Genomic DNA, 57,116 nt, shown 5'->3' with positions numbered 1-57,116 from the left:
GCCAAGGTGCTGGACGCGGTGGCCGTACGCCGGCTGCTCCGCGGCGCGGACGCGGTGCTGTACCTGACCCCGCACGAGCGGGAGGGGCTGGACGCGGTGGTCGGCGCGCCGTTGGCGCACGCGGTCCGCCTGGTCAACGGGACGCCGGCGCAGGACGAGCGGCCGCCGCTGAGCGGCCCGCCGCGCGTCCTGTACTCGGCGCGCCTGCAGGCCCGCAAGCGGCCGGTGGACTTCGTGGACGCGGCCCCGGCGGTCCTCGCGGCGCACCCGGACGCGCACTTCGTGGTCGCGGGCCCGGACGAGGGCGAGCTGGCCGCCGTACGCGCGCGGATCGGCGCGCTGGGCCTGACGGACCGCTTCACCGTTCCCGGAGCACTGTCCGGCGCGGAGGTCCTCGCGGAGCTGCGCCGGGCCCACGTCTACGTCCTGCCCTCGGTGGACGAGCCGTTCCCCATGTCGGTGCTGGAGGCGCTCGCGGTGGGCGTCCCCCCGGTGGTGACCCACTCCAACGGCCTGGCCCGGGACATCGCGCGGGCCGGTGCGGGCCGCGCGGTCGATCCGGGACCTGCGGGCGTGTCCGCGGCGGTCCTGGAGCTGCTGGACCGGCCGGCCGGCCGCGAGGCCTCGCTGTCCGCACGCAAGCTGGCCGCGGAGTCCTTCTCCATGGACGCCGTGCTGGACACCCTGCTGCCGGTGTACGAGGGCGCGCTGGGCGGTCACGGTCCGGGCTCCGCCGTCAGATGACGTCCCGGCGCTCCTCCACCACCGGTATCGCGCCCGCGGCCCGGCGCCGCTTGTAGACGCTGGTGTACACGGCGAGGCCGATCGCACCGACCGCCATCATGATCAGACCGACCGCGTCGAGGTCGACGCTCTCCATCTCCCAGTCGCTGGCGAAGGTGAGGATGGCACCCACCACGATCAGGACGATGCATCCGCCGATGCCCATGGATCCGCCTTCCGCTGTCGGGACTGTGACCGCGCGGGTACCCGGGTTCCGGGCACGAAAACGCCCCCGGGGGCCGGGAGTCCGGTCCTCGGGGGCGTTGTCGGTCGGCTATGCGGGAATCCAGGCGTAGCAGCCCGACGAGTTGAACTCCGCCGTGCCCGCCGGGATCGCCGCCGTGATCCTGTCGCCCGCCTTGGGCGGGGTCTCCGGGCCCGAGGCGAGGACGGAACCGTCCTTGCCCTTGGCCTCCCAGGTGCAGTTGGTGGCCTGGGTCAGCGCCCGGTAGCTGCCCGCGGCGGGCGAGGGGCGGGGGCCCTCGGGGAAGCCCTTCTCCGCCGCGGCGAGGATCGGCTTCTGGTCCGGGCACAGGAGGTTGATCGCGTCCTTGGCGCCCGCGATCTCACCGGTGATGACGGCGCCGGTCGCCGCGTCCTTGTCGCGCTTCGCGGTCCGCGTCACCCGCTGGCAGGCGTCCTGGCCGGTCTGCAGAACGGCCGCCGGGTCCATCTTCTCGGGGACCCGCCCGCTCAGGTACTTCTTCTCCTGCGCCGTGAAGCTGCCCGTCTTCGGGGTGAGCTTCGCGTCGGGCAGGACGGGACCCGTCGGCTTCGCGTCGGCCGCGGAGCCCGACGGCTGCGGGGTGTCCGCAGGGTCGGGGGCCGCCGACGAGGCCGGGGGCTTCGGCGCGGCGCCGGAGTCGGCCTTGTCCCCGCCCGAACTGCAGGCGGTGAGCGTCAGGGCGGCGGTCAGCAGGACAGCAGCCGCTGCGGAGCGTCGGTACATCGGATGGCTCCCGTACTCAAGGGGGTGTGCAGCGGGGCCCGGCCACGTAGAGCCGGGCCCCGCACGCCGTAAGGCGGTTGTTCGGGTTGTCGTCGCTTACTTCGCGCCGAAGGTGAGGACCAGCTGCGGAGTACCCTCCGACGCCGTGGCCTCGGAGGACCAGATCCACAGCGGGTCGGTGCCCGTGCTCGTCAGGCCCAGGCCGTAACTGGTGCCCAGCGCCGCGGAGACCGTGGCGGTGTCCAGCTCCACGTTGTGGACCGCGGAGCCCTCCGGCACGCCCGCGATGCTGCCGAGCGGGGTGGTGCCGAGGGTGGGCTTGGTGTTGAAGGTCGTGCCCGCGCCGGTCCAGTTGCCGGTGATCGGGACCACCTTCACGGTGTCGGCGGTGCCGGAGTTCGCCTGCGTGCTGGTCTTGATCTGCAGCGAGGCGGACTTCAGGACCTGGCCGGCCGGGGCGGCCGGCAGGTTGAAGCGCATGTACGTCTCGTACAGCGAGCCGCTGCCGCGCACCGCGAGCGAGGTGGACGTGCCGTAGGCGGTGCTCGGGGCGCCCTGGTTGATGTAGGTGTCCTCGGTCGTCTTGACCGCGGAGACCGTGTCGGTGGGGGCCTTGGCCAGGTCGAAGTGGCTCTTGACCTGGGCCTGGGTGAGCGTCGACGGGTAGACGGCCGTCTCGTCGAGCTGGCCGGCGAAGAAGTTGCTCGTCGGGCGGGTCGGCCAACCGGAGAGGTTGTCACCGCCGACGTGCCAGTAGCCCGCGTAGGTGCCGTTGCTCGTGGCGTTCAGGGAGCCCTTGTTCTGGCCGTCGACGTACAGCGTGATGCCGCCGGGGCCCTGGGTGCCGACCACGTGGTGCCACTGGTTGTCGTTGTAGGTCTCGAACAGGCCCGTGGAGACGGTCCGGGTCGAGCCGTTGTGGACGCCGAAGACCAGGCGACCGGTGTTGGTCATGTAGAGCTGGCGGTCGTACGAACCACTGTTGCGCGTGGTGTTGTTGCCGAAGCCGATCAGCTTGCCGCCGCGCGTGGTGTTCGTCTTGAACCAGGTCTCGATGGTGAACGTGTTGCCGACCGTCTGACGGCGGTCGCTGTGCACCTGCTGGCTGGTCCCGTTGAAGCCCATCGCCGTGCTGCCGGAGACGGCGCCGGGCGACTGCTTCAGGGCGGGGGCGTTGACCTGGATGCCGCTGCGGTTGCCGGACACCGAGGAGTCGGCGACGTACGGGCTGACCGCGTCGTCGTAGCGCCAGTAGAGGTCGGCGCCGTCCGTACGGACCTGGTTCGGGTAGGACTGGACCGAGGTCGGGACGGTCACCGAGGCGACGGCCGACAGGGCGCTGGTGTTGCCGGCGGCGTCGGTCGCGGTCACCCGGTAGGTGTAGCTCTGGCCGGCCTTGACCGTGGTGTCGTTCCAGGATGCCTGGGGGCGCTCCCACTCCAGCGAGCTGGCGGTGACCGTGGCGGCCGGGGTGGCCGAGCCGTTGCGGTAGATGCGGTACGTCAGCTTGCTGTCGTCCGCGTCGTAGCTGGTGCGCCAGCGGACCTGGGCCTCGCCGGGCTTGACGCTGGAGGCGCTGGCCACCGGGGTGGTCGGGGCGCCGACGTCGCCGGTGGAGGCGAAGCGGGTCAGACCCTGCTGGGCCTTGCCGTTGATGAGGGTGAACTCACCGCCGACCCACATGTACTTGACGTTGTTCTTCTCGGCCACGGACATGACGCGCGGGCCGATGCCCTCGCCGAGTCCGTCGTTGGCCGTGGGGTGCCAGCCGAGCTTGCCGGGGCCGCGCACGAAACCGTCCACGGGCGCGGGGGCGGCGCCTTCGTGGTTGGTCGGCTGGGCCAGCAGGAAGTTCCGCTTGCCGTCGGGGAACTCGAGCTCGGTGGAGCAGTCGTGCGCGTGCGAGGAGCTGTAGAGCACGCCCTCGTACGGCAGGACGAACTGGGTGGCGCCGAGGCAGCGGTCGCGCCACTTCTCGGTGAAGTCGCTCAGGCGCAGGCCGATGCGGCCGTCGAAGACGCCGCCGCCGGAGCCCTCGTGGCCCGTGTAGAAGCCCGTGTCGTCGGTGGAGATGTCCTTGACGACCGAGTTCGAGGGGATGTTGCTGTACGTCTTGGTGACCGCACCCGTCGTGGCGTTGACGACGGCCAGGGCGTGGCTGTTGCTGCCGTTGACGGAGAAGAAGTCGCCGCCGAGGAGCACGTTCTTGCCGTCGGGGGTGACCTCGACCGCGCGGCCCGGCTCGTCGACGTTGGCGACGAAGGGCTTGAGTGCGCCGGAGGTGGCGTCCACGGCGGCGAACCGCTCGCGGGTCTGGCCCTCGACGGTGTTGAAGTCGCCGCCCGCGTACAGGGTGTCGTCGGTGACGGCGAGCGCGCGCACGGTGGCGGGGAAGCTCGGGTGGAACGATGCCTTGGGGGTGCAGCTCGCGATGTCGATCGCCGCGAGGCTGGAGACCGGGGTGCCGTTGACGGCACCGAAGGAGCCGCCCGCGTAGAGGGTCTTCTTGTCCTTCGAGACGACCAGCGTGCGCACCGTCGCGGTGCCGTCGCCGATGGTGAAGGCCAGCTTGCAGGAGGTCGGGTTGCCGGTCGCGGCGTCGAGCGCGACGAAGTTCACGGCGTCCTGCTCGGCTCCGGCCGCGCCCTCGGGCGGGCGGACGGCCGAGAAGGTACCGCCGGCGAAGACGGTTCCGTTGGCCTGGGCCATCGCCCAGACGATGCCGTTCGGCTGCCAGGTCGGCAGCTCGTCGGCGGTGAATGCCACCGGCGGCGTGATGGCGGACGCCTGAGGCATCAACACCAGGCCTATACCGGTACCGGCACCGGCCAGTGACAGGACGAGGGCAGCAGTCAGCCCTCTGGATCTACGCATGAGCCCCCCAGGGCAATCGCCCGGTTTGATGGCTGGAACTATCCGAACAGCCATATGTACTGGCGCAGACTAGGGCTCACGTGAAGGCCCGGTCACCTCTCTTGACCCATTGCATACCAACTTGGAATCAACAGGGTCAGCATGGAGGGTGCACAAGGGACATACGGCAGGTTTACCCCGGCCACACCTACGCAGAGCTGCGGAGTATGGCCGGAACACGGCAAACCGTAGGGGAAATATAAGGCCTCAGCGATCGATCCGGACCGTCACGCCCGCCAGTTGATCCTCGACCTGGCGGATGTCGGCGTCGACCATGATCTGCGCGAGTTCCGCGACCAGGACCGTCGGCTTCCAGCCAAGGAGGTCATGGGCCTTGGAGGCGTCACCGATGAGGGCGTCGACCTCGCTCGGGCGCTCGTACTTGGCGTCGTACCGAACGTGGTCGTTCCAGTCGAGACCCGCGTGCGAGAAGGAGGACTCGACGAACTCGCGGACGGTCGCGGCCACGCCGGTGGCGACGACGTAGTCGGTGGGCTCGTCCTGCTGGAGCATCCGCCACATGGCGTCCACGTACTCGGGGGCGTAGCCCCAGTCGCGCACCGCGTCGAGGTTGCCGAGGTAGAGGTGGTCCTGGAGACCGGCCTTGATGCGGGCCACGGCGCGGGTGATCTTGCGGGTCACGAAGGTCTCGCCGCGGCGCGGGGACTCGTGGTTGAAGAGGATGCCGTTGACCGCGAACATGTCGTACGCCTCGCGGTAGTTCACCGTGGTCCAGTACGCGAAGACCTTCGCGGCGCCGTACGGGCTGCGCGGGTGGAACGGGGTGCCCTCGTTCTGCGGGGGCGGGGTGGCGCCGAACATCTCGGAGGACGAGGCCTGGTAGATGCGGGTGTCGACACCGCTGGCCCGGATGGCCTCCAGCAGGCGCAGCGCGCCGAGGCCGGTCACGTCCCCCGTGTAGAGCGGGGCGTCGAAGGAGACGCGGACGTGGGACTGCGCGCCGAGGTTGTAGACCTCGTCGGGACGTATGTCGCGGAGCAGGTTCACGAGCGCGACGCCGTCGGAGAGGTCGGCGTGGTGCAGGACGAAGGACCGGTTGGCCGTCTGCGGGTCCTGGTAGATGTGGTCGACCCGCTCCGTGTTGAAGCTGGAGGACCGCCGCACGAGCCCGTGCACTGTGTAGCCCTTGGAGAGCAGGAGCTCGGCGAGGTAGGAGCCGTCCTGTCCCGTGACTCCGGTGATCAGTGCGGTCTTGCCCATGTCGGGTCCCCCTGGGGTTCGTTGCTGTTCTTTGTGCTGTGCTGAATGTGTCCGGCCGGCAGGACCGGGCCCGGCGGCCCGGTGGCGCCCCGGCGTACGCGGGTCGTGCGCCCCCGCGGCGCCCTGCCCGCCCGTACGCGGTTCCCGGGACTGGATGGGTACCGTACACGCCGGGTCTGCGGCTTGCGCCGGGCGCCCGCCCTGCGGCCGGGGGCGGACCACTGCGAGTCCTGCGGGTGCGGGCTGGCATCATCGGCGGTATGACAAGTTCGCTGCCGCTCCTGCCCCCGAACGCCCGCGTCTTCGTCGCGGGCCACCGCGGCCTCGTGGGCTCCGCGGTCGCCCGGCGGCTCACCGCCGACGGCCATGAGGTGCTCACCCGGGGCCGCGCCGACCTCGACCTGCGTGACGCCGCCGCGACCGGGGCGTACCTGAAGGACGTCCGCCCGGACGCCGTGGTGCTGGCCGCCGCCAAGGTCGGCGGGATCATGGCCAACAGCACGTACCCGGTGCAGTTCCTGGAGGAGAACCTGCAGATCCAGCTCAGCGTGATCGGCGGCGCGCACGCCGCCGGTGTGGGCCGGCTGCTGTTCCTCGGATCGTCCTGCATCTACCCGAAGCTGGCCCCGCAGCCCATCCGCGAGGACGCCCTGCTGACCGGCCCGCTGGAGCCGACCAACGAGGCCTACGCCCTCGCGAAGATCGCCGGCATCGTCCAGGTCCAGTCGTACCGCAAGCAGTACGGGGCCTCGTACATCTCGGCCATGCCGACGAACCTCTACGGCCCGGGCGACAACTTCGACCTGGAGACCTCGCACGTCCTGCCCGCCCTCGTCCGGCGCTTCCACGAAGCCGCCGCCGAGGGCCGGGACGAGGTCACGCTGTGGGGCTCGGGCACCCCGCGCCGGGAGTTCCTGCACGTGGACGACCTGGCCGCGGCCTGCGCCGTGCTGTTGAACACCTACGACGGCGACGAGCCCGTCAACATCGGCTGCGGCGAGGACCTGACCATCAGGGAGCTGGCCGAGACGGTCGCCGAGGTGACCGGCTTCCGCGGCCGGCTCGCCTGGGACACCTCCAAGCCGGACGGGACCCCGCGCAAGCTGCTGGACGTGAGCCGCCTGACCTCGCTCGGCTGGAAGCCCGGCGTCCCGCTGCGGGACGGCATCGCCGCCACGTACCGGTGGTGGCGCGAGCAGAGCTGATCGCACAGGCGGCCCGGGTCCCTCAGTACGCTCCGCGACCGTCGACGACGGCGCGGAGCGTACGGCCCATGACGTCGACATCGCTGGTGAAGGACCAGTTGTCGACGTACTGCAGGTCGAGCTGGATCGTCTCGTCCCAGGACAGGTCGGACCTTCCGCTGATCTGCCACAGTCCCGTCATCCCGGGCCGCACGGTGAGCCGGCGCAGCTCGACCTCGTCGTACTCCGCCACCTCCTCCGGCAGCGGCGGGCGCGGGCCGACCAGCGACATGTGGCCGGTGAGTACGTTGATGAGCTGCGGGAGTTCGTCCAGCGAGGTGCGGCGCAGCAGCCGGCCGACCCGGGTCACCCGGGGGTCGCGGCGCATCTTGAACATCAGGCCGTCGTTCTCGTTGGACCCGGACAGCTCGGCCTTGAGGGCGTCGGCGTCCACGACCATCGTGCGGAACTTCCACATGACGAACGGGACCCCGTCGCGGCCGATCCGGCGCTGCCGGTAGAAGGCCGGGCCGCGCGAGCCGAAGCGTATGGCGAGGACGATCCCCAGGAGGACCGGGGAGAGCAGGAGCAGTCCGGCGGCGGCTCCCACCCGGTCCAGGGCCGACTTGAGCAGGGTCTGCATCCCGCGGCTGACGGGCGGCGCGACCCGCAGCACGGCGAGGCCGCCGGCGGAGAGGGTCTCCAGCCGTTTGACGGAGACCTCCACCAGTCCCGGGAAGACGGCGAGTTCCAGCCCGGCGTCGTGCAGGGCCCAGGCGATCCGGCGCAGCCGCTCCCCCGTGATCCGCACGCCGGGGGCGACCAGCACCAGGTCGGCGTGGTGGCTGGCGACGGCTCCGAGCACCGCCGCGGAGTCGCCGTTCGGGCTCTCGGGCGTCTGTCCGTCGAGCCGCGCCGCGACGGGCACCCCGCTGGCGAGCGGCCCGGCACCGACCGGGACCACACCGACGACGACGTACGGGTGGTCGGTGCGGGCGGCGAGGTGCGCGATGACGTCCTCGGCCGCGTCGGGCTCGCCGACGACGAGGACGCGGCTCACGGCCTGGGCCTCGCGCCGGGCGGCCGAGAGGTGGCGGTAGGTCAGTTTGTGGCAGGCGACGGTGATGAGCAGAGCGGGCAGCAGGGCGCCCAGCGCGGACAGCCGGGGGGTGGCTTCTTCGGTCACCACGCGCGCCACGGCCAGAACGCCGATCAGAATCAGCCAGTCGTGCAGGACGGGCAGCACACCGCGGGACTCACCGAGCACCCGGGTCGCGTAGCGCCGGCGCATGGCCTGCACCCCGGTCCACGCCACGGCGGCGGCCAGGGCGCAGTAGACGGGCCGGACCTGCTGTGCGGCGTCGAAGACGAGCCCTACGGGGATCGCGGCGCCGAAGAAGTCGGCGGCGACGGCGGCCGGGCGGTACCAACGGGCCTTGTCCCCGAGGCGCCGTGCAGGCGCAAGGGACTCCCGGGCCGCTCTGGCCACTCTTTGCGCAGGAAAATGGACATGCCTCATGGGCCCCCCTGGCACGTGGTCTATGACAGTGGCAGGTGTCCATGGCTTCCCCTGGCTACGAACATCCGCCGCACCGGGAAACAGTACGACAAACACCCGTACGGTAAATGCCGTTTGGGTCAACGCAGTCTCTTGTTGCGCAAGTGTTAGCAACCGGTATAAGGCGTTCCGTATGCCGAACGACGCAGGACACATACGAAGGTGAATGGTCCGGATACCGGATACGTATCTTCGGACAACGAACCGTTTCCGGCCAATCATTTGACGCGGCCCTGACATCTGACTCTGCGAGTGGCAATCTTCGACCGTTCATCGCACCAGCCCTGTTCTGCCCGGAGGCCCACCCAGCCATCCGGAACCCCCCTTGCAGAAGGAGTCTGCGTTGAGGTCCACCCCCCAGAGGCGTGCCACCGCGGCCGGCGCGCTCGTTGCCGCGGCAGCCCTGCTCGCCGTAGGCATACAGACCGGCACCGCGACCGCCGACGCCACCGCGTCACAGGCACCCAAGGCCGCCCAGTCCAACCCGGGCGCGGCCAACCGCGTACTCAGCGCTTCGGAGCGTGCGACGCTCCTCGCCGAGGCCAACTCGACCACCGCGCAGGCCGCCAAGGCACTCGGTCTCGGCAGCGGCGAGAAGCTCGTCGTCCGCGATGTCGTCCAGGATGCGGACGGCACCACGCACACCACGTACGAGCGCACGTACGACGGTCTTCCCGTGCTCGGCGGTGACCTCACCGTCCACGCCAAGGGCGGCGTCACCAAGAGTGTGACCAAGGCGACCCAGCACGAGATCAAGGTCGCGACCACCGAGGCCTCCGTCACCCCGGCGGCCGCCGAGAGCCAGGCGGTCTCCGCGGCCGGCGCCGAGGGTTCGAAGGAGGCCAAGCCCTCCAAGAACGCCCGCAAGGTGATCTGGGCGGCCGAGGGCGCTCCGAGGCTCGCGTTCGAGACCGTCGTCGGCGGCCTCCAGCACGACGGCACGCCGAACGAGCTGCACGTGGTGACCGACGCCAGGACCGGCGCCAGGATCACCGAGTGGCAGGCCATCGAGACCGGCACCGGCAACACCATGTACAGCGGCCAGGTGACCCTCGGGACCACCCAGTCGGGCAGCACCTGGAACCTGACCGACGCAGCGCGCGGCAACCACAAGACGTACAACCTCAACCGCGGCAGCGGCTCCGGCACCGGCACGCTCTTCTCCGGCCCGGACGACATCTGGGGCAACAACCAGCCGTCCAACCTGGAGACGGCCGGCGCGGACGCGCACTACGGCGCCGCGGTCACATGGGACTACTACAAGAACGTGCACGGCCGCAACGGCCTGCGCAACGACGGCGTGGCCCCGTACAGCCGGGTCCACTACGGCAACGCCTACGTCAACGCGTTCTGGAGCGACTCCTGCTTCTGCATGACGTACGGCGACGGCGAGGGCAACAACAAGCCGCTCACCTCCACCGACGTGGCCGCGCACGAGATGACCCACGGCCTGACCTCGGTCACCGGCAACATGACCTACAGCGGTGAGCCCGGCGGCCTGAACGAGGCCACCTCCGACATCTTCGCGGCGGCGGTCGAGTTCTACGCCAACAACCCGCAGGACGTCGGCGACTACCTGGTCGGCGAGAAGATCGACATCAACGGCGACGGCACCCCGCTGCGCTACATGGACAAGCCGAGCAAGGACGGCTCGTCCAAGGACGCCTGGTACTCGGGCATCGGCTCGATCGACGTCCACTACTCCTCGGGCCCGGCCAACCACTGGTACTACCTGGCCTCCGAGGGCTCCGGCGCCAAGGTCGTCAACGGCGTGAGCTACGACTCGCCGACCTCCGACGGTCTCCCGGTCACCGCGATCGGCCGTGACGCCGCCTCGAAGATCTGGTTCCGCGCCCTGACCACCGGTCTGTTCAAGTCGAACACCAACTACGCGGCCGCCCGCACGGCGACCCTGCAGGCGGCGGCCGACCTGTACGGCGCCGGCTCGACCACCTACAACAACGCGGCGAACGCCTGGGCGGCCATCAACGTCGGCCCGCGCATCGTGAGCGGCGTCTCGGTCACCCCGATCGCCAACCAGAACACCCAGATCAACACCGCTGTCAGCCTGCAGGTCCAGGCCACCAGCACCAACCCGGGTGCGCTGAGCTACGCGGCGACCGGCCTGCCGGCCGGCCTGTCGATCAACGCCTCCACCGGCCTGATCTCCGGTACGGCCACCACCGCGGGCACGTCCAACGTGACCGTCACCGTGACCGACTCGCAGAGCAAGACCGGTACGGCGGCCTTCACCTGGACGGTCGGCACCGGCCAGCAGAACGTCTTCGAGAACACGAACGACTACCAGATCGCGGACAACGCCACGGTCGAGTCCCCGCTCGCGGTGACCCGCACGGGCAACGCCCCGAGCACGCTGAAGGTGGACGTGAACATCGTCCACACCTACGTCGGTGACCTGGTGGTCGACCTGGTCGCCCCCGACGGCAGCGTGTACAACCTGCGCAACCGCTCCGGCGGCAGCGCGGACAACATCGTCCAGTCCTTCACCGTGAACGCCTCCTCCGAGGTCGCCAACGGCACCTGGAAGCTCCGCGTCCGCGACGCTGCCAGCCTGGACACCGGCTACATCAACAGCTGGAAGCTCACCTTCTGACCCCACGGGGCCGGGTGAACGACAGCTGAAAGACAGACCACGGGGCCGCCCGGGAGGAATCCTCCCCGGGCGGCCCTGTTCCATGGGCCCGACGCGGCGGAGGGCCCGACGGGCCCGGACCTCCCGTGGGGGGGTCCGGACCTCCTGCCGGCCGGACCGGTCAGCGGAGGGCGCGGAGGATGAGAGCGACGAAGTCCTCTTCCTCCTCCACTTCCTCCTCGTCGAGGTTCTGGTTCTGGTCGTCACGGCCCGGCCAGGTGCCGTTGCCGCCATTGCCCCCGTTCCCGCCGTTCCCACCGGTGCCACCGTTGCCACCGGTGCCGCCGTCGGTCGGCTCCTGGTCCACCTCGTCGTCCCGGCTCTGGTCGTCACGGCCCGGCCAGGTGCCGTTCCCGCCGTTCCCGCCGTTGCCCCCGGTGTCGCCCCGGCCCGCGTTCGCGTCGGTCACCGGCTTGAAGTAGACCGAGACGACCTCCACCCGCTTCGCCTTCTCCCCCGGCTTCAGCACCTTCTCCGCCTCCCCGTCGCAGCTGCGGTTGTCGAAGAGGACCGCCAGCGACCGGGTCTCGTTGCGCACCTCGACGGCGGGCTCGTCGCGGGAGGTGCGCGTCAGCAGGTAGCAGGTGTCGTTGTCGGCGGGCCGGATCTGCCCGCTCCGCGGGGAGCCCGCCGCGTCGAGGTACTGGTAATGGAGCGTGCCGAGGGCCCGTTCGCCGTGGTCGTCGGCCAGCGAGGGGCCGGCGGTGGGCAGGGTGAGCGCGAGTGCGCCGACGAAGACGGCGGCGGTCGAGCGAAGACGCATGGGGGGAGTCCGTTCCTCGGGTTCCGCGGATGCCGGTCCGGTGGCATCCTCGGGCAGCGTAGGAGCGGGACACCCTGCCGAAACGTTTCCGCGGACCCTGGACGAGCGTGGTTCACCCATGAGGCCGGGCGGCGCCCACCCGCGGCGCACCGCCCGGCCCCCGCGAGGTCAGCGCAGGAGCACGCCGCCCCCCGCGTCCGTCTCCACCGGGGCCGCGACCAGCCCCAATTCGGCCGGGGTCGCCAGCAGCGGGTGCGCGGGCAGGATGCGCACGGTGTAGCCGAAGGGCCCGGTACGGTCGAGGGCGAGCGGGCCCTCGTACACCCAGCGGCCCTCCAGATCGGGTCCCGCGGCCGGCTTGAGCGGGAAGCTCCGCCCGTCCCGGATCACGTCCTGCGGGTCCACCCGGCCGGCGAAGGCCTGCACCTCCACGTCCTCGGGCGCCAGCGAGTCCAGCGCCACCTGCACGCGCAGCGTGAGGGTGGCGCCCAGCTCGGCGGTGCCGTTGACCGGAGCCGCCGCGAGCGTCTCCACGTGCTCTACGGAGATCCGCGGCCAGGCCGCCCGGACCCGCCCCTTCCACCAGGCGAGGTCACGCGCCGCCTCGGCGTCGAGGGCCCGGTGGGCGAGCGCGGCCGGGGTGTACAACCGCTCCACGTACTCCCGGACCATGCGCCCGGCGAGCACCTTCGGCCCCAGCGAGACGAGGGTGCGCCGGACCATCTCGATCCACCGCACCGGGAGTCCGCTGCGCCCTGCCCGGTCGTAGAACCGGGGTGCGACCCGGTTCTCGATCAACTCGTAGAGGGCACTCGCCTCCAGGTGGTCGCGCCGGTCCTCGTCCGCGCCGAGCCCGTCGGCGGTCGGGATGGCCCAGCCGAAGTCCGGCTCGAACCACTCGTCCCACCAGCCGTCCAGCACGGACAGGTTGAGGCAGCCGTTCAGCGCGGCCTTCATCCCGCTCGTCCCGCACGCCTCCAGCGGCCGCAGCGGGTTGTTCAGCCAGACGTCGCAGCCCGGGTAGAGCTTCTGCGCCATGGCCATGCCGTAGTCGGGCAGGAAGACGATCCGGTGCCGGACCCGCGGGTCGTCCGCGAACCGCACCAGTTCCTGCACGAGCCGCTTCCCGCCGTCGTCGGCCGGATGCGCCTTGCCCGCCACGACGATCTGCACCGGCCGCTCCGGGTCCAGCAGCAGCCTGCGCAGCCTCTCCGGGTCGCGCAGCATCAGCGTGAGCCTCTTGTACGAGGGCACGCGCCGGGCGAAGCCGATGGTCAGCACGTCGGGGTCGAGTACGGAATCCACCCAGCCCAGTTCGGCCGCGGCGGCCCCGCGCTGGCGCCACGAGGCCCGCAGCCGGTCCCGTACCTCCTGCACCAGCTGCTCGCGCAGCACCCGCCGCACGTCCCACACGTCCTGGTCCGAGATGTCGGCGACCGCGTCCCAGCGGGGGGAGCCGCCGACGGACAGGGCGTCCTCGGCGCGGCCCGCGCCGATCTGCCGGGCGCCGAGCCGGACCACCTCGGGGGCCACCCAGGTCGGGGCGTGCACCCCGTTGGTCACGGAGGTGATGGGCACGTCGGCCGGGTCGAAGCCGGGCCACAGCCCGGCGAACATCTCCCGGCTGACCGCACCGTGCAGGGTGGACACCCCATTGGCCCGCTGGGCCAGGCGCAGGCCCATCACCGCCATGTTGAACACGCCGGGGTCGCCGCCGGGATAGGTCTCGGCGCCCAGTTCCAGGATCCGCTCGACGGGTACGCCGGCCAGTTCCCCGCCCTCCCCGAAGTGCCGGGCGACCAGCGCCCGCTCGAAGCGGTCGATCCCCGCCGGGACGGGGGTGTGCGTGGTGAACACGGTTCCGGCACGGACCGCCTCGACGGCGGCGTCGAAGCCGAGGCCCTGCTCCCGCTCCAGTTCCCTTATGCGTTCCAGTCCGAGGAAGCCGGCATGGCCCTCGTTGGTGTGGAAGACCTCGGGGTCGGGGTGCCCGGTGATCCGGCAGTACGTACGCACCGCGCGCACGCCGCCGATGCCGAGCAGCATCTCCTGGAGCAGCCGGTGGTCGCTGCCCCCGCCGTAGAGCCGGTCGGTCACCTCGCGGGCCGGGGCGTCGTTGTCCTCGACGTCGGAGTCCAGGAGCAGCAGGGGCACGCGGCCGACGCGGGCCTGCCAGATGTGGGCGTGCAGGGTGCGTCCGCCGGGGAGGGTCAGCGAGACGCGGGCGGGGGTGCCGTCGTCCTGGCGGAGCAGGCCGAGCGGGAGTTCGTTGGGGTCGAGGACGGGATAGTGCTCCTGCTGCCAGCCGTCGCGGGAGAGCGACTGGCGGAAGTAGCCGTGGCGGTAGAGCAGGCCCACTCCGATGAGCGGGACGCCGAGGTCGCTGGCGGCCTTCAGGTGGTCACCGGCGAGGATGCCGAGGCCGCCGGAGTACTGCGGCAGGGCTGCGGTGATCCCGAATTCGGGGGAGAAATAGGCGATGGAGGCGGGCAGTTCCGCGCCGTTCTCCTGGCTCTGGTACCACCTCCCGCCGTTCACATAGTCATCGAGGTCGGCGGCGGCGACGGCGAGCCTCCGCAGGAACCGGCGGTCCGCGGCCAGTTCCGCGAGCCGGGCCGCGGAGACGGCGCCGAGCAGCCGGACGGGATCGCCACCGGCGGCCTGCCAGCCCTCGGGGTCGACGGATTGGAAGAGTTCACGGGTCTCGGGATGCCACGACCAGCGCAGATTGCGCGCGAGGCCGGTGAGTGGCAGCAGGGTTTCCGGGAGGACGGGGCGCACGGTGAATCGACGGATAGCCTTCACGTGTTCCACCTTCGCAGGGGATTACGGATCGGAGCGGCCGCACCACGCTGTGCACCCGCGCATCACCCCGGGAAGGCTAGCGACGCCCGCCGGTTCCGGCCATGGCGCCTGCGGCGGGGCTCATCGGCGGGCATGGGACCGGTCCTCCTCCAACAGGTCGTCCAGATACGGCCGCAGCACCTCCGGCAGGGCGGCGCGGTCCATCGTGCGCAGCAGGGCGAACGCCGGTTCCGCCAGGAATTGGTCCAATGCGAGCAGCGCGTGCAGGTGGGACTCCAGCGCGTCGTGGTCCTGCTCCCGCACCGCGGCCCGGGCCAGTGCGCCGCACAGGTAGCGGCCCACCTCGGGCGCCCAGGAGTTCGGCCAGTCCGCGATGGCCTCGGCGGCGGACCGCCGCGTCCGGGTGTCGGCCGAGCGCAGCCGCGGTGCGCACTCCCGGGCCCGGGGTTCGGCTTCCAGGCGGTCCCACTCGGCCAGCCCCCGCGCGCCGGATCCGGACAGCAACACCCGGGCCGTGCAGCCGGGGTCCAGCCGGTCCACGGCCCTGCCGTAGACCTCGATCCGCTCCAGGACCACCCACGCCCCGCCCGGGGTGCGCAGCCCGAGCCCGGAGTGCGGGGCTCCGCGCAGGCAGCGCACGTCGACCCGGGTCGCGTCGCCGACGGGTACCGCGGGCCCGGCGATCTGCAGCCGGGCGGCGCGGACGAGCAGCGCGGCCAGGACCGGGAAGTCGGCGCTCCAAGGCGCGAGGCGGGCCAGCGCGGTGTCGCCGAGGGCCGGTTCGACGGCGGGCAGGGCGTCGATCTGCGCCGCCAGGGCGGCCGGGTCGTCCTCGCGGCCGACGGCGTCGGCGAGCGCGGCGGCCAGGTACCGCTCCTGGTCCGGTCCCCAGGCGACGTCCACCGCCCGGCGCGCCGCGGCCTCCCGCAGCCGGGGGGCGGCCGCACGCAGCTGTGCGCCGATCAATTCGTGCAGTGCCTCCGAGTCCATGCGGCATTGTCCCCCGTACGGGGGACGGGGTGGGCGACCGGGCCACCGCGTGCGCGATCGCCGGCGGTGCGGTGGCCGCCCGCGGGCCTGTCCTGCGTCCCGCCGGGACCGCGTAACGGGCCCAGCCGGACACGGCCTCAGGGCGTGCCCGGGTGCGGGCGGTCCGCCGCCGCGGCCTGCGCGCGCCGTTCGCCGGGGCTGAGGCCGTACGCCTCGCGGAAGGCCCGGCCGAAGACGGCGGCGCTGCCGAAGCCCCAGCGGGCGGCGATGGCATGGACGGGGCGCGTGAGCAGATCGGGCCGGACGAGGTCGGCGTGGCAGCGTTCCAGTCGGCGCCGGCGGACGGCGGCCGCGACGCTGTCCTGCTCGTCCTGGAACATCAGGTGCAGTCGGCGCACCGAGATGTGGTGGCGGGCGGCGATGGTCTGCGGGGTCAGGTCCGGGTCGCCGAGGTTGTGGTCGATGTAGGTGTTGATCCGCTCCATCAGCCCGCCGGGGCGGGACGCGGCGGCGGGTGATTCGCCGTGGGTGTCGCGGCGCTCTTCCAGGCAGGCGTCGACCAGGTCGAGGGTGACGCGTCCCAGCCGGTCCAGCTCCCTCGGGGCGCATTCGGCCCCGTGGTCGTCGACGGCCGCCAGTAATTGGCCCAGGATCGCCCCCATGCCCGTCCCGCCGGATACCTTCTGCGCGCGCAGCCGGGCCGAGGCGCCGGCCGCGAGGGGCGGCACGGCCGTGTCGCCGTCGGCCGGTCCGGTGCCGTTGCGTTCCTGCGGCGTCCGCATCGTCCAAGACCCCCGAATCACTGGTCACTCCACCTGTCGGCATGACGGGCCATTGTCTCCCGATGCGGCCCCGCAGGCCCTGCGGGAGGGGTCCGCGGGGCCCCTGGGACAGGTGGTTCCCGCCCCGCGTCCGCCGCTGCACCGGCCGGTTCCGGCCGACTTGACGGAGCCCCGCCGGATGTCGACCCGGCCCTTGGCATTGCCCGTGCCACTACGTACGAGTAGTTAACCGAGCGCGCGGATTGGGCGGGGCGAGAGTGGGAAGGGCTCCCCGGGTACACGTCGTACACGCACGGCGCACCCGCCCACAAACCCTCTCCCCGCCACCCGAGTGAACGCGGACAGGAGCGGCCATGCCCGCAGCCCAGCCGTCCACTGAGCGGCTAGAAACAGAGCGAACAGAGCGTGCACTACCAGCCGTGATTCCGGCTGGCCTGTTGTCACCGAGCCCTGCGAACTGCCCCCAGGTGATCCCATCATGATCGGTCGCATTCCCGTGCTGGACGTCCGCCCCGCCGTCGACTGCGGCGCCAGACCCGCAAAGGCGGTCGTGGACGAGGTCTTCGAGATCTCCGCCACCGTGTTCCGCGAAGGACACGACGCCGTCGCCGCCCACCTCGTCCTGCGTGATCCGGGCGGGCGGCTGCGGGCCCCCGTGCCGCTGAGCGAACTCGCCCCCGGCACCGACCGGTGGGGCGCCAAGGTCTCCGTCGAGATCGAGGGGAGGTGGACGTACACCGTCGAGGCGTGGAGCGATCCGGTGGCCACCTGGCGGGCCCATGCCGCGATCAAGATCCCCGCCGGGATCGACACCGGGCTCATGCTGCTGGAGGGCGCGGAGCTCTACGAGCGGGCCGGGGCCCGGATCCCCAAGCGCGACGGGCGCGAGGCCGTACTGGCCGCCGCCGAGCTCATGCGCGACGAGGACCGGCCCGCCGCCGAGCGGTACGAGGCCGCCCTCGACACCGCGGTGGACGCCGCGCTCACCAGGCGCCCGTACCGGGAGCTGGTCACGGCCTCCAAGCCCCTGCCGCTCCTGGTGGAGCGCAGGCGTGCCCTCTTCGGCTCCTGGTACGAGATGTTCCCGCGCTCCGAGGGAGCGGTGCTGGAGCCCGGCGAGGCCCCCGTGAGCGGGACCTTCCGGACCGCCGCCGAGCGGCTGCCCGCGATCGCCGCGATGGGTTTCGACGTGGTCTACCTGCCGCCCATCCACCCGATCGGGTCCACTTACCGCAAGGGTCCGAACAACACTCTTTCTGCTGGTAGTTGGGACCCGGGTGTGCCGTGGGCCATCGGCTCCACGGAGGGCGGCCACGACGCGGTCCACCCGGAACTGGGCACCGTCGAGGACTTCGACGCCTTCGTCTCCCGCGCCCGCGAGCTGGGCATGGAGATCGCACTGGACTTCGCCCTGCAGTGCTCCCCCGACCACCCCTGGGTGGAGAAGCACCCGGAGTGGTTCCGTCACCGCGCCGACGGGACGATCGCGTACGCCGAGAACCCGCCGAAGAAGTACCAGGACATCTACCCGATCCACTTCGACACCGACATGGCGGGCATCGTCGAGGAGACGTGCCGGATCCTGCGGCACTGGATGGGCCACGGCGTCCGGATCTTCCGGGTCGACAATCCGCACACCAAGCCGGTCGTGTTCTGGCAGAAGGTGATCGCGGACATCAACAAGTCCGACCCGGACGTGATCTTCCTGGCGGAGGCATTCACCCGGCCCGCGATGATGCGGGCGCTCGCCGCCATCGGCTTCCAGCAGTCGTACACGTACTTCACCTGGCGCAACACCAAGGCCGAGCTGACCGAGTACCTGACCGAGCTGGCCGACACCCCCTCCGCCTCGGTCATGCGGCCGAACTTCTTCGTCAACACCCCGGACATCCTGCACGAGTACCTGCAGCACGGCGGCCGTCCCGCCTTCGAGGTCCGGGCCGTCCTCGCCGCCACCCTCTCGCCCGCATGGGGGGTCTACGCCGGCTACGAGCTCTGCGAGAACACCCCGGTGCGGGAGGGCAGCGAGGAGTACCTGAACTCCGAGAAGTACGAGCTCCGGCCGCGCGACTGGGCCGCCGCGGACCGCACCGGCGCCACCATCGCCCCGCTGATCACCGCCCTGAACCGGCTGCGCCGCCGCAACCCCGCGCTCCAGCAGTTGCGCGACATCCACTTCCACTCGACCGACAACGAACAGGTGATCGCCTATTCGAAGCACGCCGGAGCCAATTCCGTACTGGTGGTCGTCAACCTCGATCCGCACCACACCCAGGAGGCGACCGTGTCGTTGGACATGCCGGTACTCGGCCTCGACTGGCACGGGTCCCTCGCGGTGCGCGACGAGCTCACCGGCGAGACCTATCACTGGGGCAGGGCGAACTACGTGCGCCTAGAGCCGGGCCGCACGCCCGCGCACGTACTGGCCGCTCTGCGACCGTCCCCGCCCACCGGAGGGTCACCCACCACATGATGATCAACGATCCCGTCCACGACACCTTCGAGGACACCCCCGCCAAGGACCGCGATCCCGACTGGTTCAAGCGGGCGGTCTTCTACGAGGTCCTCGTCCGCTCCTTCCACGACAGCAACGGCGACGGCGTCGGGGACCTCAAGGGGCTCACCAGCAAACTGGACTACCTCCAGTGGCTCGGTGTCGACTGCCTCTGGCTGCCGCCGTTCTTCGCCTCACCCCTGCGCGACGGGGGTTACGACGTCGCCGACTACACCTCCGTGCTCCCCGAGTTCGGCGACCTCGCCGACTTCGTGGAGTTCGTGGATGCCGCGCACACCCGCGGCATGCGGGTGATCATCGACTTTGTCATGAACCACACCAGCGATCAGCACGAGTGGTTCCAGCAGTCGCGCAAGGACCCGGACGGTCCGTACGGCGACTACTACATGTGGGCCGACAACGACAAGCAGTACCAGGACGCCCGCATCATCTTCGTCGACACCGAGACCTCCAACTGGACGTACGACCCCGTACGCAAGCAGTACTACTGGCACAGGTTCTTCTCCCACCAGCCGGACCTCAACTACGAGAACCCGGCCGTGGTGGAGGAGATCGTCTCCGCCCTGCGCTTCTGGCTCGACCTCGGCATCGACGGCTTCCGCCTCGACGCAGTGCCCTACCTGTACGCCGAGGAGGGAACCAACTGCGAGAACCTGCCCCGCACCCACCAGCTCCTCAAGCGGGTCCGGGCCGAGATCGACGCGCACTACCCGGACACCGTGCTGCTCGCCGAGGCCAACCAGTGGCCCGAGGACGTCGTCGACTACTTCGGCGACTACGAGAAGGGCGGGGACGAATGCCACATGGCCTTCCACTTCCCCGTCATGCCGCGCATCTTCATGGCCGTGCGAAGAGAGTCGCGCTACCCGGTCTCCGAAATCCTGGCCAAGACCCCGGCGATCCCGGACCGCTGCCAGTGGGGCATCTTCCTGCGCAACCACGACGAGCTCACCCTCGAAATGGTCACGGACGAAGAGCGCGACTACATGTACGCCGAGTACGCCAAGGACCCGCGGATGCGGGCCAACATCGGCATCCGGCGCCGGCTCGCGCCGCTCCTGGACAACGACCGCAAGCAGATGGAGCTGTTCACGGCCCTGCTGCTGTCGCTGCCCGGTTCGCCGGTGCTCTACTACGGCGACGAGATCGGCATGGGCGACAACATCTGGCTGGGCGACCGCGACGGCGTCCGCACGCCGATGCAGTGGACCCCGGACCGCAACGCCGGTTTCTCCTCCTGCGATCCGGGCAGGCTGAACCTGCCGGTCATCATGGATCCCGTCTACGGGTACCGGGTCACCAACGTCGAGGCCGCGATGTCCTCGCCCTCCTCGCTGCTGCACTGGACCCGTCGGCTGATCGAGGTCCGCAAGGCGAACCCGGCCTTCGGACTCGGCTCGTACACCGAACTGCCGTCGTCGAACCCGGCGGTGCTCGCGTTCCTGCGCGAGTACGGGGACGACCTGGTGCTGTGCGTGCACAACTTCTCGCGCTTCGCGCAGCCCACCGAGCTGGATCTGCGGTCGTTCAACGGACGGGTCCCGGTGGAACTCACCGGTGATGTGCGCTTCCCGCCGATCGGCGAGTGGCCGTACCTGCTGACCCTGGCGGGCCACGGCTTCTACTGGTTCCGGCTGCGGACCGAACAGCGCGGCAAACTGCGCGCCCCGTAGCCGGGAGCCGGTCTGGGGGCGGGTGAGCCGAAGGAGCGTGCCTGGGGAACAGGTCCGCACGCGCGGAGGAATCGCGAAGTACGAGCGATTCCGGGCACGTACGGACCTGTGAGTCGGGTTCGGGGCGCTCCGGAGGCGAACCGGGCCTTCAAAGAGGGGGCGGGCCGCTCGAATGGGTCAATCGCCCGCCCCTGTACGGACCATCCTGACCCGACACTCGCACATGCCGGAGAAGCAACTGCCGCGCATCCGGGACACTCTGCGCATTCTGTGACGGCCCGGGGAAAGGACGCGACGCCATGTCGGAGGCTGCATCCGCCCGGAGCCGGCTGACGGCCGACCGGGCCGCCGGGATCGCTCCACTGGAGCCGATGCTGAGGACCTGGCTGCCCGCACAGCGCTGGTTCGCGGGCAAGGGCCGCACCATCAGCAGGCTCAGCACCGTCTCGGCAGCCGAGTTGCTGCCGCCGGGATCCACTCCCGGACTGCTGCACCTGCTCCTCGACGTCGACGGGGACTGCTACCAACTGCTGCTGGGCATCCGCCCGTCCCTGCCGCCCGCCCTCGCACCCACCCTGATCGGCCATGCCGAGGACGGTCCGTACGCGGGCCGGGCGGTCTACGAGGCACTCGGCGATCCCCGGCTCGCGGCCATGCTGCTGGAGCGGCTGCGCTCCCCCGGCGCCCTCGGGCCGCTGCGCTTCGACCGGGACCCGGCCACGCCGATCCCGGCGGGGCTCACGCCCCGGCCGCTCTCCGGGGAGCAGACCAATTCCTCGCTGATCTACGGAGATTCGTTCATCCTAAAGGTGTTCCGCCGGGTCGGGCCCGGGGTCAACCCGGACCTGGAACTGCCCAGGGCGCTGGCCGCCGCCGGCTGCTCCCGGGTCCCCGCGCCCGTCGCCTGGTACGAGGCCGAGCCGCCCGGCAGCGAACCGATGACCCTGGGCGTGCTCCAGCCGTACCTGCGCGGCTCCGACGACGGCTGGCAGCTCGCGCTGCGCCGGCTCGGGGCCGGGGCGGACTTCACCGCCGAGGCGCACGCGCTGGGCCGGGCCACCGCCGAGGTGCACAGCGCGCTGGCCGCGGCGCTGCCCACGGTCGCGCTCGGCCCGGAGCAGACCGCCCGGCTCGCCGCGGGGATGACGGCGCGGCTGGCCGCCACCGCCCGGGAGGTGCCGGCGCTGCGGCCGTACGAGGCGGGGCTGCGGGGTGCCTTCGACGCGCTGGCCGCCTCCCGGGGGGCGGGGGTGCCCGCACAGCGGATCCACGGGGACCTCCATCTGGGGCAGACCCTGCGCACCCTCGACGGCAGCTGGTCGTTGATCGATTTCGAGGGCGAGCCGGCCCGGCCGCTGGCCGACCGGCGCCGTCCCGAACCGGCGGTGCGCGACATCGCCGGGATACTGCGTTCCTTCGACTACGCGGCCCGCTCGCACCGGCCGTTCGCCCCCGCCTGGGCGGACGACTGCCGGGCCGCCTTCTGCGAGGGCTACGCCCGCACCACCGGCCGGGACCCCCGCGAGGACCCCGTCCTGCTGCGCGCGTACGAGACCGACAAGGCGGTGTACGAGGCCCGGTACGAGTCCCGGCACCGCCCCGACTGGCTGCACGTCCCGATGGCCGCGATCCGGCGGCTGTCGGAGCCCGTACGGCCCGCCCACCGCGTGCCGCCGACCCCGTCCGCCCCCGGCTCCATCTCCCCCCACCCCCACCCCCGCCCGAAGCCCCCGAGGAGGCCGCTCGCGTGAGCGCCGCACGACAGCCGTCACCGACCGTCCGCGACGAAGCCGCACCCGCCCCCGTTCCCGCCCCGGCGGCGGCGAAGAAGGCCCGGGCGCCCCGGGCCCGCCGCGCCGCCCCTCCGCACGGCGTCCGGCCGGCGCCCGCCCTCGGCGCTGACGAACGGGCCCGGCTGCTGGAGGGCCGCCACCACGATCCGCACGCGGTGCTGGGGGCCCGCACCCAGCGGGGCGGGGTGGCCTTCCGGGTGCTGCGCCCCTACGCCAAGACGGTCACCATCGTCGCCAAGGGGCTGCGGGCCGAGCTGGTCGACGAGGGCGACGGGCTGTTCTCGGGGCTGCTTCCGCTGACGGGTGTGCCGGAGTACCGGCTGCTGGTCGCGTACGACAGCGACGAGATCGAGATCCACGACCCGTACCGGTTCCTGCCGGCCCTCGGCGAGCTGGACCTGCACCTGATCGGCGAGGGCCGCCACGAGGAGCTGTGGACGGCGCTCGGCGCCCATCCGATGGAGCACCAGGGCGTGGCCGGGACCCGGTTCACGGTGTGGGCGCCGAACGCCCAGGGGGTGCGGGTCTCCGGGGACTTCTCCTACTGGGACTCTGTCGCGTACCCGATGCGCTCGCTCGGCTCGACCGGCGTGTGGGAGTTGTTCCTGCCGGGGGTGGGCACCGGGACGCTCTACAAGTACGACATCACCCGCCCGGACGGCAGCCACACCCTGCGCGCCGACCCGATGGCCCGGTCCGCGGAGGTCCCGCCGGCGAACGCCTCGGTGGTCACCGCCTCCCGGTACGAGTGGCAGGACGCGGCGTGGATGGCCGAGCGCGGCGCCCGGCCCCCGCACCAGGCCCCCTTCTCCGTGTACGAGCTGCACCTGGCGTCCTGGCGGCCCGGGCTCTCCTACCGGCAGCTCGCCGAGCAGCTCCCCGCGTACGTCAAGGAGCTGGGTTTCACGCACGTGGAGCTGATGCCGGTCGCCGAGCACCCCTTCGGCGGCTCGTGGGGCTACCAGGTCACCGGCTTCTACGCGCCGACCTCGCGGATGGGCACCCCGGACGACTTCCGCTTCCTCGTGGACGCGCTGCACCGGGCCGGGATCGGGGTGATCGTCGACTGGGTGCCCGCGCACTTCCCGCGCGACGACTGGGCGCTCGCGGAGTTCGACGGCCGGCCGCTGTACGAGCACCAGGACCCGCGCCGGGCCGCGCACCCGGACTGGGGGACGCTGGAGTTCGACTACGGCCGCAAGGAGGTGCGCAACTTCCTCGTCGCCAACGCCGTGTACTGGTGCGAGGAGTTCCACGTGGACGGCCTGCGCGTGGACGCGGTGGCCTCGATGCTCTACCTCGACTACTCGCGCAAGGAGGGCGAGTGGTCGCCCAACGAGCACGGCGGTCGGGAGAACCTGGACGCGGTGGCCTTCCTCCAGGAGATGAACGCCACGGTGTACCGGCGCTGCCCGGGCGTCGTGACGATCGCGGAGGAGTCCACGGCCTGGACGGGCGTGACCCGGCCGACGGACTCCGGCGGGCTCGGCTTCGGCCTGAAGTGGAACATGGGCTGGATGCACGACACCCTGCGCTACATGTCGAAGGAGCCGGTGCACCGCAAGTACCACCACCACGACATGACCTTCGGGATGATCTACGCCTTCAGTGAGAACTACGTGCTGCCGATCTCGCACGACGAGGTGGTGCACGGCAAGAGCGCGCTCGTGTCGAAGATGCCCGGGGACGACTGGTGGCAGAAGCGGGCCGCGCACCGGGCGTACCTGGGCTTCATGTGGGCCCACCCCGGCAAGCAACTGCTCTTCATGGGACAGGAGTTCGCCCAGGGGTCGGAGTGGTCGGAGACGTACGGGCCGGACTGGTGGCTGCTGGACTCCTCCTACGCGGCGGCCGGCGACCACCGCGGCGTACGGGAACTCGTGCGCGACCTGAACCGCACGTACACGGCGGCGCCCGCCCTGTGGGAGCGGGACACCGTGCCGGAGGGCTTCGCCTGGGTGGAGGCCGACGCCGCGGAGGACAACGTCTTCGCCTTCCTGCGGTACGCGCAGGACGGCTCGCAGCTCCTCGCCGTGTCGAACTTCTCGCCCGTGGTCCGGCACGGCTACCGGCTCGGGGTGCCGGAGGAGGTGCCGCTGTGGCAGGAGGTGCTCAACACCGACCTGGAGGTCTACGGCGGCAGCGGCATCCACCACACGCGGCCGCTGCGGCCGGAGCCGGTGCCGGCGCAGGGCCGCCCGGCGAGCCTGCGCATGACCCTCCCGCCGCTGGCGACCGTCTGGTTCCGGCCGAAGCTCTGAGGCGCCGGGGCTCAGGCCGTGGCCAGCTGCTCCTCCAGTTCCTGGAGCAGCCGGCGCTTGGCCCGGGCCCCGACGATCTGCTGGACGGGCTCGCCGTCACGGAAGACGAGCAGGGTCGGCATGGACAGCACCCCGTACCGGGTGACGGCCCCGGGGTTGCTGTCCGCGTCGATCTGCACGACCTTGAGCCGGTCGGCCTCCTCGGCGGCGATCGAGGAGATGACGGGGGCGAGCTGGCGGCAGGGGCCGCACCAGTCCGCCGTGAACTCCACGAGGACGGGCCGTCCCCGCTCCCCGAGCACCTCGGCCTCGAAATCCGCGTCCGTCACCTGCGCCACACCGTGGGCCTTCATGTCCCCGTCCCTCTCATCCGGTCATCTCGCACTTCGGCGCGGCCGCCTCGCCCGCCGCTCGTTCCGCATCGGCCAACTGCCGCCCGAGCTGCTCGCGCACATCGGCCAGCCGGCCGATCAGCCCGTCCAGCTCGGCGAGCTTGCGCCGGTAGACGGCGAGCGAGGCGGGGCAGGAGTCCCCGGCCGGGTGGCCGGCCCGCAGGCAGTCCACGAAGGGCCGGGTCTCCTCCAGCTCGAAGCCGAAGTCCTGGAGCATGCGGATCTGGCTCAGCAGCCGCAGGTCGTCCTCGTCGTAGCTCCGGTAGCCGTTGTCGGCCCGCCGCGCGGGGAGCAGCCCGCGCGACTCGTAGTACCTCAGCGTCCGGGTGCTGGTCCCGGCCCGCTCCGCCAGTTCTCCGATGCGCATGGGCCGACCGTAGTCCTTGACGCCGACGTCAAGGCAAGGAAAGGGGGAGGGACGGGGGGCGGCCGGTTCACATTGTGTGGAGGGGATGTGAGAGGTCTTGCGTCGGTGGGCGTTGGCTGGAACCGTACCCATGAAAGGATCTTCGACGTCACCGATTACCGGACAGTCGCCCGAAAAACTGACGAAAGCCCTTAACTTCATAGGACGTTCCTACGAGGTATGGGCTTGTTTGTTTGGTCTGTAGGCGCCGCAGCCTGGCCACTTCTACGGTGTGCGGTGTGCACTCCAGCCCGCCTTTCAATGCCCCCGCCGCGCGACGCCTGCGCGCGGCCCTGGGCATGGCTCCCGGTCATGTCGCCTACGGCCTGCGCGCCCAGTACGGACTCGTCGTCGCGCCCGAGACCGTGATGGCCTGGGAGCGTGGCGAGATATCACCCTCCTCCGCCGAGCTCACGGCGCTCGCGGGCGTCCTGTGGTGCGCCCCCGGGGAGCTGCTCGCGGAGCCTGTCACCCTGCGGGAGCACCGCATCGCCCGGGGCCTCGCGGCGGACGAACTGGCCCGGCGGATCGGCCTGGAGACGGGTTCGTACCAGAAGATGGAGGACACCGGGCGCTGGAAGGGCAACGAGCGGCAGTCCGCAGCCCTCGCCACGGTACTGGGCCTGACGCTGGCCCAGTTCGTGACGGCGACCGGCAAGCACGAGGAGCTCGCCGAGCTGCTGCGCAGTGCGGTGACCACGCGCTGGCAGGCGTACGTGAAGCCGCTGGGCAAGCTGCTGCCGATCCCCAAGCACCACCTGGAGGTGGTACTGGACCAGCTGCACGGGGACTACCAGTCGCGGATGGTGGCGACGCTCAGCTGGGGCGGCGGCCAGGGCGAGGCCGGCAGCGGTGACGCCGGCCGGGAGTTCCTCGTCGAGATCGTGGACCGGTTCTGGCAGCTCGCGGGCGGTGCGGCGTAGGACCCGCCGGGCGGACGGGGAGCGGGACCCTTCGGCCGGGGGATCCGGGTCGAAGGTCCCGCCCGGAGCGGATCCCGCGGATCTAGAAGACCGACTCGGCCTCGTACATGCGGTCCTCGGGGACGGTCTTCAGCTCGGTGACCGCGTGGGCGAGCGGCGCCATGACGATGTCGGTGCCGCGCAGGGCGGTCATGTTGCCGAACTCGCCGCGGTGGACGGCCTCGACGGCGTGCCAGCCGAAGCGGGTCGCGAGGACCCGGTCGTAGGCGGTGGGGGTGCCGCCGCGCTGGACGTGGCCGAGGATGACCGGCCGGGCCTCCTTGCCGAGGCGGTGCTCCAGTTCGATCGCGAGGCGGTTGCCGATGCCGGCGAAGCGCTCGTGGCCGTACTGGTCGATCGCGCCCTTCTCGTACGGCATGGAGCCCTCGGCCGGGTGCGCGCCCTCGGCGACGCAGATCACGGCGAACTTCTTGCCGCGGGCGAACCGTTCCTCCACCATCTTCACCAGGGCGTCCACCTCGAAGGGGCGCTCCGGCAGGCAGATGCCGTGCGCACCGCCGGCCATGCCGGACTCCAGGGCGATCCAGCCCGCGTGGCGGCCCATGACCTCGACGACCATCACGCGCTGGTGCGACTCGGCGGTGGTCTTGAGGCGGTCGATCGCCTCGGTGGCGACCATGACGGCGGTGTCGAAGCCGAAGGTGCGGTCGGTGGAGGAGATGTCGTTGTCGATGGTCTTCGGCACGCCGACGACCGGCATCCCGGCGTCCGACAGCATCCGGGAGGCGGTCAGGGTGCCCTCGCCGCCGATCGGGATGAGGGCGTCGATGCCGTAGCGCGTCGCCAGCTCCTGGGCGTTCTCGGCGGCTTCGTGGAGACGGGCGCGTTCCATGCGCGCCGAACCGAGGATCGTGCCGCCGCGGGCGAGGATGCCACTGACGGCATTGATGTCGAGGGGGCGGAAGTGGCCGTCGAGGAGGCCCTTGAAGCCGTCCTCGAAACCGATGACCTCGTCTCCGTGCCCGACCAGGGCGCGGTGTACGACCGACCGGATGACAGCGTTGAGGCCCGGACAGTCGCCGCCTGCGGTGAGAACTCCGATACGCATCGTGCTGTGTCTCCTGCCGTACATATGAAGGGCGTAATGGTGAAGCCTGTCCGATTGTTCCACGGGCCCGGGATGCCGCGCGTTTTCGGCCGCTCCGCCCCGAGGGCCTTTCGGCCCTCCCGGCCGGGCCTTTTCCCGGTGGGCGTCCTACCCATTGACAGAGGTATTGTCAAGAGGTCAAGCCAGACCAAAATGACATTCACAGCATGGGACGGAGAGCGGGCGTGACGCGCAGCGTGTACGTGACCGGTATCGAGCGGGGGGACGGCCGGCAGGTCGTCGAACTGGGGATCATGGAGCTGCTGACCCGGCAGACGGCCCGGGTCGGCGTCTACCGCCCGCTGCTGCACGACGCACCGGACCGGCTCTTCGACCTCCTCAAGGCCCGCTACCGGATCGAGCAGGACGCCGCGACGGCCTACGGGATGTCGTACCAGGAGGCCTCGGCGATCCAGGCCGAGAAGGGCACCGACGAACTGGTGTCCCGGCTGGTCGACCGCTACCACCGGGTGGCCCGCGACTACGAGGTCATGCTCGTCCTCGGCACCGACTACGCGGACACCAACCTCCCCGACGAGCTGGCGCTCAACGCCCGCCTCGCCAACGAGCTGGGCGCGGTCGTCGTCCCCGTCGTCGGCGGCACCAGGCACCAGGCCGAGGCCGTGCGCGCCGAGGCCCGCAACGCCTACCGCGCCTACGAGACCCTGGGTTGCCACGTCGTCGCGATGGTCGTCAACCGGGTGGCCGCGGAGGACCGCGACGTCATAGCCGAGCGACTGGCCGCCCGGCTCCCCGTGCCCTGCTACGTGCTGCCGGACGACAAGTCGCTCTCCGCCCCGACCGTCGCCCAGATCACCCGGGCGCTCGGCGGCGAGGTGCTCCTCGGTGACGATGCCGGGCTGGCCCGCGACGCCCTGGACTTCGTCTTCGGCGGCGCCATGCTGCCGAACTTCCTGAACGCCCTGACCCCCGGCTGCCTCGTCGTGACCCCCGGCGACCGTTCCGACCTGGTCATCGGCGCGCTGGCCGCGCACACCTCGGGAACCCCGCCGATCGCCGGTGTGCTGCTCACCCTGAACGAGCGCCCGGGCAAGGACATCCTGACGCTGGCCTCGAAGCTGGCGCCGGGCACGCCCGTGGTGTCGGTGGCCGGCAACAGCTTCCCGACCGCCGCCGAACTCTTCTCGCTGCAGAGCCGGTTGAACTCCGCGACCCCGCGCAAGCTGGAGACCGCGCTCGGCCTGTTCGAGCGGCACGTGGACACCGGCGAGCTGCGCGGTCTGCTGTCGGTGGCCCGCTCGGAGCGCGTCACGCCGATGATGTTCGAGCACGAGCTGCTGGAGCGGGCCCGCTCGGACCGCCGCCGCGTCGTCCTGCCCGAGGGCACCGAGGAGCGCGTGCTGCGCGCCGCGGACGTGGTGCTGCGCCGCGGGGTCTGCGACCTGACCCTGCTGGGCGACGAGCAGGCGATCCTGAAGAAGGCCGCCGACCTCGGCGTCGACATCTCGGGCGCGCAGCTCATCGATCCGGCGACCTCCCCGCTGCGGGAAGGTTTCTCCGAGTACTACGCCCAGCTCCGCGCCCACAAGGGCATGACCGTCGAGCTGGCGGGCGACGTGGTCACCGACGTCAACTACTTCGGCACCCTGATGGTCCAGCGCGGCCTGGCCGACGGCATGGTCTCCGGTTCGGTGCACTCCACCGCGGCGACCATCCGCCCGGCCTTCGAGATCATCAAGACCAAGCCGGAGGCCTCCATCGTCTCCTCGGTCTTCTTCATGTGCCTGGCGGACCGGGTCCTCGTCTACGGCGACTGCGCGGTCAACCCGGACCCGAATGCCGAGCAGCTCGCCGACATCGCCGTCCAGTCGGCCGCCACCGCGGCCGCCTTCGGTGTCGAGCCGCGCATCGCGATGCTCTCGTACTCGACCGGCACCTCGGGCAGCGGCGCGGACGTCGACAAGGTGCGCAAGGCCACCGAGCTCGTCCGCGAGCAGCGCCCCGACCTGCAGATCGAGGGGCCGATCCAGTACGACGCGGCCGTGGAGCCCTCGGTCGCGGCGACCAAGCTGCCCGGGTCCGAGGTGGCGGGCCGCGCGACGGTGCTGATCTTCCCGGACCTCAACACGGGCAACAACACGTACAAGGCCGTGCAGCGTTCGGCGGGCGCGGTGGCGGTCGGCCCGGTGCTCCAGGGTCTGCGCAAGCCGGTCAACGACCTCTCGCGCGGTGCGCTCGTCCAGGACATCGTCACCACCGTGGCCATCACCGCGATCCAGGCGCAGGGCGCGCCGGCGCCCACGGCCACCGCCTGATCCCCCTCCCCTCCCCCACCGCCCGCGACCAGGAAAGAACCTCATCGTGACCGCATCGCGCGTACTCGTCCTCAACTCCGGCTCCTCGTCGGTCAAGTACCAGCTCCTCGACATGGCGGACCGGTCCCGGCTCGCCGCCGGCCTGGTGGAGCGCATCGGCGAGGAGACCTCCCGGCTGGTGCACGAGCCGCTCGCGGGTCCCGGCGCCGCCGGCGGCAGGCGGGAGCAGCTCGGCCCGATCGCGGACCACGGGGCCGCGCTGAAGGCCGTGGCCGCGGAGCTCGCCGCCGACGGGATGGGTCTGGACTCCCCCGAACTGGCGGCGGTGGGGCACCGGGTCGTGCACGGCGGGACGCGGTTCACCCGGCCGACCGTCATCGACGACGAGGTGCTGGCGGAGATCCGGAAGCTGATCCCGCTGGCTCCGCTGCACAACCCGGCGAACGTGACGGGCATCGAGGTGGCGCGCGCGCTGCGCGCGGACATCCCGCAGGTCGCCGTCTTCGACACGGCCTTCCACGCGACGATGCCGGAGCACGTGGCGCGGTACGCGATCGACGCCGCGACGGCCGAGGAGTACTCCATCCGGCGGTACGGCTTCCACGGCACCTCCCACGCCTACGTCTCCCGGGCGACGGCGCGCCTGCTGGGCAAGCCGGTGGAGGACGTGAACGTGATCGTGCTGCACCTGGGCAACGGCGCCTCCGCCTCGGCCGTGCGGGGCGGGGTGTGCGTGGAGACGTCCATGGGGCTGACCCCGCTGGAGGGGCTGGTCATGGGGACCCGTTCGGGCGATGTCGATCCGGCGGTCGTCTTCCACCTGGCGCGGGTGGGCGGCTTCTCGGTGGATGAGATCGATTCGCTCCTGAACAAGAAGAGCGGTCTGCTGGGCATGTGCGGCGACAACGACATGCGCGAGGTGCTGCGGCGCGCGGGCGAGGGCGACGAGGCGGCGAGCCTCGCCTTCGCCGCGTACGTCCACCGGCTGAAGAAGTACATCGGGGCCTACTCGGCGGTGCTCGGGCGGGTGGACGCGGTGACCTTCACGGCCGGGGTGGGCGAGAACGCCCACCAGGTCCGGGAGGCCGCGCTCGACGGCCTGGCCGAGCTGGGCCTGGCACTGGACCCGGAGGCCAATGCCGTGCGCTCCGGCGAGCCGCGGCTGGTCTCGGCGGAGTACGCCCGGGTGGCGGTGGCGGTGGTCCCGACGGATGAGGAACTGGAGATCGCCACCCAGGCGTATGCGCTGGTTACTCAGTAGTCACTTGGACTTTCCACCAGACGGAATATTCCGCTACGAAACAAACCGATAGGATCCAGTCATGCGCCGTTCCAAAATTGTCTGCACGCTGGGCCCCGCCGTCGACTCGTATGAGCAGCTGAAAGCGCTCATCGAGGCAGGTATGAACGTGGCCCGATTCAACTTCAGCCACGGATCCCAGGCAGAACACCAGGAGCGGTACGACCGCGTCCGGCAGGTCTCCGAGGACACCGGGCGCGCCGTCGGCGTCCTTGCCGACCTCCAGGGCCCGAAGATCCGTCTCGAGACCTTCGCCGAGGGTCCCGTCGAGCTGGTGCGCGGTGACGAGTTCACCATCACCACCGAGGACGTCCCGGGCGACAAGTCCATCTGCGGCACCACCTACAAGGGCCTCCCGGGCGACGTCGCCAAGGGTGACCAGGTCCTGATCAACGACGGCAACGTCGAGCTCCGGGTGACCGAGGTCGACGGCCCCCGGGTCAAGACCATCGTCATCGAGGGCGGTGTCATCTCGGACCACAAGGGCATCAACCTGCCGGGTGCCGCCGTGAACGTCCCCGCCCTGTCGGAGAAGGACGTCGACGACCTCCGCTTCGCCCTGCGGATGGGCTGCGACATGGTCGCCCTCTCCTTCGTCCGCGACGCCAACGACGTCAAGGACGTCCACAAGGTGATGGACGAGGAGGGCCGCCGGGTCCCCGTCATCGCCAAGGTCGAGAAGCCGCAGGCCGTCGAGAACATGGCGGCCGTGGTCGACGCCTTCGACGCGGTCATGGTGGCCCGTGGTGACCTGGCCGTCGAGTATCCGCTCGAGAAGGTCCCGATGGTCCAGAAGCGGCTCATCGAGATGTGCCGCCGCAACGCCAAGCCGGTGATCGTCGCGACCCAGATGATGGAGTCGATGATCACCAACTCCCGCCCGACGCGCGCGGAGGCGTCCGACGTCGCCAACGCGATCCTCGACGGCGCGGACGCGGTCATGCTGTCGGCCGAGTCCTCGGTCGGCGCCTACCCGATCGAGACCGTCAAGACGATGTCGAAGATCGTCACGGCGGCCGAGGAGGAGCTCCTCTCCAAGGGCCTCCAGCCGCTGGTCCCGGGCAAGAAGCCCCGCACCCAGGGCGGTTCCGTCGCCCGCGCGGCGTGCGAGATCGCGGACTTCCTCGACGGCCAGGCGCTCATCGCCTTCACCCAGTCCGGGGACACCGCCCGCCGCCTGTCGCGCTACCGCGTGACCCAGCCGATCCTGGCCTTCACCACCGACGTCAACACCCGCAACCAGCTCACGCTGAGCTGGGGCGTCGACTCCTACATCGTCCCGCACGTGGACACCACCGACGCGATGGTCGACCTGGTGGACGGCGAGCTGCTCAAGCTCAACCGCTACAACCAGGGCGACACCATGGTCATCACCGCCGGCTCGCCCCCCGGCGTCCCCGGCACCACCAACATGGTCCGGGTCCACCACCTGGGCGGCGACACCCGCGGCTGACGCCGCCGGCACCGCTCGAACCTCTGCCGCACAGAGACCGAGGGCGGTACCCCGGATCCCCACAAGGATCCGGGGTACCGCCCTCGGTGTTTGCTCAGCCGGGAGAACTCGAAGTCTCCTGCCCATCGTGCGAGCAGGTGCTACTCCGGCGGACCGATGTAGTTCTTCAGGCCCGGAACGGTGAGCGTGCCGCCGAACTGGCCGGCCTGGACGACCTTCACGTCCGTGAAGAACGCGAACGGGACGTTCAGGGGCGGCGGGCTGTTCGGGGTGAACTCGATCGGGATCAGACCGAACAGGTTCCCCTTGAGGCTCTCGGTGTACATCGTCACCGTGCCACCGCGGATCTTGGACGTGGAGCCGGGACGGGACTTGAGGTGGGCGACGTTCCCGCCCTTGCCGACCGTCTGGTACAGGTCCTTGATGTCGAGCGAGTCCGCCGTGAACTTCAGGACCTTCTTGACCTTGCCGCTGCCCGTCTTCACCTCGACGATGCCGTGGTAGTCCAGGCCGTAGAGGGTCAGCAGGGAGCTGTCGAGGTACCAGGGCTCGTCCGGCAGGAGCGGGACGTCCTGCTCCAGCTCGGCGTCGGCCAGGGCCTTGGCGTCGTAGGTCGGGCACGGGAAGGGCTGCTTCCCGTCCTTGTCCTTCGCGTCCTCGTCCTTGGCCTTGTCCTCGTCCTCGCCCGTCTCGTCCTTGGGGTCCTTCTCGGTCTTCTTGACCTCCTCGGACAGGTCCTTGACCTCGACGCCGGCCTTCTTCGCCGCTTCGCGGATCGCGTCCGCGGCCGGGTCGGGGGTCGGGGTCGCGGGCTTGGTCGCCGTCGGAGCAGGGGTCGGGGTCGCCTTGGCGGTGGTGGACGGCGCGGGCGTCGGGGTCGCCTTGTCCTTCGCGTCCTTGAGGGGCCGGCCGAGTTCGTCGACCAGGTCCTTGAGTGCGTCGCCCAGACCCAGCGGGTCGAGCGGGTTCGTGGACTTGGCCGGGTCCGGCGGCGGGGTCGTGACCGGGGCCGGGGCCTTCTCGTCCGTCACCGGGGGCTTGGCCGCCGACGGAGAGGTGGTGGGCTTCGGCTTCGCGGACGCCGACGCGGACGGAGAGGGCGTCGCGCTGGGCGACGTGCTCGGCGAGGGCGTCGTCGAAGGCGTGGGGGACGGGGACTTCGACTCGGTCTCCGCGGGTTCGTCGGACCGCGTCACACACGGGCCGGGCGCGAAGGGGATCTCCTTGTCGTCGGCCACCGCAAGCTTCGGCGCCATACCCATCCCGACGAACACGGCGGTCGGCATCGCCGCGAGCGCCATCGTCTTGCCGACGGGTATCTGGATCTTGTTCAGCAGCGACTTCCTGGGTGCCGCGTGGCGCGGCCCCTTCACTACACGGGACTCTGCGCCAGGGGCCACACCCCGCTGCGTCTCGTCACCCCGCACTGTTCCTCCCGCCATCGGCGTGGGCAGTCGTCTCGCTCGCGTGTGCCGTTTCCGTCCCACGGGGACCCGGAATGCCCGGGGCTCCCATGTCCGCCGTCGCCTCCGCCTTGCTCAGGCCGACCGGGACCGGCTGCTCGGAGGCGGGCTGCTGCTCCTCGGCCGGCTGTCCCGGCGCCCAGGCCAGGGCGAGAGCTCCGCCGACCATGGAGAGACTGAAGCCGATGAAGAAGCCGCCGAGGTTGGACACCGGGATCGAGACCAGGGCGAGCAGGATCGCGGCCACGCCGGCGAAGACGCGGATGGTCTCCTGGAACCAGAGGGCCAGGCCCAGCGTGATCAGCAGTACACCGATGATCAGTGCGCCCGCGCCGCCCGTGGTGGCCATGGCGAGGCTGACATTGCCCAGCCGGAGGTCCGCGTACGGGAAGTACGCGATCGGGAGGCCACCGAGGAGCGTGAACAGCCCGGCCCAGAAGGGACGGCGACCGCTCCAGGCATGGAAGTGGTAATACACCACGGTGAGCCAGGCGTCGTCTTCTGCGCGAACGTAAACCGGGGCCTGGGGGTTCATGGACAACAGCTCCCTGGAAACGGTGGTACTTGAGAACTCTGTGGAGCCCGGACGGGCGGGGGCGACGGCTGCCGCCACCCGCCCTTCCGGTCAGTCACCGGGACGTATCAGTCCTTGATGTCCTGGTAGCACGGCTGGTCGCCGCCCATCAGGCGCAGCTTCAGGTTGGGCAGCTTGAAGGTGCCCGCCGTGGTCGCCCACGCCTTCTGCTTCACGTTCGTCAGGATGGCCCGGTCGGCGCGCTGCGAGAACGCGTAAGGGCTGGAGACCGTGCCGGCCTGCGGCTTGGTCTTGTGGCTCTGGTCGCCGACCGCGACACCGATGTCCAGGTTGGTGAACTCGGCGTCGGTGTCGAGCTCGGCCACATCCAGGTAGATGTTGGACGCCTCGGCCGGCGTGCCCTTGTGACCGGTCTTCAGCTGGAGCGTGATGGCGCCCAGCGGAGTCGGGGTGACCAGGGACTGGCACATGTTGGTGATCTTGGCGTTGCTGAAGCCGGAGATGGTGACCGGGTGGTCGACCTCCTTGCCCGTCTTCAGGTCGTGACCCTTGGCGATGCCGCCGTACTGGATCAGGTTTTCACCGTCGAGCTTGTCGGCCGAGACCTTGAAGTCCTGGCCGGAGACGCTGAACGACGCCGCGAGGGCGCCCTGCGCCAGACCCACACCGACCGCGGCCGTGGCCGCGATGCTCGGCACCATGACGAGCGCGAAGCGCTTCCATCTGGTCCCGCCACGAACCTGAGAACTCATTTCGTTCCTCCTTCTCGGACGTACATCTCCGGTCCGGGCCGTGCCCGTCCTGGGATGGGAGAAGTGCTACGTCCTCGGGAAGGAGCGCAGGCGGCCGGGCCGCGGCTGTGCCACGTCCGATACACCGGCGATCACCCCCGAGCGACAACCACTGGGCCACGCGTTCGCGCAACCTGGAGGACAGGCCCCGCCGGTGCGGCAGAGACCCCCCTGTCCCACGGCCGGTGCCACTGCCACAGGCCGGCTCGGTGGGGACCCTCCACCGCGGCTCCGAGTGAGCGGCTCTGCGGGAAGGACCGAGCGTCGCCGATCGTGGTCCATTCCAGGCCGGGGCACAAGGGGGTTCGTTACTGGCGGGTAACGGCCAGATAACCTGAGTACGACCCCCCGACGTCGGGCAGCAACACAGGGTGTCACCCAGGGCCACGACAGAACGGACGAATGACGAACACACCGGACAGTTCACGGGGTTCGATTTACTGCGAGTAACAGCGGCCGCGATTACCAAGTTTTGGCAAAGCGCGGCCGCTGTTTATCTACGTGTCAACAAATCGCCGGTGGCCCGGCAAGGCGCGCGGGACTCGCCGCGGCAGGCTCGGAGCGGCCGTGGAGCCGGTCCGGAGCCGGCCTAGAAGAGCACCCGCGCGAGCGCCGTACGCGCCGCCGACACCCGCGGGTCGTCCGCGCCGATGACCTCGAACAGCTCCAGCAGCCGCAGCCGCACGGCGTCGCGGTCATCACCGAACGTGACCCGCACGGTGTCCACCAGGCGCCCGAAGGCGTCCTCCACGTGACCGCCGACCAGGTCGAGGTCGGCCGCGGCGATCTGCGCCGCCGGGTCGCGCGGGTTCTCGGCCGCCGCGGCGCGCACCGCCTGCGGGTTCATGTGCTGGACCCGGGCGAGGAGCTCGGCCTGGGCCAGGCCCAGCTTGGCCTCGGTGTTGCCCGGGTCGTCCGCGAGTACGTTCTTGTACGCCTGGACGGCGCCGCCCAGGTCACCGGCGTCCAGCGCGACGACGGCCGCTTCCAGCAGTGCGTCGTGGGGGCCGGCCGGGATCTCGTCCGTGGCAGGGGCGGCCGCGGCGGCCCCCTCCGCGTCCGGGTCCACCTCGATGCCGATGATCCCGAAGCGCTCCTCGGCGACCTGGACCAGCTGGGCGAGGGTCTCGCGGATCTGCTGCTCGGGGGCCACGCCCTGGAACAGCGGCAGCACCTGACCGGCGACCACGGCGAAGACGGCCGGGATTCCCTGGATCTGGAACTGCTGCATGAGCATCTGGTTGGCGTCGACGTCGACCTTGGCCAGCACGAGGCGGCCGTTCGCCTCGATGGTCAGCCGCTCCAGCAGCGGGCTGAGCTGCTTGCACGGCTGGCACCACTCGGCCCAGAAGTCCAGGACGACCGGAACCTCTGCGGAGAGCTGGAGCACATCGCGTTCGAAGCCGGCCTCGTCGACATCGATGACGAGCGCGGACGGCGGCACCGCACCGGCGGACGGACCCGCCCCGCCGGCCTGACCGGCCTGGCGGGCCGCTTCGGCGCGGGCCTGCTCGGCCTTGGCCTTGGCCTCGCCGGCCGCCTTCACCGCGGCGAGGTCGACGACGCCGCTCATGGACATGTTTCTGGGCTGCATGCGTACATCCTCCCCCGTGTGCGCGCGCCGACGAAAAAGATCGCGTGAATTGGCCGTGCCGCCGTACTGTCGCGATCGTGATGCTGGACGGCGCCGGGTCCCCACCTGGCGCCAGTAGCTCTTCGCGTGGTTGTCGCTCTTACGCTACGAGCCGTAGCGTAACTCCCCCGGCGGCCCGTCGCTCCCCTTCCCGCCCCGTGATCTGAACCACAACGGCCGGTTCGGCTACCGGCGGGTATGGTCTCGGCCATGCGCAACCCCAGCCCCGGCCGCACCGGTCGTCCCCGCAGTGCCGCCGCGGACGCCGCGATCCTCGCCGCGACCCGGGACGCACTGGTCGAGCTCGGCTGGTCGAAGCTGACGATGGGCGACGTGTCCGCCCGGGCGGGGGTCGCCAAGACCACCCTCTACCGGCGCTGGGCGGGCAAGAACGAGCTGGTCGTGGACGCGGTGGCGGAGCTGTTCGACGCGCTCGAACTCCCCGACCGGGGTTCCCTCGAGGCCGACATCGAGAACGTGGTCCTGCAGTTCGCGGAGCTGCTGCGGCGCCCGGAGGCCCGTACCGCCCTGATGGCGGTCGTCGCCGAGTCCACCCGGGACGAGGCCCTGCGCGACCGGATCCGGTCGGCGATCGTGGACAGGCAGAAACGTCTCGTCGTACTGGGCCGCGAACGGGCCCAGGCCCGCGGCGAACTCCCGTACGAGGAGGACGAGTCCCTCGCCGGCCGCACCACGGACCTGATCTTCGACGTGATCGCCGGGACGGTGGTGCACCGCGCCCTGGTGAGCTCCGAACCGGTGGACGAGCTCTGGGTGGCCACCTTCACGGCCCTCCTGATGCACGGCCTGCGGGGTCCGGCGACAGCCTGAGGCCCACGGCCGCGGCCGCCGTGCCGCTCAGGCCTGCGGCCCGGGCGCCGGCCCCGGTTTCCCGGGCCAGTTCACCCGGATCCCCCGGCCCCGGTCCTCGGGCGGCTCCCCCAGACCGGCGGCAGCGAGCGCCGCCAGCCCGGCGTACCGGCCGGCGAGCCGGTAGCCGGAATCGCGGGAGTCGACCTCGTGGAAGCCGCCGTCGGTGAGGACCACGACGGCCGCCACCCCGCCCAGCCCCTCCCGGATCCCCTCCCACACCGCGGGCAGGAACTCGTGCGGGAGCCGGCGGTCCGCCACGGTGTGCCGGAACTCCGACTCCCCGCCGGGGCCGGGCGGCTCGAAGTCGGCCACGATGTACGCGTACGGACCGCAGCCGGTCTGCATCGCCACACGGGCGCTGACACCAAGCACGGAAACGGGAAGGCCGGTCATGGCGCCACCGTACGGGTGCCACGACCGGCCCTGCACACCTTTTGCCGGGCGCGCTCCGGTCCGATCCGCAAGCGGGCCGGGACGGGCTGCGGACACGACCTAGAAGCCCGGCGGCTCCGTGTACGTGCCCCACTCGTCGCGCAGGACGTTGCAGATCTCGCCCATCGTGGCCTCGGCCCGCACCGCGTCCAGCATGGCCGGGATCATGTTCGACCCGTCCCGGGCGGCGTCCAGCATGGCCTTCAGCGCCGCGTCGACCTTGGCGTCGTCGCGCCGGGCCTTGCGGGCCGCCAGCTCCCGCACCTGGACGGTCTCCACCTCGTGGCTGACCCGGAGGATCTCCAGGTCCCCGGTGACCGACCCGTGGTGCACGTTGACACCGACGACGCGCTTGTCGCCCTTCTCCAGCGACCGCTGGTACTGGAAGGCCGACTCGGCGATCTCGCCGGTGAACCAGCCGTCCTCGATGCCGCGCAGGATGCCCGAGGTGATCGGCCCGATCGGGTGCTGCCCGTCGGGGTGGGCGCGCAGGCCGCGCTCCTTGATCTGGTCGAAGATCTTCTCGGCCTCGGCCTCGATGCGGTCGGTGAGCTGCTCCACGAACCAGGAACCGCCCAGCGGGTCCGCCACGTTGGCGACGCCGGTCTCCTCCATCAGCACCTGCTGCGTGCGCAGGGCGATCTCGGCCGCCTGCTCGCTCGGCAGGGCGAGGGTCTCGTCGAGGGCGTTGGTGTGCAGCGAGTTGGTGCCGCCGAGCACGGCCGCGAGGGCCTCCACCGCGGTGCGCACGACGTTGTTGTACGGCTGCTGCGCCGTCAGGGAGACGCCGGCGGTCTGGGTGTGGAAGCGCAGCCACATGGACTTCTCGCTCTTCGCCCCGTACACCTCCTTCATCCAGCGGGCCCAGATCCGGCGCGCGGCGCGGAACTTGGCGATCTCCTCGAAGAAGTCGAGGTGCGCGTCGAAGAAGAAGGAGAGGCCGGGCGCGAAGGCGTCGACGTCCATCCCGCGCGAGAGTCCGAGCTCCACGTAGCCGAAGCCGTCGGCGAGGGTGTACGCGAGCTCCTGCGCGGCCGTCGCCCCGGCTTCGCGGATGTGGTAGCCCGAGACGGACAGCGGCTTGTAGGCCGGGATGCCCTTCGTGCAGTACTCCATGAGGTCGCCGATGAGGCGCAGGTGCGGCTCGGGTTCGAAGAGCCACTCCTTCTGGGCGATGTACTCCTTGAAGATGTCGGTCTGGAGCGTGCCGTTGAGGACGGCGGGGTCCACGCCCTGCCGCTCGGCGGCGACCAGGTACATGCAGAAGGCGGGCACGGCCGGACCCGAGATGGTCATCGAGGTCGTGACGTCGCCGAGCGGGATGTCCTTGAACAGGACCTCCATGTCGGCCGCGGAGTCGATGGCGACGCCGCAGTGCCCCACCTCTCCCAGGGAGCGGGGGTCGTCGGAGTCGCGCCCCATGAGGGTCGGCATGTCGAAGGCGACGGAGAGCCCGCCGCCGCCGGCGGCCAGGATCATCTTGTAGCGCTCGTTGGTCTGCTCGGCGTTCCCGAAGCCGGCGAACTGCCGGATGGTCCAGGTCCGCCCCCGGTAGCCGGTGGCGTGGAGCCCGCGGGTGTACGGGTACTCGCCGGGCCACCCGATGCGCTCGAATCCCTCGTACGCGTCGCCGGGCCGGGGTCCGTAGACCGGCTCGACCTCGTCGCCGGAGAGCGTGGTGAAGTCTGCCTCGCGCTTGCGGGCCTTGTCATAGCGGGCCTGCCAGCGACGGCGGCCTTCCTCGATGGCGTCAGCGTCCATACCCATGAATTTACTAGGACGTCCTAGTAAATGTCGATGGCAAACCCCCGGGGACTCGCCCCGGGGGTGGGTGACGCTCGCCTCGTGCCCGCGCCCGCTCAGGCCTGGGCGGCCGCCGGCGAGTCGCTGACCAGCGGCTCGACCTCGGCGCGGACCTTGCGCTCGACGAAGAAGGCGGCCAGCGGAATGGTTCCGCTGAGCATGACCCAGAGCATCTTGCCGAAGGGCCACCTGGCCTTGGAGCTCAGGTCGAGGGCGAAGGCCAGATAGATCATGAAGAGCACACCGTGGGCCTGCGAGACCACGAAGGTCAGATCGGCGCCGGTGTCGAAGCCGTACTTCGCCACCATGCAGGCACAGAGGATCAGGAGCATGACCGCGGTCACGTAGGCCATGGCGCGGTAGCGGGTCAGCACGCTTCGTTTCATGCGGACGAGCCTAGCCGTCCGTTTTGCTCGATCTTGACGCGGCCCCGGGGGCCCGGCCCGATCGGCAGGACCCCCTACGACTCCTGGAAGTCGGCGGCGGCCACCCGCAGCGGGCGCAGCAGCGCGAAGATCTCCCCGCACTCCTCGGCGTCGTACGCGCCGAGGCCGAAATCGACGGCCATCAGGTCCTTCGTGGCCGCCTCGACGACCTCGCGGCCCTTGTCCGTGATGGAGGCGAGGGTGCCGCGGCCGTCGTTCGGGTTGGGCCGCTTGGCGACCAGCCCCGACCTCACCAGCCGGTCCACGGTGTTGGTCACCGACGTCGGGTGCACCATCAGCCGCTCGCCGATCTTCGACATCGGCAGTTCGCCCGCCTTGGAGAAGGTGAGCAGCACCAGCGCCTCGTACCGGGCGAAGGTCAGCCCGTACGGCTTGACGACCGCGTCGACCTCGCCGAGGAGGATCTGGTGCGCACGCATGATCGAGGTGATCGCGGCCATCGAGGGCACGGGTCCCCAGCGCTGCTGCCAGAGTTCGTCGGCGCGGGCGATGGGGTCGAAGGGAAGGCTGAGCGGCTTGGGCACGCGTCCGACCCTACCGGGAGGTCACTTCACGGCGGGGGCCGTCTCACCCCTCAGTCGTTCCTCCTGCCGGACGGCGGCCCGGAGTTCGGCCAGGAGCAGCAGGACGACGCCCGTACCGAGGACCCCGGCGACGGTGACGACCCGGTGCACCGGGAGGAACTCGGCGGCGAGGCCGGCCAGGGCCATGCCGACGCCCTGGAGGGTCATCAGGCCGGTGCCGAGCAGGGTCATCGCCCGCCCGCGCAGCTCGTCGGGAACGGCGTCGACGTACCACTGGTCCAGTCCGAGGGTGTACGCGTGGGCCAGTCCGGCGAGCAGCAGCGCGGCGAGGGCGACGGGCAGGCCGGGGCGCACCGCGAAGATCAGGAGCGGCAGCAGGCCGGCGGCGGCGAGCGGCGCCACGATCCGCGACCGGGTCCGGGCGCTGAGGGCCGAGCCGGCCCAGAGCTCCCCGGCGATGGTGCCGACGGGCATCGCGCACATCATCAGGCCCAGGGCGGCGGTGCCGACGCCGATGCCGTCGGCGTAGGGGGCGAGCAGCGCCTCGGGGGCGACGAGGAAGACGGGCGGCAGCCAGAACAGCAGCATCAGTGCGCGCAGCCGCCGCCGGCCGAGGACGGCGCGCAGTCCGGCGAGCGGGGAGGTACGGGCGCCGGTGCGGGCCGGCCGGCTGCGGGTGCCGAACCGCAGCAGGAGCGCGGAGCCGAGGAAACCGGCGGCGGTGAGGGCGATGGCCCCGCGGGGTGCGAGCACGGTGAGCAGCAGCCCGCCGAGGCCGAAGCCGATGAGCTGGGCGCTCTGGGCCACCATGCGCAGCAGCGAGCGGCCCAGGACGAAGGCCTCACCGGTGCCGAGGACGTCGGAGAGGGAGGCGTTGCGCGTGCCCTGGAACAGCGGTGCCACGAAGGCCATCGCGCAGCGCAGCACGAGGAGCGCGGCGACCGGCGTGCCCGGCAGCACCATGGCCGCCGCGCAGAGCGCGCAGACGAGGTCGCAGGTCACGAGGACCCGGCGGGCGGGGTGGCGGTCGGCGATCCCGGCGAGCAGGGTGCCGCCGAGGGCGTACGGCAGGAAGCCGAGGGCGAAGGTGAGCGCGCTCATCAGGGGCGAGCCGGTGGTGCGGTAGACGAGGACGGACAGCGAGATCTCGGCGACGACCACGCCGAACACGGACAGCAGGTGGGCGGCGAAGACGGTCCGGAACTCCCGGACCCGGAACACGGAGCGGTAGCCCGGTGGCGGTGCGGACCGCCCGGGCGCCTGGGTATCGGCTGGCATGGGCCCAGCGTCCCGGGACCGGGTGCGGTGCCCCAGAGATTCGCCTGTGACCGAATCCTGTGCCCGATCATTGAGGCAGCGACCACGCGGGGCGGGGTCGTCGGGCGAGGAGGAGGAAGGGGCCGGGATGGGCCTGCACTACCGGTTCGGGCACGAGGATCTGCTGCGGTGCCGGTTCGCGCTGTCGCCCGCCTGGGAGACGCAGGAGGCGGTCCGCACCCTCAAGCGCCCCGACCGGCAGGGCTACCACCTGCCCTGGCTCCAGCGGATCCGCGCCGCCGCCGACGGTCTGGACCTGCGGCCGCTGTGGCTGCTGATGCCGCGGCGGGGGCACAGTACGGACTTCATCAGCCCGCCGCCGGGCGGGCCCGGCGTCTCCTTCGAGGAGGAGCTCGCGCTGATCCGTGCGGCCGATCCGGCCGAGGCCCGCGAGGACATGCGCAAGTCGCTGGCCTGCACGCCGGGCGCTCTCGACAGCGAGCTGGGCCGCTCCCTGCTCGCCGATCCCGCGCGGTCCGTGCACGAGCTGGCCGATCTGCTGGAGCGGGCCTGGAGCGTCCTGATCGAGCCGCACTGGCCGCGGCTGCGGGCCCTGCTGGAGGCGGACATCCTCTTCCACACGCGGCGCCTCGCGGCCGGCGGGCTGGAATCGCTCTTCGACGGTCTGCACCCGGACCTCGTCTGGGACGCGGCCTCCCTCACCCTGTCCATCGAACGGCCCAGTCACCACGATCGCGTCCTGGGCGGCCAGGGCCTGCTCCTCATGCCGAGCGCCTTCGTCTGGCCGCAGATCGCGGGCGGCTTCGACCCGCCCTGGCAGCCGACCGTGGTCTACGCGGCCCGGGGCATCGGCGCCCTGTGGACCCCGGTGCGGGAGGACACCCCGGACGCGCTCGCCCGACTGCTGGGCCGGGCCCGGGCGCAGGTGCTGTGCGCGCTGGAGGAACCGGCCTCCACCACGGCGCTGGCCCACCGGCTCGGTCTGGCCCCGTCCACGGTCTCGGACCACTTGGGGGTCCTGCGGGCGGCGGGCCTGCTCATCTCCGCCCGCCACGGGCACCAGGTCCGCTACGAGCGCACTCCGCTGGCCATCGCCCTCACGGCGGGGGACCCCACCCGCTGACCCCTGGGCACGGTGTCGCGCAGTCGCGCCAACTGTCCGCCATGTCACGATATCCCGGTATCCCGGTCCGCTGCCCGACCCTTCGTCCCGAGGAAGCCGGATGCCCCCCGCCGCTCGCAGGCCGCGTTTCAGAACTCCCGCCCCCGTCCTCGGCCTCCTCCTGCTCCTCGCTGCGGCCCCCGCGTGCAGCGGGGCGTCCACGCCCGAGCGGGGGACGCCCGCCGCCACGCCCCGGGCCCCCTCCCCCATCGCCGCGGCCGAGGAGTCCCCGTTCTGGGTGGATCCGCACAGCGCCGCCGCCCGGCAGGTCGCCGCCTGGGAGGCGGCGGGCCGCAACAGCGACGCCCAGGTGCTGCGCAGGATCGCGGACCGCCCGCTCACCCTGTGGGGACCCGCGGGCGACCCCGGCCCGGAGATCCGCCGGGCCAGGACGGGGGCCAGGACCACCGGGCGGACCCTGCTGCTCGCCGCCTACAACATCCCCTACCGGGACTGCGGGCAGCACTCGGCGGGCGGCGCCCCCGACGCCCGGGCCTACCGCAGCTGGATCGGCGCCTTCGCGGACAACATCGAGGACACCAAGGCCGTCGTGATCCTGGAGCCGGACGCCATCGCGCACATCATCGACGGCTGCACCCGGCCCGAGCACCACGCCGAGCGCTACCAGCTGCTCTCCGAGGCCGTCGACCGGCTGAAGAAGAACCGGAACACCAAGGTCTATCTGGACGCCGGCAACCCGGCCTGGATCCCCAACCCGATGGACCTCGTCGAACCCCTCTTCAAGGCGGGCCTCGACCGCGCCGACGGCTTCGCCCTCAACGTCTCCAACTTCCAGCCCGACGCGGCGGCCCGGGCCTACGGCGCCAGGATCTCCAAGGGCACCAGCGGCAAGCACTTCGTCATCGACACCAGCCGCAACGGCGACGGGCCGCTGCCCGGCAACCGTGCCCAGGCCTGGTGCAATCCGCCGGGCCGCGCCCTCGGGACGCCGCCGACCGACCGGACGGACGACCCGCTCGTCGACGCGTACCTCTGGGTCAAGCGGCCCGGCGAGTCCGACGGGACCTGCCGCGGCGGCCCGGCCGCCGGCACCTGGTGGCCGGACTACGCCCTGGGTCTGGCCCGCCGCGCCCGGGAATGACGCGGAACCGGCCATTCCCACACATCGGGGACGGAGCGTCCCCGCGTGTCCGCCCCGTCCCCGCGGCTCCCGGCCCGTTGCCGGACCGGGCGGGCACCTCGGCATCGCGGCCCCGGGCCCACGGCTGCCCCGTACGCGCACCCCGGCCGCTTTCCGGACACCGGCGGAGCCCGGCTGTGGACGCCTCGCGAGCCCGCGGTGTTCGCTGGGCCGGTCCGGGGCCCGCCTCGCCCCGCCCCGGAGTCCGCGGACAGCAGGGGGAAGCATGGGGAAGGCAGGCCGTCCACAGGGGGCGCCCAGGGGAACCACGGACGCGGCCAACGCCCTCGCGCAGTTCCTGCGGGCGATGACCGATTCGCTGACGGTCCGTGAACTGGCCGAACGCCACGGCGGGGGCAAGACCCTGTGGGGCGAGTACCGCAGCGGTGCGCGGATCATCCCGCTCGGGCGGCTCAACGCGGTCGTACGGGACCGGGTACGCGATCCGCGCGGGCGCGGGGCCATGCTGGAGCAGGCCCGCCGGCTGCACGACGACGCGCTGACGGCTGAGGTGGAACTCGGCCCGGCGCCCGCGCTCGACGAGGCGCTGCGGCAGGCGGAGCGGGACCTCGCCGAGTCGGGAGAGCTGGTGAGCCGACTGCTCGCCATCATCACCATGCTGCTGCGGGTCCCGGCGCGGGAGGCGCCCGCACCCGCGGCGGCGGAGCCCGGGCGGGCACACCGGCATCTGGACGAGGCCCTGGACCAGCTGGACACGGCGCGGGCCGTGCAGACGGCGGCGCGCCGGGCGTACGCGGACGCGCAGGCGCAATCCGCCGCCGCCGGCGGGCCGCAGGCGACCGCGGGGCCGCACCTGTCCCTCGCACTGGCGCTGGTGGGCAGCGCGCTCGACCACCGGCGGGCGGAGGCCGTCCGGCTGTGGCAGGAGATACGGGAGGACGGCTTCGACCGGGCCGGCGAGGCGGTCGAAGGGGTGGTCCTGGAGCGTGTGGACACCCGGTCCGCCGCGGCGGTCACCGTGTCGGAGCCGGCTCCGCAAGACCCGGCGGCGACCGGGGCGGTGTCCATGGCGGCCGCCCCGGCGGACGACCGGCGCCGCCGCCCGCAGGAGCGCGCACTCCCGCTGGTCGCGGTGGTCACGGCCGCGCTGTTCGGCATCACCACCCTCACCGCCGCGGCGGTCATGGTCCTCCTCACCCGGCCGTACGCCACCGCGTCGGCCGCCGATCAGGCACCGCGCGCGGACGCGTCCCCCGGGCCGGTCCCGGTGCCCCTCCCCGCGGGGTCCTCGCCCGGACCCGGCCCGTCACCGGCACCGTCCGCGCCGGCACCGGCCCCCGCCCCGACGCCGGCCCCCGCGCCCACGACGGCTCCGGGCGCGCGGGAGGACGTACCGCGTCCCCCCGCGCCCGCACCCTCCGGGGCCGCCCCGTCCGGTCCCGCGCCGTCGCCCTCCCCGTCCGCGCCGCAGGATCCCAAGGACCCGCCCGCACTGCCGGACGGGCTGTTCCGGCTGAGCAACACGGGCAGCAGGATGTGCCTGTCCACCGACCGCGGCAGCACCGTGCCCTCGGGGGGACTCGTACAGACCGGCTGCGGGGCGAATGCCGACCAGTTCTGGAGGCTCACCGCCGAGGCCGGCGGCCCCGGGGGGACCGTCTACGCGCTCCGCAACCTGCACAGCGGGCTGTGCCTGTCGGTCGACGCCGCCCGCACGGCGGACGACGCCCTCGTCACCCAGTACCTGTGCGGGGACGAGAACGGCCTCTTCCCCGACCAGTTCTGGACCTTCCGCTACAACGCCCCGCACCGGGCCTGGCACCTGGTCAACCGCAACAGCGGCAAGTGCGTCTCGGTCCGCCCGAGCGGCGGGAACAACGACCAGGCCCTGCAGGCGTCCTGCACCGCCGAACCCTGGCTGCTCTGGCGGACGTAGGGCGCCGCCCGCGAGCCGGCCCGGCCTACGGGGCGGCCGGCTCCGGGGCCCGCACCTGGAGCCACTTCGCCACCGAGGGCGTGCCGCGCGCGTCGGTCACGAACAGCATGTACCAGCCCGGCGGCACCAGCGTCCGGTCCCGCGGCACCTCGACCGTGATCGAGCCGTCCTTCTTCGTCAGCCCGAGCTCGATCGAGCGCTGCTCCACGTCCGTGGTGTGCGTGACCGCGCTCGGCCGCATCAGGCGGGCCCGCTCGATCCGCTCGGGGTGCTCCGCGGCGAAGGTGGCCCGACCGTTCGCGTCGGGCTCCTCGGGCCCTGAGCCCAGTACGGGACGCAGGGCCGCGTCCCGGTACAGGTACGGCGGCGTGTACACCTCCAGCCGGTGCTCGAACTTGCCGAGCCGGGTGTTGTCCTTGTCGGCGAAGAGCGGATCCGAACCGAAGGTCGCCACCCGCCCGTCGGGCAGCAGCAGCGCCTCGGAGTGGTAGTTGCGGCCCACGGTCGGATCGGCGGCGGCCACGAAGGAGTCGGTGCGCGGGTAGTAGAACTGCGCCTTGTGGATGTCGCTGGCGCCCCGGCCCCGGTAGTCGGCGGAGCCGCCCGTGGTGAAGACCGAGTCGTCCGGCAGCAGCACGCTGCTCAGGTACCGGGTGCCGCGCGGCAGCCGCGCCGAGGACCGGAAGACCGGGTTCTCCTCCTTCAGGTCCACGATCGCGGTCCGGCTGGACGAGAGCTTGGACTCGCCGACCCCGCCGCCGCCGAGGACCATCACCTTCTGGTCCTGGGCGGGCGGCAGCAGGAGCGAGGAGGAGGTCTCCATCCGCTCCGGCTCCGCCAGCCCGCCCACCTTCTTGAACTCGTTGGTCTCGAGGTCCCACACGCCCGGCTCGCGCCCCTTGGTCTTCGGGCCGTAGCCGGCATTGGAGCCGGTGTAGAGGAGTTTGCCGCCCTGCATGAGGAAGAGCGCGGGATAGGTCGGGAAGTAGTGGAAGGGGGCCTTCGACCACTTCTTGGTCCGCGGGTCGTAGTACTCGTTGTCCCCGGGCACCACGTCGCCCACGTCGTTGAGCCCGGAGACGGCGAGCACCCGCCCGTCCTCCAGGGTCACCAGCGTCGGGTACCAGCGGGCGTCGCTCATCGGGTCGACGCGGATGTACTTCTCGGCCTTCGGGTCGAACTCGTACGCCGATTTGATGCCCTGGAAGTCCTGTTTGTCGGCGCTCAGCCGCTCCGCGAGCCCGTAGACGTTGTCGGCGTCCTTGCCCGTCAGCCCGACCACCTCGTACTGCGCGGCCTCCGTGGTCAGCCCCTCGGCGCCGGTCTTCACCGCCTCGACGAAGACCCGTGACTCGGCGGCGACCACCGTGGTCTTCCACGGCACGACCTGCCCGCCGCGCCCGTAGGTGATCTCGAACTTCTTCCTGGCCTTCGGCACGATCACGTCGAACTTCGCCTCGTACTCCACCCCGGAGGGGGACCGGAACCGGGTGCCCTTGCGCAGCTTGACGGCCTTGTCCGGGTTCTCGTTCTTGACCCGCATCCGGCCGCCCGCCCGGGTGACCTTCCCGTCGAGCACCTCGTACCGGGCCGTGCCGCCGGCCACGAGCAGTCGCCCGTCGGGCAGTTGGCTGTGCCCGGCGCAGAAGAAGTCCTCCGGTGTCGGGATCTTCTTGAAGGTGTTGTCCGCCGGGTCCCACAGGACGGTGTCGAAGGTGCCCTTGTCGAAGTTCTTCTGGTTGTTGCCGCTGCCGGCGATGAGCAGCACCTTGCCCGTGTGCAGCAGGGCCGCGTGCATGGCGTTGATCCGGTGCTCCTCGGGGAGCCCGATGAGGTCCCACGACCCGTACTGGATCCGGTAGCTGGGCTGCCCGATCTTGTACAGGTGGTACCTGTCCTCGGCGAAGGAGATCGCGGCGGGCGCGTTGAGCGCGGCCAGCACCAGCACGGCGCCGGCGCCCAGGGCGGTCTTCTTGAACTTCTTCGACGGCCGGTAGCCCATGGCTCAATTCCCTCCTGTCGCCCGGACGAAAGCCGGCTCCTCACCCGGCTCGGACCCTCCGTCCTTCGTCCCGCCCCGGGATCCGGCCCGGCCGCGCGTCACGCACCACACGGCGAGCGGGGCGAGCGCGATGGCCAGCGCCAGCACCGCCCAGACCCGCATGGCGACGTGCGTGTGGTCGAAGCGGACGGATGCCAGCAGCGAGACGATCAGGACGGCGGCCCAGAAGAGGTGGATGCGGAAGGTCATCAGCCGGTCGGGGCTGGCGTCCCCGCCCTTGGGGGTGACGACGAAACGGCCCTCGGTGCGCAGCACCGCGGAGCCGAGTGACCTGAGGTAGACGGGCGCGCAGACGGCGGACATCGCCATGCCCGCGACGCCGCCGGATCCGGCCGGTTCGTGGGGCGAGACGTTGTGGCGGCGGTTCCACAGGTAGAGGCCCACCTGGAGGGCGGCCGCGTCGGCGTAGAGCATCAGCCAGACCTTGGAGGAGACCTGGGTGCCGGAGGCGCCGAACCACAGGAACAGGACGCAGCTGAGGATGCCGAGCAGCCAGTTCACCGCGGTCATCGGGTAGTAGACGAGCATCAGCGTGTAGTTGAGCCGGCGTCCGGCGGGCATCGTGAAGAAGCTCTTCCCGTACTGCTTGAACAGGGTCTCGTAGGTGCCGCGCGACCAGCGCAGCTGCTGGGTGAAGAGGTCGGTCCAGGAGGCGGGTCCCTCCCCGACGGCCAGGACGTCGGGGGTGTAGACGGAACGCCAGAACCGGCCCGTGGCCGGGTTCCTGCTGCGGTGGAGCTCGAAGCCGGTGGCCATGTCCTCGGTGATGGAGTCGTACAGTCCGCCGATCTGCCGCAGGGCACTGATGCGTACGGCGTTGTTGGTGCCCACGAACATGGGGGCGCCGTAGCGGTTGCCGGCGCGCTGGATCAGGGCGTGGAAGAGGTACTGCTGGGACTCGGCGGCCTTGGTGACGGCCTCGGTGTAGTTGCCGTAGACCTGCGGGCCGACGACGAAGGCGACGTCGGGGTCGCGGAAGAAGCCGAGCATCCGCTCCAGGTAGTTCGCGAGCGGTACGTGGTCGGTGTCGACGGAGGCGAAGAACTCGTAGTCGTCGCCGTGCCGCACGAGCCAGGAGTTGTAGTTGCCGTGCTTGGTCCGCGCCCGGTGGGCGCCCTTGGCCGTGTTCCACTCGGGCACGCCCTTGCGGGTGAAGTGCCGTACGCCGAGCCTGGCGCACAGCGCCCTGGCCTGCGGGTCGTCCCCCTCGTCCAGCAGCCATACGTCCAGCGGCCCGTCGTGCCGGATGCGCCGCGCGCCCTGGAGGGTGGCCCGCACCATGGCGAGCGGCTCCTTGCCGGGGACGTAGGTCGTCAGGAACGCGACGCGGGTGCCCGGCTCGGCCGGTACGGGGACGGGGTCGCGGGCGGCCATCGTGGCGTGGGCGATCGACACCACGTTGACCAGGGTGAACAGCATGATCAGCGCGATGGAGCAGAGCATCACGGCATCGCAGACGATCAGCCAGCGGGCGGCGCCCTCCCGGACGGTCCAGTGGGTGGGCCAGACGAGGTAGAGCAGCAGACCGGCCGCGGCCACCGGGGCGAGCGTCATGAGGGCGATCGCCCGTATTCGGGTGCGGAGCTCCTCGCGCGAGAGCAGGGAGCGGTACGCCACGTGGTGGACGCCGTCGGGGCCGAGGACCGGTTCCGCGAACGGGCCGGCGAGACGGCTGTGTGTGTCGTAGTCGAAGCCTTCCGGCTGCACAGTCCCTCCCACGGTCCCTCCCGGTGCTCGATCCGCCGAGGCTGTTACCCCTACGAAAGGGGACAGGCCGGGGTGTGTCGAACGGGGATCGGCCGACCGGGCGGTCCTTGCCCGGGTCCCGGTCCACTGGGCCGTACGGGTGACGCGCGCGGCCGGTCGCGGCCCGGAGCGGGTCGGCGGCCGGCGGTCAGCGGGTCCCGCGCCGCAGCCCGTGCCGCACCACGCGCTGGCTCAGGGAGCCCAGGCCCTCCAGCACCGCGGCCAGTCCGGCGAGCTGCTCCAGCGCGTCGAGCGCGCTGCCGGCACCCTGCGGGTCCACCCCTTCGTACAGCTCGATGCCGATGAAGGAGGCGGCCGTGGCCCGGGCCAGCCCCGCCGGGTCGGTGTACCCGTCCAGCGGCGTCGCCGCCAGCAGCCGGGTGAGGACCGTCTCCAGCTCCTGGATCCACAGCCCGAGCCCGTCGGCGGTGGCGGCGGCGAGGGTGGGCGAGTTCTGCCCGGCGGCCAGCAGCTGCCCGAGCATGGCGACGTTCCCGGCGGCCCGCTCCTCCTCGTGCATCGAGCGGGCGAACTCCAGCAGCTCGGTGAGACTGCCGAGCCCGGCGAGCCGTTCGCGGTAGCGGGCCACCCGCTGCTCGGCGCCGTGGCGGCAGGCCGCGGCGAGCAGCTCGTCCACGGAGCCGAAGTGGTAGAAGATCAGGCCCTGTCCGACCCCGGCGGTGGTCGCGATGGTGCGGGCCGAGGCCTTGGCGATGCCCTGCTCGACCAGGGTGCGCAGGGCTCCTTCGAGGAGTTTCTCCTTGGTGGCCGCGCTCACGCCCGCACCTCCTCGCGGACGGGACGCAGGTCGCCGCAGAGCCCCGTCGCCCACCGGTCGCGGGCGTCGACGTACTCCGCGGTGAAGGAGCCTTCGTAGCCGAAGAGCGGACCGAAGCGGCGGTTGACCACGCGCACCCGGATCCGGAACCGGCCGGTGGCGTCGTCGAAGGATTCGCGGACCTCGGCCTCGCCGCCGATCAGGTCGGGGACGCGGACGTCGACGGGGCCCTCGCGGAAGCGGTGTTCACCGGAGCGGATGAGCAGCGAGCCGTCGGGCTCGGCGCTCATGTGGAGGTCGCTGGCGAGGTGCTGGTGCGTGCCCAGGTAGTCGAGGACGCAGTCGCGCTCGGGGCTGTGGACCATCGTGGCGTCGAAGCGGTGGGGTCCGCCGGGGAGCCGGAAGGTCCGCACGAAGGTGACGGTCTCGCGCCCGAAGGAGTCGAGGTAAGGGAGGTTCTCGATGACGAAGGGGACGTTGCGCCCCTCGCGCGGCACCAGGATGTTGCGCATGCCGCCGAGGCGCAGGAAGGGCTTCACGTAGCCGGGCCCGTGCCATATCCGGTCCATGGTGCCGCGGCCGATGCAGCCCTCGCCGCTCGTCAGCCCGACCGAGAATCGGCGCTGGATCTGCGGGTGCAGACGGTCGAAGTCGGCGCCCATGTGGGCCCGGAAGATGGAGGTCATGACGGCTCCAGGGTGCTGAGCAGGCGGGGCGCGGAGGCGGGGGTGCGGCCGGGCGGGGTGCGCAGGCAGCGGCGGGCGGCGGGCGTGCCGGGCAGCGGGGGCAGCAACAGGGCGGCGGCCAGGACCGGCAGGGCGGCCACCGGCGGCGCGTACACGAGGGCGGCCGCGCACAGCAGGGCGCGCACGGCGCTCTCGCCGATCGCCCGGGCGAGGGCCCGGCCCGGGGTGGTCCCGCGCTCGCACCACAGCCGCAGCCGGTCGAAGGACCAGGCGGTGGCCCAGCCCATGAGGGGGCGGAACACCAGGCGGTCGGCGAGGGCTCCGAAGCGGCCCCAGCGCGGGCGGTAGTCGTAGCCGGTGAGGAAGCGGATCCCGTCGGGGCCGGGGACGTAGCGCCAGTACCCGCTGCCCTCGGCGAGCAGCGACAGCGGATGCTCCGAGGCGAACCGCAGGGCGGAGACCCGGGTTCCGTCGTCCCGGTGCCGCTCTCCGGCGGAGATCCCGGTCCCGTCGACGGAGAGGAACGGCAGTACGCGGGTCGCGTACCGGAACCGCTGCGGTTCGCCCTCGGCGCGCGGGAGGTAGCCGATGGAGGTGAACCGCAGGTCCCACCGCTGGTGCTGCGCCGGATCCTGGCTGCGTTCCCAGAGTTCGTCCATCCCGGCCCGGATCACCGTCTCTACGTACAGGCCCATCTCCGCCCCCCGTTTCCCGTGTTGAGCGATCGCTCAAACGGCACCTTAGGGGAAGTTGAGCGATCGCTCAAACTGCGGTGGCGGGCCGTTCGGGACATACGGAAGCGCCCCCGGCCGGGAGGCCGGGGGCGCTTTGGGAAATACCGGATGAAGTGGGGCCGGTGGGCGGGTGCTTCAGCTCCCGGAGAGGTGCCGCTCCACGGTCTCGACCTTCGAGGTGATCCCGTCGTGGACCCCGGGGCGGATGTCGGCCTTGAGGATGAAGGAGACGCGGGGCGCCCTCTCCTCGACGGCGGCCACCGCGCGCCGGACCACGTCCATGACCTCGTCCCACTCACCTTCCACGGTGGTGAACATGGCGTCGGTGCGGTTCGGCAGCCCGGACTCGCGGACCACCCGGACCGCGTCGGCGACGTACTCCCCGACCTCTTCGCCGACCCCCAGGGGGGTCACCGAGAATGCGACGATCACGCGCCGGCCGCCTCGCGCGCACGGGCCGCCACCACGCTGTCGGCCTCTTCCCGCTTGAGCAGCTTGTCGCCGTACAGACCGCCGAAGGGAACCAGCGAGAGGACGAAGAACAGCGCGACCCTCTTGAAGGGCCACTTCGCCGTGCTCCAGACGTCCAACAGGCAGACCACGTACACGAGGAACAGGATCCCGTGGATGGCACCGAGCGGCATCATCAGGTAGTCGATGTCCGAGACCCGGCTCAGCAGCGAGCCGAAGATCAGCAGAGCCGGGAACGACAGCGCCTCCGGGACGGAGATGAGGCGCAGTCGGTGCAGGGCGGAGGCGGTCTTGATGTCCACGTGGAACCTTCGGGGTGGAGGCCAGGGTCCATTCCAGTGTCTCAGTCGCTTTACGGGATCTTGACCCGGCCCCTCCTCCCGCGCACCGCGCGCGGCGGGCCGGGAGCACGTCTGCAGCGCACCGATATCTCCCGGGTGTGGCATATATCGTCCACGGGGCCCTGTTCGGGGTCGCCCGCTGCCGATAACGTCTTCCCGTGGCTCAGTTCCGACTCCAAGGCAGCAAGGTGCTGGCCGTCGACCTGACCGGGGACGCCGTGAAAGCGAAGAACGGCTCCATGGTCGCGTACGACGGGCAGATGGCCTTCAAGAAGATGACCGGCGGCGGCGAAGGCCTCCGCGGCATGGTGACCCGCCGGCTGACCGGCGAACAGATGACAGTGATGGAAGTGCAGGGGCACGGCACCTGCTTCTTCGCCGACCGCGCGAGTGAGATCAACCTGGTCGACCTGCGCGGCGAGAAGCTCTACGTCGAGTCCAGCAACCTGCTGTGCACCGACGCCGGTCTGCGCACCGGCACCACCTTCACCGGCCTGCGGGGTGCGACGACGGGCAACGGCCTGTTCACCACGACCGTCGAGGGCTCGGGCCAGGCCGCGATCATGTCCGACGGCCCGGCGGTGGTGCTGCGCGTGAGCGCCCAGTACCCGCTCTCCGTCGACCCCGGTGCGTACATCGCGCACACCGGCAACCTCCAGCAGTCCTTCCAGTCCGGTGTGAACTTCCGCACACTCATCGGCGAGGGCTCCGGCGAGTCGTTCCAGATCCGCTTCGAGGGCGAGGGCCTGGTCTACGTGCAGCCCAGCGAGCGCAACACCGTCGGGGGCGACATCTGATGCCGTTCCGCGAAATCAACTCGAAGATGGTCGAGGCCCAGGTCGTCCCTGGCCAGAAGATGTACAGCCAGCGCGGCGCGATGCTCGCGTACCGCGGCGACGTCTCCTTCACCCCGAGCCTGACGGGCGGTCAGGGCGGGGTCATGGGCATGATCGGGCGCCGGGTGGCGAACGAGCAGACCCCGCTGATGTCGGTCGAGGGCAGCGGCACCGTGATGTTCGGCCACGGAGGCCACCACATCCAGGTCATCAACCTGACCGGTGAGACCCTCTACGTCGAGGCCGACCGGCTGCTCGCCTTCGACGGCACCCTCCAGCAGGGCACGATGTTCATGGGCTCCCAGGGCGGCGTCATGGGCATGGTCCGCGGTCAGGTAACCGGCCAGGGCCTCTTCACCACCACCCTCAAGGGCCACGGCTCCGTCGCCGTGATGGCCCACGGCGGGGTCATCGAGCTGCCGATCACCCCCCAGCGCCCGATCCACGTGGATCCTCAGGCCTACGTCGCCCACCACGGTGACGTGCGCAACAAGCTCTCCACCGCGCTCGGCTGGCGGGACATGGTGGGGCGCGGCTCGGGCGAGGCGTTCCAGCTGGAGCTGTCCGGTCAGGGCGCGGTGTACGTACAGGCCTCCGAGGAGAAGCTGTGAACTTTGGCCCTGTGACCGGCGGACCGGGCGGCCCGACGGTCTTCGACCCGTACACGCTGCCCTCCGACGACAACGTGAACGCGTACACCTTCTGCGTGGAGCTCAAGGGGAGCCAGTGGTTCCTGCAGAAGGGCAAGATGATCTCGTACTACGGGAACATCGACTTCAACGGGATCGGCAACGGCCGCTTCGACCGGCTGCTGCGCACGAGCTTCCACTCCCCGCTGCACGCCAGCGACTGGGTGGTCGCCGAGGGCAGCGGCAAGATGCTGCTGGCCGACCGGGCCTTCGACGTGAACTCGTACGACCTGGACAACGGCAACCTGACCATCCGGTCGGGCAACCTGCTCGCCTACCAGCCCTCGCTCGCCCTGAAGCAGTCGATCGTTCCGGGCTTCCTGACGCTGATCGGAACCGGGAAGTTCGTGGCGGCGTCCAACGGACCGGTGGTGTTCATGGAACCGCCGCTGCGCGTGGACCCTCAGGCACTGGTGGGCTGGGCGGACTGCCCCTCGCCGTGCCACCACTACGACCACGGGTACATGACGGGCGTGATGGGCGGACTGCGCTCGCTCACCGGCATCGGGGGCAGCTCGGGCGAGGAGCATCAGTTCGAGTTCGTCGGTGCGGGGACGGTGCTGCTGCAGTCGTCGGAGATGCTGATGGCCGAGCAGGCGATCGGCACGGTCGGCGCCGGGGCGGCCACGGGCAACGCACAGGGTGTTCCGGGGGCCGGTCAGGGCCCGATGGGGCAGCTGGGCGTGCCGCGGATGCCGGGGCAGCTGGGTGATCTCCAGCGCCGCCTCGGACTGTGAGCCCCCACATCCCGGATTTTTTGTACGCAATTCAACTTCTTAGGTAGAGTTCATTCATGGAGACCATGGAGACCGAGACGGCCGCCCTCCCCCAGACTCCGTCCGGGGGGACCCCCTGGCTGAGCGACGCCGAGCAGTGCGCCTGGCGCACCCACCTGGACGTCAGCAGACTGCTGATGCACCAGCTGGAAAAGGATCTCCAGCCCTTCGGACTCACCAACAACGACTACGAGATCCTCGTGAACCTCTCGGAGTCGCCGGAGCACCGGATGCGCATGAGCGATCTTGCGACCGCCACGCTCCAGTCCAAGAGCCGGCTCTCGCACCAGATCACACGCATGGAGACGGCGGGCCTGGTCCGCCGTGTGAACTGCGAGTCCGACCGCCGCGGCCTGTACGCGGTGCTCACGGACGAGGGCATGGAGACGATGCGCAAGGTCGCCCCGCACCACGTGGCGTCCGTCCGGCAGCACTTCATCGACCTGCTGCCGCCGGAGGCCCTGGCGGCGCTGCGCGCCTCGCTGGCCCCGGTCGCGGAGCACCTGCGCGACAACCGCGGCAAGGTCTGAGGCCGGGGGCCGTCCGGGCGGTGCGGGCCTTACGGGCTCGTCGCGCCCCGGGCGGCCATCGGCCCGACAATGGCTGGGAACGCTCGCTGCCGGCCCGGTATCCGTGGGCCGGCCTGAGGAGGTCCAAGCCCATGAAGCGCACCGTGTTCGTCTCAGCGGCCGCGTCCGTGGCCCTGCTGATCGCAGGCCCCGTGGCGACCGCCGCCGCAGTGTCCACCGACATGGCGGCTACCGCTCCCGCGGCCGCCGCCCGCGTCGACGTCTCGGCCGAGCAGGCCCTCGCCGCCGCCCTGAAGGACTACCCGGGCGTGGTCGAGTCCCTCGACCGGGACGGCGACATCTGGCACGTCGACGTGATCACCAAGGACGGCAAGGGCCACGCCGAGCTGGAGGTCGACGCCGCCACGGGCAAGGTCACCCGGCAGAACGTGGACACCGACGAGGACCCGGGCGAGCACAAGGGGCTGCTCGCGGCCAAGATCACCGCAGCGCAGGCCGCCAAGGCCGCCGTGGCCGCCCACCCGGGCACGGCGTGGACCGTCGAATGGGACTCCGGCGACAACGGCCAGGCGCCGTACTGGCACGTCGAGGTCAGGGACTCCGACGGCAAGACGTGGGACGCCTCCGTGGACCCCACGACCGGCAAGGTCACCGCGCAGTCCGACTCGGACTCCTTTGACTGATACACATCAGACGCTGACGTCGAGGAAATGATTTTAGATCACGGTGGACGCCGGGGCGGAAAGGCC

Annotated in this window: 48 protein-coding genes (1 of these 48 running past the window's edge); 20 read left to right on the top strand and 28 right to left on the bottom strand. The window is 71.4% G+C overall.

What is annotated here, in order from left to right; genetic code table 11:
- Positions 1-744: the 3' portion of a glycosyltransferase gene (locus ACWGE1_RS11660; protein ID WP_453420332.1), read on the top strand. The gene continues 396 nt to the left of window position 1, outside the view; only the last 744 of its 1,140 coding nucleotides appear in the window; its start codon lies beyond the left edge, outside the window; it ends in the stop codon at positions 742-744.
- Here ACWGE1_RS11660 and ACWGE1_RS11655 read toward each other — a convergent pair.
- The 4 genes from ACWGE1_RS11655 to gmd form a co-directional block, all read right to left on the bottom strand.
- A complete protein-coding gene (locus tag ACWGE1_RS11655) occupies positions 737-949 on the bottom strand; it encodes a DUF6458 family protein (RefSeq protein ID WP_453420325.1) in 213 nt (70 codons plus the stop codon). The genes ACWGE1_RS11660 and ACWGE1_RS11655 overlap by 8 nt on opposite strands.
- 108 nt (positions 950-1,057) lie before the next feature.
- On the bottom strand, positions 1,058-1,732 hold the full coding sequence (locus ACWGE1_RS11650; protein ID WP_453420324.1) for a hypothetical protein: 675 nt from the start codon (positions 1,730-1,732) through the stop codon (positions 1,058-1,060).
- 96 nt (positions 1,733-1,828) lie between these two features.
- A complete protein-coding gene (locus tag ACWGE1_RS11645) occupies positions 1,829-4,606 on the bottom strand; it encodes a DNRLRE domain-containing protein (RefSeq protein WP_453420323.1) in 2,778 nt (925 codons plus the stop codon).
- A gap of 246 nt (positions 4,607-4,852) precedes the next feature.
- Complete coding sequence (gene gmd, locus ACWGE1_RS11640; RefSeq protein WP_453420322.1) at positions 4,853-5,866, bottom strand: GDP-mannose 4,6-dehydratase; 1,014 nt, start codon at positions 5,864-5,866, stop codon at positions 4,853-4,855.
- 260 nt (positions 5,867-6,126) lie between these two features.
- On the opposite strand from gmd, the gene ACWGE1_RS11635 reads away from it, so the two are divergent.
- On the top strand, positions 6,127-7,071 hold the full coding sequence (locus ACWGE1_RS11635; RefSeq protein WP_453420321.1) for a GDP-L-fucose synthase family protein: 945 nt from the start codon (positions 6,127-6,129) through the stop codon (positions 7,069-7,071).
- Between the two features lie 22 nt (positions 7,072-7,093).
- Here ACWGE1_RS11635 and ACWGE1_RS11630 read toward each other — a convergent pair whose 3' ends face one another.
- Positions 7,094-8,569 carry a sugar transferase gene (locus tag ACWGE1_RS11630; RefSeq protein WP_453420320.1) on the bottom strand — a complete coding sequence of 492 codons (1,476 nt, stop codon included), beginning with the start codon at positions 8,567-8,569 and terminating at the stop codon, positions 7,094-7,096.
- Positions 8,570-8,951: 382 nt separating this feature from the next.
- Between ACWGE1_RS11630 and ACWGE1_RS11625 the strand changes: the two genes are divergently transcribed.
- Positions 8,952-11,222 carry a M4 family metallopeptidase gene (locus ACWGE1_RS11625; protein WP_453420319.1) on the top strand — a complete coding sequence of 757 codons (2,271 nt, stop codon included), beginning with the start codon at positions 8,952-8,954 and terminating at the stop codon, positions 11,220-11,222.
- A 160-nt stretch (positions 11,223-11,382) separates the two neighbouring features.
- On the opposite strand, the gene ACWGE1_RS11620 is transcribed toward ACWGE1_RS11625, so the two are convergent.
- The 4 genes from ACWGE1_RS11620 to ACWGE1_RS11605 all read right to left on the bottom strand — a co-directional run bounded on the left by ACWGE1_RS11620 (position 11,383) and on the right by ACWGE1_RS11605 (position 16,601).
- Positions 11,383-12,024: a hypothetical protein gene (locus tag ACWGE1_RS11620; protein ID WP_453420318.1), complete on the bottom strand. Its 642-nt coding sequence runs from the start codon at positions 12,022-12,024 to the stop codon at positions 11,383-11,385.
- Positions 12,025-12,192: 168 nt separating this feature from the next.
- Positions 12,193-14,829 (bottom strand): alpha-glucan family phosphorylase, encoded by a 2,637-nt coding sequence (glgP, locus tag ACWGE1_RS11615; protein WP_453420317.1) that lies wholly within the window; start codon positions 14,827-14,829, stop codon positions 12,193-12,195.
- Between the two features lie 120 nt (positions 14,830-14,949).
- The gene (locus ACWGE1_RS11610) at positions 14,950-15,819 is read right to left on the bottom strand and encodes a hypothetical protein (RefSeq protein ID WP_453420316.1); all 870 of its coding nucleotides are present in this window, start codon (positions 15,817-15,819) and stop codon (positions 14,950-14,952) included.
- A 137-nt stretch (positions 15,820-15,956) separates the two neighbouring features.
- Positions 15,957-16,601, bottom strand: coding sequence for a helix-turn-helix domain-containing protein (locus tag ACWGE1_RS11605; protein WP_453420315.1), 645 nt, complete (start codon positions 16,599-16,601; stop codon positions 15,957-15,959).
- Between the two features lie 478 nt (positions 16,602-17,079).
- Between ACWGE1_RS11605 and ACWGE1_RS11600 the strand changes: the two genes are divergently transcribed.
- The 4 genes from ACWGE1_RS11600 to glgB all read left to right on the top strand — a co-directional run bounded on the left by ACWGE1_RS11600 (position 17,080) and on the right by glgB (position 24,843).
- A complete protein-coding gene (locus ACWGE1_RS11600) occupies positions 17,080-19,074 on the top strand; it encodes a maltotransferase domain-containing protein (protein ID WP_453420314.1) in 1,995 nt (664 codons plus the stop codon).
- Positions 19,071-20,789 carry a maltose alpha-D-glucosyltransferase gene (gene treS / locus ACWGE1_RS11595; RefSeq protein WP_453420313.1) on the top strand — a complete coding sequence of 573 codons (1,719 nt, stop codon included), beginning with the start codon at positions 19,071-19,073 and terminating at the stop codon, positions 20,787-20,789. Before ACWGE1_RS11600 ends, treS begins: the two co-directional genes overlap by 4 nt.
- 299 nt (positions 20,790-21,088) lie before the next feature.
- On the top strand, positions 21,089-22,540 hold the full coding sequence (locus tag ACWGE1_RS11590) for a maltokinase N-terminal cap-like domain-containing protein (protein ID WP_453420312.1): 1,452 nt from the start codon (positions 21,089-21,091) through the stop codon (positions 22,538-22,540).
- Positions 22,537-24,843, top strand: a complete 2,307-nt coding sequence (glgB, locus tag ACWGE1_RS11585) for a 1,4-alpha-glucan branching enzyme (RefSeq protein ID WP_453420311.1) — start codon at positions 22,537-22,539, stop codon at positions 24,841-24,843. The genes ACWGE1_RS11590 and glgB overlap by 4 nt, the downstream gene beginning before the upstream one ends.
- Positions 24,844-24,854: 11 nt before the next feature.
- On the opposite strand, the gene ACWGE1_RS11580 is transcribed toward glgB, so the two are convergent.
- Positions 24,855-25,196: a thioredoxin family protein gene (locus ACWGE1_RS11580; protein WP_453420310.1), complete on the bottom strand. Its 342-nt coding sequence runs from the start codon at positions 25,194-25,196 to the stop codon at positions 24,855-24,857.
- Positions 25,197-25,209: 13 nt separating this feature from the next.
- Positions 25,210-25,602: a MerR family transcriptional regulator gene (locus ACWGE1_RS11575; protein WP_453420309.1), complete on the bottom strand. Its 393-nt coding sequence runs from the start codon at positions 25,600-25,602 to the stop codon at positions 25,210-25,212.
- 338 nt (positions 25,603-25,940) lie between these two features.
- Here ACWGE1_RS11575 and ACWGE1_RS11570 point away from each other — a divergent pair, with 338 nt between their 5' ends.
- Entirely contained in the window at positions 25,941-26,564 is a 624-nt protein-coding gene (locus ACWGE1_RS11570; RefSeq protein ID WP_453420331.1) for a helix-turn-helix domain-containing protein, read from the top strand.
- A gap of 82 nt (positions 26,565-26,646) precedes the next feature.
- Here the strand turns inward: ACWGE1_RS11570 and ACWGE1_RS11565 are convergent, their stop codons facing one another.
- Positions 26,647-27,672: an ATP-dependent 6-phosphofructokinase gene (locus tag ACWGE1_RS11565; protein ID WP_453420308.1), complete on the bottom strand. Its 1,026-nt coding sequence runs from the start codon at positions 27,670-27,672 to the stop codon at positions 26,647-26,649.
- A 224-nt stretch (positions 27,673-27,896) separates the two neighbouring features.
- Here ACWGE1_RS11565 and pta point away from each other — a divergent pair, with 224 nt between their 5' ends.
- The 3 genes from pta (at position 27,897) to pyk (ending at position 32,740) form a co-directional block, all read left to right on the top strand.
- Positions 27,897-29,987: a phosphate acetyltransferase gene (gene pta / locus ACWGE1_RS11560; protein WP_453420307.1), complete on the top strand. Its 2,091-nt coding sequence runs from the start codon at positions 27,897-27,899 to the stop codon at positions 29,985-29,987.
- A 46-nt stretch (positions 29,988-30,033) separates the two neighbouring features.
- Positions 30,034-31,248 (top strand): acetate kinase, encoded by a 1,215-nt coding sequence (locus ACWGE1_RS11555; RefSeq protein WP_453420306.1) that lies wholly within the window; start codon positions 30,034-30,036, stop codon positions 31,246-31,248.
- A gap of 61 nt (positions 31,249-31,309) precedes the next feature.
- Positions 31,310-32,740 carry a pyruvate kinase gene (gene pyk / locus ACWGE1_RS11550; protein WP_453420305.1) on the top strand — a complete coding sequence of 477 codons (1,431 nt, stop codon included), beginning with the start codon at positions 31,310-31,312 and terminating at the stop codon, positions 32,738-32,740.
- 140 nt (positions 32,741-32,880) lie between these two features.
- On the opposite strand, the gene ACWGE1_RS11545 is transcribed toward pyk, so the two are convergent.
- The 4 genes from ACWGE1_RS11545 to ACWGE1_RS11530 form a co-directional block, all read right to left on the bottom strand.
- Entirely contained in the window at positions 32,881-34,167 is a 1,287-nt protein-coding gene (locus ACWGE1_RS11545; RefSeq protein WP_453420304.1) for a hypothetical protein, read from the bottom strand.
- The gene (locus ACWGE1_RS11540; protein WP_453420303.1) at positions 34,157-34,738 is read right to left on the bottom strand and encodes a DUF6114 domain-containing protein; all 582 of its coding nucleotides are present in this window, start codon (positions 34,736-34,738) and stop codon (positions 34,157-34,159) included. Before ACWGE1_RS11540 ends, ACWGE1_RS11545 begins: the two co-directional genes overlap by 11 nt.
- Before the next feature lie 107 nt (positions 34,739-34,845).
- A complete protein-coding gene (locus ACWGE1_RS11535; RefSeq protein ID WP_453420302.1) occupies positions 34,846-35,490 on the bottom strand; it encodes a DUF6230 family protein in 645 nt (214 codons plus the stop codon).
- A gap of 628 nt (positions 35,491-36,118) precedes the next feature.
- Positions 36,119-37,123 (bottom strand): tetratricopeptide repeat protein, encoded by a 1,005-nt coding sequence (locus ACWGE1_RS11530; protein WP_453420301.1) that lies wholly within the window; start codon positions 37,121-37,123, stop codon positions 36,119-36,121.
- Between the two features lie 249 nt (positions 37,124-37,372).
- On the opposite strand from ACWGE1_RS11530, the gene ACWGE1_RS11525 reads away from it, so the two are divergent.
- Positions 37,373-37,993, top strand: a complete 621-nt coding sequence (locus ACWGE1_RS11525; protein WP_453420300.1) for a TetR/AcrR family transcriptional regulator — start codon at positions 37,373-37,375, stop codon at positions 37,991-37,993.
- A gap of 27 nt (positions 37,994-38,020) precedes the next feature.
- On the opposite strand, the gene ACWGE1_RS11520 is transcribed toward ACWGE1_RS11525, so the two are convergent.
- From ACWGE1_RS11520 to ACWGE1_RS11500, 5 genes are all read right to left on the bottom strand, one after another.
- Entirely contained in the window at positions 38,021-38,428 is a 408-nt protein-coding gene (locus tag ACWGE1_RS11520) for a hypothetical protein (protein WP_453420299.1), read from the bottom strand.
- Between the two features lie 99 nt (positions 38,429-38,527).
- Positions 38,528-40,228: an acyl-CoA mutase large subunit family protein gene (locus ACWGE1_RS11515; protein WP_150259446.1), complete on the bottom strand. Its 1,701-nt coding sequence runs from the start codon at positions 40,226-40,228 to the stop codon at positions 38,528-38,530.
- 98 nt (positions 40,229-40,326) lie between these two features.
- Positions 40,327-40,656, bottom strand: a complete 330-nt coding sequence (locus ACWGE1_RS11510) for a DUF3817 domain-containing protein (RefSeq protein ID WP_453420298.1) — start codon at positions 40,654-40,656, stop codon at positions 40,327-40,329.
- A 74-nt stretch (positions 40,657-40,730) separates the two neighbouring features.
- Positions 40,731-41,240 carry a MarR family winged helix-turn-helix transcriptional regulator gene (locus tag ACWGE1_RS11505; protein WP_453420297.1) on the bottom strand — a complete coding sequence of 170 codons (510 nt, stop codon included), beginning with the start codon at positions 41,238-41,240 and terminating at the stop codon, positions 40,731-40,733.
- A gap of 21 nt (positions 41,241-41,261) precedes the next feature.
- Positions 41,262-42,518, bottom strand: a complete 1,257-nt coding sequence (locus ACWGE1_RS11500) for an MFS transporter (protein WP_453420296.1) — start codon at positions 42,516-42,518, stop codon at positions 41,262-41,264.
- A gap of 127 nt (positions 42,519-42,645) precedes the next feature.
- Between ACWGE1_RS11500 and ACWGE1_RS11495 the strand changes: the two genes are divergently transcribed.
- The 3 genes from ACWGE1_RS11495 (at position 42,646) to ACWGE1_RS11485 (ending at position 46,718) form a co-directional block, all read left to right on the top strand.
- The gene (locus ACWGE1_RS11495; RefSeq protein WP_453420295.1) at positions 42,646-43,641 is read left to right on the top strand and encodes a DUF5937 family protein; all 996 of its coding nucleotides are present in this window, start codon (positions 42,646-42,648) and stop codon (positions 43,639-43,641) included.
- A 100-nt stretch (positions 43,642-43,741) separates the two neighbouring features.
- Positions 43,742-44,782, top strand: coding sequence for a glycoside hydrolase family 6 protein (locus ACWGE1_RS11490; protein ID WP_453420294.1), 1,041 nt, complete (start codon positions 43,742-43,744; stop codon positions 44,780-44,782).
- A gap of 265 nt (positions 44,783-45,047) precedes the next feature.
- Positions 45,048-46,718 (top strand): RICIN domain-containing protein, encoded by a 1,671-nt coding sequence (locus ACWGE1_RS11485; protein ID WP_453420293.1) that lies wholly within the window; start codon positions 45,048-45,050, stop codon positions 46,716-46,718.
- Positions 46,719-46,743: 25 nt separating this feature from the next.
- On the opposite strand, the gene ACWGE1_RS11480 is transcribed toward ACWGE1_RS11485, so the two are convergent.
- The 7 genes from ACWGE1_RS11480 to ACWGE1_RS11450 all read right to left on the bottom strand — a co-directional run bounded on the left by ACWGE1_RS11480 (position 46,744) and on the right by ACWGE1_RS11450 (position 53,497).
- The gene (locus tag ACWGE1_RS11480; protein WP_453420292.1) at positions 46,744-48,720 is read right to left on the bottom strand and encodes a galactose oxidase-like domain-containing protein; all 1,977 of its coding nucleotides are present in this window, start codon (positions 48,718-48,720) and stop codon (positions 46,744-46,746) included.
- A gap of 3 nt (positions 48,721-48,723) precedes the next feature.
- Positions 48,724-50,487, bottom strand: a complete 1,764-nt coding sequence (locus tag ACWGE1_RS11475; protein ID WP_453420330.1) for a glycosyltransferase family 2 protein — start codon at positions 50,485-50,487, stop codon at positions 48,724-48,726.
- 187 nt (positions 50,488-50,674) lie between these two features.
- Positions 50,675-51,304, bottom strand: coding sequence for a TetR/AcrR family transcriptional regulator (locus ACWGE1_RS11470; protein WP_453420291.1), 630 nt, complete (start codon positions 51,302-51,304; stop codon positions 50,675-50,677).
- Positions 51,301-51,990, bottom strand: a complete 690-nt coding sequence (locus tag ACWGE1_RS11465) for a DUF4166 domain-containing protein (RefSeq protein WP_453420290.1) — start codon at positions 51,988-51,990, stop codon at positions 51,301-51,303. Before ACWGE1_RS11465 ends, ACWGE1_RS11470 begins: the two co-directional genes overlap by 4 nt.
- Positions 51,987-52,685, bottom strand: a complete 699-nt coding sequence (locus ACWGE1_RS11460; protein WP_453420289.1) for a hypothetical protein — start codon at positions 52,683-52,685, stop codon at positions 51,987-51,989. Before ACWGE1_RS11460 ends, ACWGE1_RS11465 begins: the two co-directional genes overlap by 4 nt.
- 174 nt (positions 52,686-52,859) lie before the next feature.
- Positions 52,860-53,156, bottom strand: a complete 297-nt coding sequence (locus ACWGE1_RS11455) for an MTH1187 family thiamine-binding protein (protein WP_453420288.1) — start codon at positions 53,154-53,156, stop codon at positions 52,860-52,862.
- Positions 53,153-53,497: a DUF3817 domain-containing protein gene (locus tag ACWGE1_RS11450; RefSeq protein WP_453420287.1), complete on the bottom strand. Its 345-nt coding sequence runs from the start codon at positions 53,495-53,497 to the stop codon at positions 53,153-53,155. Before ACWGE1_RS11450 ends, ACWGE1_RS11455 begins: the two co-directional genes overlap by 4 nt.
- Positions 53,498-53,694: 197 nt before the next feature.
- Here ACWGE1_RS11450 and ACWGE1_RS11445 point away from each other — a divergent pair, with 197 nt between their 5' ends.
- The 5 genes from ACWGE1_RS11445 (at position 53,695) to ACWGE1_RS11425 (ending at position 57,050) form a co-directional block, all read left to right on the top strand.
- A complete protein-coding gene (locus ACWGE1_RS11445) occupies positions 53,695-54,333 on the top strand; it encodes an AIM24 family protein (protein ID WP_328961622.1) in 639 nt (212 codons plus the stop codon).
- Positions 54,333-54,983: an AIM24 family protein gene (locus ACWGE1_RS11440; protein ID WP_453420286.1), complete on the top strand. Its 651-nt coding sequence runs from the start codon at positions 54,333-54,335 to the stop codon at positions 54,981-54,983. Before ACWGE1_RS11445 ends, ACWGE1_RS11440 begins: the two co-directional genes overlap by 1 nt.
- Positions 54,984-54,994: 11 nt before the next feature.
- Positions 54,995-55,798: an AIM24 family protein gene (locus ACWGE1_RS11435; protein WP_453420329.1), complete on the top strand. Its 804-nt coding sequence runs from the start codon at positions 54,995-54,997 to the stop codon at positions 55,796-55,798.
- 65 nt (positions 55,799-55,863) lie between these two features.
- The gene (locus ACWGE1_RS11430) at positions 55,864-56,367 is read left to right on the top strand and encodes a MarR family winged helix-turn-helix transcriptional regulator (RefSeq protein WP_453420328.1); all 504 of its coding nucleotides are present in this window, start codon (positions 55,864-55,866) and stop codon (positions 56,365-56,367) included.
- A 131-nt stretch (positions 56,368-56,498) separates the two neighbouring features.
- Positions 56,499-57,050: a PepSY domain-containing protein gene (locus ACWGE1_RS11425; RefSeq protein ID WP_453420285.1), complete on the top strand. Its 552-nt coding sequence runs from the start codon at positions 56,499-56,501 to the stop codon at positions 57,048-57,050.
- Positions 57,051-57,116: the final 66 nt, after the last annotated feature.

It is taken from the genome of Streptomyces sp. NPDC054932 (genome assembly GCF_053610205.1).
Note: the sequence above shows the minus strand (reverse complement) of the source record. Positions and strands in the feature narration are given on the sequence as shown.

Excerpts from the sequence above, each read along its gene's own strand:
- ACWGE1_RS11480 (WP_453420292.1), bottom strand. The coding sequence starts at position 48,720 with ATGGGCTACCGGCCGTCGAAGAAGTTCAAGAAGACCGCCCTGGGCGCC.
- ACWGE1_RS11460 (WP_453420289.1), bottom strand. The coding sequence starts at position 52,685 with ATGGGCCTGTACGTAGAGACGGTGATCCGGGCCGGGATGGACGAACTC.
- ACWGE1_RS11645 (WP_453420323.1), bottom strand. The coding sequence starts at position 4,606 with ATGCGTAGATCCAGAGGGCTGACTGCTGCCCTCGTCCTGTCACTGGCC.
- ACWGE1_RS11430 (WP_453420328.1), top strand. The coding sequence starts at position 55,864 with ATGGAGACCGAGACGGCCGCCCTCCCCCAGACTCCGTCCGGGGGGACC.
- ACWGE1_RS11465 (WP_453420290.1), bottom strand. The coding sequence starts at position 51,990 with ATGACCTCCATCTTCCGGGCCCACATGGGCGCCGACTTCGACCGTCTG.
- treS (WP_453420313.1), top strand. The coding sequence starts at position 19,071 with ATGATGATCAACGATCCCGTCCACGACACCTTCGAGGACACCCCCGCC.
- ACWGE1_RS11605 (WP_453420315.1), bottom strand. The coding sequence starts at position 16,601 with ATGCGGACGCCGCAGGAACGCAACGGCACCGGACCGGCCGACGGCGAC.
- ACWGE1_RS11495 (WP_453420295.1), top strand. The coding sequence starts at position 42,646 with ATGGGCCTGCACTACCGGTTCGGGCACGAGGATCTGCTGCGGTGCCGG.
- ACWGE1_RS11515 (WP_150259446.1), bottom strand. The coding sequence starts at position 40,228 with ATGGACGCTGACGCCATCGAGGAAGGCCGCCGTCGCTGGCAGGCCCGC.
- ACWGE1_RS11575 (WP_453420309.1), bottom strand. The coding sequence starts at position 25,602 with ATGCGCATCGGAGAACTGGCGGAGCGGGCCGGGACCAGCACCCGGACG.
- ACWGE1_RS11600 (WP_453420314.1), top strand. The coding sequence starts at position 17,080 with ATGATCGGTCGCATTCCCGTGCTGGACGTCCGCCCCGCCGTCGACTGC.
- ACWGE1_RS11650 (WP_453420324.1), bottom strand. The coding sequence starts at position 1,732 with ATGTACCGACGCTCCGCAGCGGCTGCTGTCCTGCTGACCGCCGCCCTG.
- ACWGE1_RS11530 (WP_453420301.1), bottom strand. The coding sequence starts at position 37,123 with ATGCAGCCCAGAAACATGTCCATGAGCGGCGTCGTCGACCTCGCCGCG.
- ACWGE1_RS11490 (WP_453420294.1), top strand. The coding sequence starts at position 43,742 with ATGCCCCCCGCCGCTCGCAGGCCGCGTTTCAGAACTCCCGCCCCCGTC.
- ACWGE1_RS11440 (WP_453420286.1), top strand. The coding sequence starts at position 54,333 with ATGCCGTTCCGCGAAATCAACTCGAAGATGGTCGAGGCCCAGGTCGTC.
- ACWGE1_RS11520 (WP_453420299.1), bottom strand. The coding sequence starts at position 38,428 with ATGACCGGCCTTCCCGTTTCCGTGCTTGGTGTCAGCGCCCGTGTGGCG.
- ACWGE1_RS11565 (WP_453420308.1), bottom strand. The coding sequence starts at position 27,672 with ATGCGTATCGGAGTTCTCACCGCAGGCGGCGACTGTCCGGGCCTCAAC.
- ACWGE1_RS11610 (WP_453420316.1), bottom strand. The coding sequence starts at position 15,819 with ATGGACTCGGAGGCACTGCACGAATTGATCGGCGCACAGCTGCGTGCG.
- ACWGE1_RS11485 (WP_453420293.1), top strand. The coding sequence starts at position 45,048 with ATGGGGAAGGCAGGCCGTCCACAGGGGGCGCCCAGGGGAACCACGGAC.
- ACWGE1_RS11525 (WP_453420300.1), top strand. The coding sequence starts at position 37,373 with ATGCGCAACCCCAGCCCCGGCCGCACCGGTCGTCCCCGCAGTGCCGCC.
- ACWGE1_RS11570 (WP_453420331.1), top strand. The coding sequence starts at position 25,941 with ATGGCTCCCGGTCATGTCGCCTACGGCCTGCGCGCCCAGTACGGACTC.
- ACWGE1_RS11540 (WP_453420303.1), bottom strand. The coding sequence starts at position 34,738 with ATGAACCCCCAGGCCCCGGTTTACGTTCGCGCAGAAGACGACGCCTGG.
- gmd (WP_453420322.1), bottom strand. The coding sequence starts at position 5,866 with ATGGGCAAGACCGCACTGATCACCGGAGTCACGGGACAGGACGGCTCC.
- ACWGE1_RS11580 (WP_453420310.1), bottom strand. The coding sequence starts at position 25,196 with ATGAAGGCCCACGGTGTGGCGCAGGTGACGGACGCGGATTTCGAGGCC.
- pyk (WP_453420305.1), top strand. The coding sequence starts at position 31,310 with ATGCGCCGTTCCAAAATTGTCTGCACGCTGGGCCCCGCCGTCGACTCG.
- ACWGE1_RS11510 (WP_453420298.1), bottom strand. The coding sequence starts at position 40,656 with ATGAAACGAAGCGTGCTGACCCGCTACCGCGCCATGGCCTACGTGACC.
- ACWGE1_RS11425 (WP_453420285.1), top strand. The coding sequence starts at position 56,499 with ATGAAGCGCACCGTGTTCGTCTCAGCGGCCGCGTCCGTGGCCCTGCTG.
- ACWGE1_RS11630 (WP_453420320.1), bottom strand. The coding sequence starts at position 8,569 with ATGAGGCATGTCCATTTTCCTGCGCAAAGAGTGGCCAGAGCGGCCCGG.
- ACWGE1_RS11535 (WP_453420302.1), bottom strand. The coding sequence starts at position 35,490 with ATGAGTTCTCAGGTTCGTGGCGGGACCAGATGGAAGCGCTTCGCGCTC.
- ACWGE1_RS11620 (WP_453420318.1), bottom strand. The coding sequence starts at position 12,024 with ATGCGTCTTCGCTCGACCGCCGCCGTCTTCGTCGGCGCACTCGCGCTC.
- ACWGE1_RS11500 (WP_453420296.1), bottom strand. The coding sequence starts at position 42,518 with ATGCCAGCCGATACCCAGGCGCCCGGGCGGTCCGCACCGCCACCGGGC.
- ACWGE1_RS11655 (WP_453420325.1), bottom strand. The coding sequence starts at position 949 with ATGGGCATCGGCGGATGCATCGTCCTGATCGTGGTGGGTGCCATCCTC.
- ACWGE1_RS11590 (WP_453420312.1), top strand. The coding sequence starts at position 21,089 with ATGTCGGAGGCTGCATCCGCCCGGAGCCGGCTGACGGCCGACCGGGCC.
- ACWGE1_RS11635 (WP_453420321.1), top strand. The coding sequence starts at position 6,127 with ATGACAAGTTCGCTGCCGCTCCTGCCCCCGAACGCCCGCGTCTTCGTC.